General features: G+C 38.5%; 42 protein-coding genes, 18 tRNA genes, 1 riboswitch and 1 other annotated feature (1 of these 62 running past the window's edge). Of the genes, 18 read left to right on the forward strand and 42 right to left on the reverse strand.

The features are described from left to right. Positions 1–843, reverse strand: the 5' portion of a protein-coding gene (leuS, locus tag CZ490_RS12075) for a leucine--tRNA ligase (RefSeq protein ID WP_077619137.1). It extends 1575 nt beyond the left edge of the window; only the first 843 of its 2418 coding nucleotides appear in the window; the start codon lies at positions 841–843; its stop codon lies beyond the left edge, outside the window. A gap of 68 nt (positions 844–911) precedes the next feature. Further along, positions 912–1149: a binding site (T-box leader), on the reverse strand. A gap of 410 nt (positions 1150–1559) precedes the next feature. On the opposite strand from leuS, the gene CZ490_RS12080 reads away from it, so the two are divergent. Further along, positions 1560–2624: a multicopper oxidase domain-containing protein gene (locus tag CZ490_RS12080; RefSeq protein ID WP_077619138.1), complete on the forward strand. Its 1065-nt coding sequence runs from the start codon at positions 1560–1562 to the stop codon at positions 2622–2624. 194 nt (positions 2625–2818) lie between these two features. Here the strand turns inward: CZ490_RS12080 and CZ490_RS12085 are convergent, their stop codons facing one another. The 6 genes from CZ490_RS12085 to CZ490_RS12110 all read right to left on the reverse strand — a co-directional run bounded on the left by CZ490_RS12085 (position 2819) and on the right by CZ490_RS12110 (position 8654). Then, on the reverse strand, positions 2819–3595 hold the full coding sequence (locus CZ490_RS12085; protein WP_077619139.1) for a 3-hydroxybutyrate dehydrogenase: 777 nt from the start codon (positions 3593–3595) through the stop codon (positions 2819–2821). A gap of 9 nt (positions 3596–3604) precedes the next feature. Next, positions 3605–4924 (reverse strand): GntP family permease, encoded by a 1320-nt coding sequence (locus CZ490_RS12090; RefSeq protein WP_077619140.1) that lies wholly within the window; start codon positions 4922–4924, stop codon positions 3605–3607. 269 nt (positions 4925–5193) lie between these two features. Further along, on the reverse strand, positions 5194–6567 hold the full coding sequence (locus CZ490_RS12095; RefSeq protein ID WP_077619141.1) for a sigma-54 interaction domain-containing protein: 1374 nt from the start codon (positions 6565–6567) through the stop codon (positions 5194–5196). A gap of 117 nt (positions 6568–6684) precedes the next feature. Continuing rightward, positions 6685–7869 (reverse strand): MDR family MFS transporter, encoded by a 1185-nt coding sequence (locus CZ490_RS12100; protein WP_077619142.1) that lies wholly within the window; start codon positions 7867–7869, stop codon positions 6685–6687. Between the two features lie 325 nt (positions 7870–8194). Further along, positions 8195–8356: a glycogen biosynthesis protein GlgD gene (locus tag CZ490_RS12105; RefSeq protein WP_077619143.1), complete on the reverse strand. Its 162-nt coding sequence runs from the start codon at positions 8354–8356 to the stop codon at positions 8195–8197. A 13-nt stretch (positions 8357–8369) separates the two neighbouring features. Then, complete coding sequence (locus tag CZ490_RS12110; protein ID WP_077619144.1) at positions 8370–8654, reverse strand: YtzC family protein; 285 nt, start codon at positions 8652–8654, stop codon at positions 8370–8372. 300 nt (positions 8655–8954) lie between these two features. On the opposite strand from CZ490_RS12110, the gene mnmL reads away from it, so the two are divergent. After that, complete coding sequence (gene mnmL / locus CZ490_RS12115; RefSeq protein ID WP_077619145.1) at positions 8955–9917, forward strand: tRNA modification radical SAM protein MnmL/YtqA; 963 nt, start codon at positions 8955–8957, stop codon at positions 9915–9917. Beyond that, the gene (gene mnmM, locus CZ490_RS12120) at positions 9914–10486 is read left to right on the forward strand and encodes a tRNA 5-(aminomethyl)-2-thiouridylate-methyltransferase MnmM (protein ID WP_077619146.1); all 573 of its coding nucleotides are present in this window, start codon (positions 9914–9916) and stop codon (positions 10484–10486) included. The genes mnmL and mnmM overlap by 4 nt, the downstream gene beginning before the upstream one ends. A 27-nt stretch (positions 10487–10513) precedes the next feature. On the opposite strand, the gene CZ490_RS12125 is transcribed toward mnmM, so the two are convergent. Next, a complete protein-coding gene (locus CZ490_RS12125; RefSeq protein ID WP_234987227.1) occupies positions 10514–11578 on the reverse strand; it encodes a tetraprenyl-beta-curcumene synthase family protein in 1065 nt (354 codons plus the stop codon). A 352-nt stretch (positions 11579–11930) separates the two neighbouring features. Here CZ490_RS12125 and CZ490_RS12130 point away from each other — a divergent pair, with 352 nt between their 5' ends. Next, on the forward strand, positions 11931–12452 hold the full coding sequence (locus tag CZ490_RS12130; protein ID WP_077619147.1) for a gamma carbonic anhydrase: 522 nt from the start codon (positions 11931–11933) through the stop codon (positions 12450–12452). Between the two features lie 42 nt (positions 12453–12494). On the opposite strand, the gene metK is transcribed toward CZ490_RS12130, so the two are convergent. Then, positions 12495–13694 carry a methionine adenosyltransferase gene (gene metK / locus CZ490_RS12135; RefSeq protein ID WP_077619148.1) on the reverse strand — a complete coding sequence of 400 codons (1200 nt, stop codon included), beginning with the start codon at positions 13692–13694 and terminating at the stop codon, positions 12495–12497. A 241-nt stretch (positions 13695–13935) separates the two neighbouring features. Then, positions 13936–14099, reverse strand: a riboswitch (SAM riboswitch). 280 nt (positions 14100–14379) lie between these two features. Here metK and pckA point away from each other — a divergent pair. Then, positions 14380–15969, forward strand: a complete 1590-nt coding sequence (gene pckA / locus CZ490_RS12140; RefSeq protein ID WP_077619149.1) for a phosphoenolpyruvate carboxykinase (ATP) — start codon at positions 14380–14382, stop codon at positions 15967–15969. Between the two features lie 51 nt (positions 15970–16020). On the opposite strand, the gene CZ490_RS12145 is transcribed toward pckA, so the two are convergent. Further along, the gene (locus CZ490_RS12145; RefSeq protein ID WP_077619150.1) at positions 16021–16827 is read right to left on the reverse strand and encodes an alpha/beta hydrolase family protein; all 807 of its coding nucleotides are present in this window, start codon (positions 16825–16827) and stop codon (positions 16021–16023) included. Between the two features lie 148 nt (positions 16828–16975). On the opposite strand from CZ490_RS12145, the gene CZ490_RS12150 reads away from it, so the two are divergent. Genes CZ490_RS12150 through CZ490_RS12160 form a run of 3 tightly spaced genes read left to right on the forward strand, consistent with a single transcriptional unit; the run spans position 16976 to position 19586 of the window. After that, the gene (locus CZ490_RS12150; RefSeq protein WP_077619151.1) at positions 16976–17962 is read left to right on the forward strand and encodes an ABC transporter substrate-binding protein; all 987 of its coding nucleotides are present in this window, start codon (positions 16976–16978) and stop codon (positions 17960–17962) included. Positions 17963–18019: 57 nt separating this feature from the next. Beyond that, positions 18020–18799 carry an ABC transporter ATP-binding protein gene (locus CZ490_RS12155; protein ID WP_077619152.1) on the forward strand — a complete coding sequence of 260 codons (780 nt, stop codon included), beginning with the start codon at positions 18020–18022 and terminating at the stop codon, positions 18797–18799. Continuing rightward, entirely contained in the window at positions 18777–19586 is an 810-nt protein-coding gene (locus tag CZ490_RS12160) for an ABC transporter permease (protein ID WP_077619153.1), read from the forward strand. Before CZ490_RS12155 ends, CZ490_RS12160 begins: the two co-directional genes overlap by 23 nt. A gap of 21 nt (positions 19587–19607) precedes the next feature. On the opposite strand, the gene ytkD is transcribed toward CZ490_RS12160, so the two are convergent. Together ytkD and CZ490_RS12170 are read right to left on the reverse strand one after the other, a co-directional pair. Then, on the reverse strand, positions 19608–20096 hold the full coding sequence (gene ytkD, locus CZ490_RS12165) for an RNA deprotection pyrophosphohydrolase (protein ID WP_077619154.1): 489 nt from the start codon (positions 20094–20096) through the stop codon (positions 19608–19610). Positions 20097–20355: 259 nt separating this feature from the next. After that, positions 20356–20694, reverse strand: a complete 339-nt coding sequence (locus tag CZ490_RS12170; protein ID WP_077619155.1) for a hydrolase — start codon at positions 20692–20694, stop codon at positions 20356–20358. Positions 20695–20871: 177 nt separating this feature from the next. On the opposite strand from CZ490_RS12170, the gene CZ490_RS12175 reads away from it, so the two are divergent. Then, positions 20872–21132, forward strand: a complete 261-nt coding sequence (locus CZ490_RS12175; RefSeq protein ID WP_077619156.1) for a DUF6154 family protein — start codon at positions 20872–20874, stop codon at positions 21130–21132. A 65-nt stretch (positions 21133–21197) separates the two neighbouring features. Here the strand turns inward: CZ490_RS12175 and ltaE are convergent, their stop codons facing one another. Both ltaE and CZ490_RS12185 read right to left on the reverse strand, forming a co-directional pair. Next, positions 21198–22214 carry a low-specificity L-threonine aldolase gene (gene ltaE / locus CZ490_RS12180; RefSeq protein ID WP_077619157.1) on the reverse strand — a complete coding sequence of 339 codons (1017 nt, stop codon included), beginning with the start codon at positions 22212–22214 and terminating at the stop codon, positions 21198–21200. A gap of 81 nt (positions 22215–22295) precedes the next feature. Then, positions 22296–22736 (reverse strand): Dps family protein, encoded by a 441-nt coding sequence (locus tag CZ490_RS12185; RefSeq protein WP_077619158.1) that lies wholly within the window; start codon positions 22734–22736, stop codon positions 22296–22298. A 156-nt stretch (positions 22737–22892) separates the two neighbouring features. On the opposite strand from CZ490_RS12185, the gene ytzI reads away from it, so the two are divergent. Further along, positions 22893–23057: a YtzI protein gene (gene ytzI, locus CZ490_RS12190; RefSeq protein WP_077619159.1), complete on the forward strand. Its 165-nt coding sequence runs from the start codon at positions 22893–22895 to the stop codon at positions 23055–23057. Continuing rightward, a complete protein-coding gene (locus CZ490_RS12195; protein WP_077619160.1) occupies positions 23047–24510 on the forward strand; it encodes an amidase family protein in 1464 nt (487 codons plus the stop codon). The genes ytzI and CZ490_RS12195 overlap by 11 nt, the downstream gene beginning before the upstream one ends. A 34-nt stretch (positions 24511–24544) precedes the next feature. Here CZ490_RS12195 and CZ490_RS12200 read toward each other — a convergent pair whose 3' ends face one another. Then, positions 24545–25018 (reverse strand): S-ribosylhomocysteine lyase, encoded by a 474-nt coding sequence (locus CZ490_RS12200; RefSeq protein ID WP_077619161.1) that lies wholly within the window; start codon positions 25016–25018, stop codon positions 24545–24547. A gap of 153 nt (positions 25019–25171) precedes the next feature. On the opposite strand from CZ490_RS12200, the gene yidD reads away from it, so the two are divergent. Beyond that, the gene (yidD, locus tag CZ490_RS12205; protein WP_077619162.1) at positions 25172–25411 is read left to right on the forward strand and encodes a membrane protein insertion efficiency factor YidD; all 240 of its coding nucleotides are present in this window, start codon (positions 25172–25174) and stop codon (positions 25409–25411) included. Between the two features lie 16 nt (positions 25412–25427). On the opposite strand, the gene CZ490_RS12210 is transcribed toward yidD, so the two are convergent. Both CZ490_RS12210 and CZ490_RS12215 read right to left on the reverse strand, forming a co-directional pair. Beyond that, positions 25428–26201 carry a FixH family protein gene (locus CZ490_RS12210; protein WP_077619163.1) on the reverse strand — a complete coding sequence of 258 codons (774 nt, stop codon included), beginning with the start codon at positions 26199–26201 and terminating at the stop codon, positions 25428–25430. 137 nt (positions 26202–26338) lie between these two features. Beyond that, positions 26339–26899: a beta-class carbonic anhydrase gene (locus tag CZ490_RS12215; protein WP_077619164.1), complete on the reverse strand. Its 561-nt coding sequence runs from the start codon at positions 26897–26899 to the stop codon at positions 26339–26341. Positions 26900–27079: 180 nt separating this feature from the next. Here CZ490_RS12215 and CZ490_RS12220 point away from each other — a divergent pair, with 180 nt between their 5' ends. The 3 genes from CZ490_RS12220 (at position 27080) to zupT (ending at position 29321) form a co-directional block, all read left to right on the forward strand. Continuing rightward, positions 27080–28018, forward strand: coding sequence for a metal ABC transporter substrate-binding protein (locus CZ490_RS12220; RefSeq protein WP_077619165.1), 939 nt, complete (start codon positions 27080–27082; stop codon positions 28016–28018). 97 nt (positions 28019–28115) lie between these two features. Further along, positions 28116–28277 carry a DUF1540 domain-containing protein gene (locus tag CZ490_RS12225; protein WP_077619166.1) on the forward strand — a complete coding sequence of 54 codons (162 nt, stop codon included), beginning with the start codon at positions 28116–28118 and terminating at the stop codon, positions 28275–28277. A 234-nt stretch (positions 28278–28511) separates the two neighbouring features. Continuing rightward, a complete protein-coding gene (gene zupT, locus CZ490_RS12230) occupies positions 28512–29321 on the forward strand; it encodes a zinc transporter ZupT (RefSeq protein WP_077619167.1) in 810 nt (269 codons plus the stop codon). Positions 29322–29345: 24 nt separating this feature from the next. On the opposite strand, the gene menC is transcribed toward zupT, so the two are convergent. The 6 genes from menC to CZ490_RS12260 are packed head-to-tail and all read right to left on the reverse strand — an operon-like array spanning position 29346 to position 36802. Continuing rightward, entirely contained in the window at positions 29346–30455 is a 1110-nt protein-coding gene (menC, locus tag CZ490_RS12235; protein WP_077619168.1) for an o-succinylbenzoate synthase, read from the reverse strand. Further along, positions 30455–31927: an o-succinylbenzoate--CoA ligase gene (locus CZ490_RS12240; protein WP_077619169.1), complete on the reverse strand. Its 1473-nt coding sequence runs from the start codon at positions 31925–31927 to the stop codon at positions 30455–30457. The genes menC and CZ490_RS12240 overlap by 1 nt, the downstream gene beginning before the upstream one ends. 59 nt (positions 31928–31986) lie before the next feature. Further along, on the reverse strand, positions 31987–32808 hold the full coding sequence (gene menB, locus CZ490_RS12245; RefSeq protein WP_077619170.1) for a 1,4-dihydroxy-2-naphthoyl-CoA synthase: 822 nt from the start codon (positions 32806–32808) through the stop codon (positions 31987–31989). Between the two features lie 43 nt (positions 32809–32851). Next, on the reverse strand, positions 32852–33670 hold the full coding sequence (gene menH / locus CZ490_RS12250; protein ID WP_077619171.1) for a 2-succinyl-6-hydroxy-2,4-cyclohexadiene-1-carboxylate synthase: 819 nt from the start codon (positions 33668–33670) through the stop codon (positions 32852–32854). 2 nt (positions 33671–33672) lie between these two features. Then, a complete protein-coding gene (menD, locus tag CZ490_RS12255) occupies positions 33673–35421 on the reverse strand; it encodes a 2-succinyl-5-enolpyruvyl-6-hydroxy-3-cyclohexene-1-carboxylic-acid synthase (RefSeq protein WP_077619172.1) in 1749 nt (582 codons plus the stop codon). After that, positions 35414–36802 carry an isochorismate synthase gene (locus CZ490_RS12260; RefSeq protein WP_142255377.1) on the reverse strand — a complete coding sequence of 463 codons (1389 nt, stop codon included), beginning with the start codon at positions 36800–36802 and terminating at the stop codon, positions 35414–35416. The genes menD and CZ490_RS12260 overlap by 8 nt, the downstream gene beginning before the upstream one ends. A gap of 365 nt (positions 36803–37167) precedes the next feature. On the opposite strand from CZ490_RS12260, the gene CZ490_RS12265 reads away from it, so the two are divergent. Next, complete coding sequence (locus CZ490_RS12265; RefSeq protein ID WP_077619174.1) at positions 37168–38103, forward strand: 1,4-dihydroxy-2-naphthoate polyprenyltransferase; 936 nt, start codon at positions 37168–37170, stop codon at positions 38101–38103. Between the two features lie 137 nt (positions 38104–38240). Then, positions 38241–38996: a TraR/DksA C4-type zinc finger protein gene (locus CZ490_RS12270; protein ID WP_077619175.1), complete on the forward strand. Its 756-nt coding sequence runs from the start codon at positions 38241–38243 to the stop codon at positions 38994–38996. Positions 38997–39034: 38 nt separating this feature from the next. Here CZ490_RS12270 and CZ490_RS12275 read toward each other — a convergent pair whose 3' ends face one another. Then, entirely contained in the window at positions 39035–41446 is a 2412-nt protein-coding gene (locus CZ490_RS12275) for a penicillin acylase family protein (RefSeq protein WP_077619176.1), read from the reverse strand. A 199-nt stretch (positions 41447–41645) separates the two neighbouring features. Between CZ490_RS12275 and CZ490_RS22505 the strand changes: the two genes are divergently transcribed. Then, positions 41646–41822: a hypothetical protein gene (locus CZ490_RS22505; protein ID WP_200801575.1), complete on the forward strand. Its 177-nt coding sequence runs from the start codon at positions 41646–41648 to the stop codon at positions 41820–41822. A gap of 72 nt (positions 41823–41894) precedes the next feature. Here CZ490_RS22505 and CZ490_RS12280 read toward each other — a convergent pair. From CZ490_RS12280 to CZ490_RS12365, 18 genes are all read right to left on the reverse strand, one after another. Then, positions 41895–41966: transfer RNA gene (locus CZ490_RS12280), tRNA-Glu, on the reverse strand. A 27-nt stretch (positions 41967–41993) separates the two neighbouring features. Continuing rightward, positions 41994–42084, reverse strand: a tRNA-Ser gene (locus CZ490_RS12285). Positions 42085–42089: 5 nt separating this feature from the next. Beyond that, positions 42090–42164, reverse strand: a tRNA-Asn gene (locus CZ490_RS12290). A 12-nt stretch (positions 42165–42176) separates the two neighbouring features. Then, positions 42177–42253 (reverse strand) — tRNA-Ile (locus tag CZ490_RS12295). 18 nt (positions 42254–42271) lie between these two features. After that, positions 42272–42345 (reverse strand) — tRNA-Gly (locus CZ490_RS12300). Between the two features lie 42 nt (positions 42346–42387). After that, positions 42388–42463 (reverse strand) — tRNA-His (locus CZ490_RS12305). A gap of 20 nt (positions 42464–42483) precedes the next feature. Further along, a tRNA-Phe gene (locus CZ490_RS12310) sits at positions 42484–42559 on the reverse strand. A gap of 14 nt (positions 42560–42573) precedes the next feature. After that, positions 42574–42649 (reverse strand) — tRNA-Asp (locus CZ490_RS12315). Between the two features lie 58 nt (positions 42650–42707). Continuing rightward, a tRNA-Met gene (locus CZ490_RS12320) sits at positions 42708–42784 on the reverse strand. A 186-nt stretch (positions 42785–42970) separates the two neighbouring features. Next, positions 42971–43063: transfer RNA gene (locus CZ490_RS12325), tRNA-Ser, on the reverse strand. A gap of 19 nt (positions 43064–43082) precedes the next feature. Continuing rightward, positions 43083–43159 (reverse strand) — tRNA-Ile (locus tag CZ490_RS12330). 24 nt (positions 43160–43183) lie between these two features. Next, a tRNA-Met gene (locus CZ490_RS12335) sits at positions 43184–43260 on the reverse strand. Positions 43261–43287: 27 nt separating this feature from the next. Beyond that, positions 43288–43363 (reverse strand) — tRNA-Ala (locus tag CZ490_RS12340). An 11-nt stretch (positions 43364–43374) separates the two neighbouring features. Beyond that, a tRNA-Pro gene (locus CZ490_RS12345) sits at positions 43375–43451 on the reverse strand. Between the two features lie 3 nt (positions 43452–43454). Then, positions 43455–43531: transfer RNA gene (locus tag CZ490_RS12350), tRNA-Arg, on the reverse strand. Between the two features lie 13 nt (positions 43532–43544). Next, positions 43545–43633, reverse strand: a tRNA-Leu gene (locus CZ490_RS12355). Positions 43634–43651: 18 nt separating this feature from the next. Next, positions 43652–43726, reverse strand: a tRNA-Gly gene (locus tag CZ490_RS12360). A 4-nt stretch (positions 43727–43730) separates the two neighbouring features. Further along, positions 43731–43811: transfer RNA gene (locus CZ490_RS12365), tRNA-Leu, on the reverse strand. Positions 43812–43824 lie beyond the last annotated feature (13 nt).

A 43824-nucleotide genomic window follows, 5' to 3' on the forward strand; every position in this document is an offset into this window, starting at 1 on the left:
GTAAGCATTGACAGCTTCCTTTTGTTCAGGAGTTGTGATTTTATCAACGAACGGATGCTCAGGAGAAAGTACTGCATAAGTAGCACCAAATAAGGTATCCGGACGAGTTGTGAACACCGTAAAGGTTTCATCATGACCGTCAATCGTAAAGGTTACATGTGCTCCTTCTGAACGACCAATCCAGTTGCGTTGCATTTCTTTTAAGCTCTCTGGCCAATCAAGCTCATCTAAATCTTGTAGTAATCTCTCTGCATATGCAGTTATTCGTAAGACCCATTGTCTCATTGGGCGTCTTTCTACAGGGTGTCCTCCACGTTCACTTTTCCCATCGATTACTTCTTCGTTAGCAAGCACAGTTCCCAATGCAGGACACCAGTTAACAGGAATTTCATCAACGTATGCTAACCCTTTTTCATATAGTTTTGTGAAAATCCATTGCGTCCATTTATAGTATTTAGGATCTGTTGTGTTAATTTCACGATCCCAATCATATGAGAATCCAAGTTCTTTAATTTGACGACGGAAGGTATTAATATTTTTCTCCGTAAATTCAGCTGGGTCGTTACCTGTGTCTAATGCATATTGCTCAGCTGGTAAACCAAACGCATCCCATCCCATTGGATGAAGAACGTTGTATCCTTGCATCCTCTTCATTCTTGATAAAATATCAGTAGCTGTATAGCCTTCAGGATGCCCCACGTGCAGTCCCGCTCCAGAAGGATATGGGAACATGTCTAATGCATAGAATTTACGCTTCCCTTTGTCTTCAGTTGTCTTAAATGTTTTGTTCTGTTCCCAGTACTGCTGCCATTTTTTCTCGATCTTTTGGTGATTAAAACTCATAAGACTTCCTCCTTAATCAGTTAACGAATACTAAAAAAAGTATAAAAAAACAAAAAACCTCTAATCCCAAAAGGGACGAGAGGATATGTATTCTTCCCGCGGTACCACCCACATTAGTGACAAACAAGTGCACTCACTTCATTCATCCTTAACGCGGATCACACGACAAGCACTAATTTGCTATTCTTTAGCAGTTCATACTTGTTGCTCCAAGGCGAGTTCATGTTCATCAACGATTGACTTGCACCACCCGTCAACTCTCTATAACGTATATAGAACATTACTACTCCTATTCAACGCTTCATTTTATTGATTATATTCAGTATTGTATAGAATTTGTGAAAGAACTGCAAGTATAATTGGAAAAATTGGGCTTTTCCCCATCCATTATACCCACTATTACTTCTACTATACTACCTTATCCACACTTTTTATAGTGAATATTCGTTCCTCTTTGTTATGAGAGTCAATCTAATTTTCCACCTTAAAATAGAGGAAATTCCGGCCAACTTTGTGAAGATTTTTTTACTAAAAACAGCGTTTTGATAGCGTTTAAACCCTTATCACTATTGGAAAGGTGTTAAAATGCTCACCTTTTCACAAACTGTCCACAGATTAAGTCGAAAAGCGTGATTAATATCACGTTTTGAGGGTGCCCCTCCGAATATGATAAGGGTGTAGAAAATAATTAACAAATATCCAAGGGGGTATTATTCATGAACAAGCAAATTAAATTATTGGTAGCATCATTAGTTGGAACTACAATCATTTTAGCAGGATGTGGTAATAACCAAGAAGCAGTCTCTGAAAAAAAGGTAGAGGCTCAAACAGCCGGTTCAGAATCAAGTCATGGGGAAGTAATTGCTCCTCACAAAGACCTTAACCAAGCACCAGTTCCTTTAAAAGTAGAAAGAGTATCTGAAAATGAAGTAAACGTTGAAATGACAGCCCAAATTACTGACATCGAAATTGACAAAGGGTACACGTATAAGGCATGGACTTTTAACGGTGAAGCACCAGGACCTGTCGTAATCGTAAATGAAGGTGACACAATCAACTTTACCATGAAGAATATGGACCCAGCAATTCCACACAGCATGGACTTTCACGCTGTTCACGCAGCTCCTTCAAAAGATTTTATTGATGTAATGCCAGATGAAACAGGAACATTCTCATACCCAGCAAATAAACCCGGAGTATTTATGTATCACTGTGGTACTGCACCTGTTCTATCACATATCGCAAACGGGATGCACGGCACAATCATTGTTAAACCAAAAGATGGGTACCCAACAGATAAAGAGATTGATAGAGAATACCTGATTATCCAAAACGAATGGTATAAATACAACGATCTAAATGACATGACAAATGGAGTTCCTAGCCAAGTTGTTTTCTCAACGAAGGCTCTTAAAGATGGCGACTTAAATACAAACGGCGACACTTTCTCTCTAAAAGAAACTCCATTACTTGCTAAAGTTGGCGACCGTGTACGATTATATGTAAACAATGTTGGACCTAATGAAGTAAGTTCTTTCCACGTGGTAGGTACGATATTTGACGATGTTTATATTGATGGCAATCCGGCTAATCACATGGAAGGTTTACAAACAGTAATGCTTCCAGCTAGCGGAGGCGCAGTTGTTGAATTCACTGTAGTCAAGGAAGGGACATACTCAATTGTAACTCACCAATTTAACCATGCAACAAAAGGAGCTGTTGCTTACTTAAAGGTAACTGCCGATGGTAAAGATGATGGAAGTGCAGTCGGCGGGCATTAAAAATAAAACCTACAATAAAGAGCAGATTCCTTATTAAACGAGGTGATCAGTATGAGGAGAAAAGGACTACTCTTTCTCCTCTTCTTTTTGTTATTGGGACAATCATGCAATAGCCTCGAGGATATCTTTCTATTACTTCATGAACAAAATGTAAAACTACCGGTTTCAATCTGATTCCGGTAGTTTTTTAGATTCTATTGAGCCGTATAGCCCCCATCAATTACACAAGCCTGACCTGTTATGCCTTTTGCGTGTTTACTTGCTAAAAATAATACATAATTTGAGATTTCCTCTACCTCTAATAGACGTTTTTGCGGTACAAGGGGGTATATAACCTCCTCTAAAACTTTCTCTACCTCTACACTTCGTGTCTTAGCTAAATCAACCATCTGGTTTCTTACGAGTGGTGTATCAACATACCCAGGACATACAGCATTAACTGTAATTCCAAACTCTGCCCCTTCTAATGCCGCAACCTTCGTTAATCCTATAACACCATGCTTTGCACTATTATAGGCAGCCTTACCTGCAAATCCAATTAATCCATTAATCGAAGCCATGTTAATAATTCTTCCAAATTTCTGCTGTTTCATAATCGGAAAAACATGCCTAGTTGCAACGAATGGTGCAGTTAACATAACGGATAATAGTAGTTCGAATTTTTCCTTTGGAAATTCTTCTATTGGTGAAACATGCTGTAACCCTGCATTATTGATCAAGGAATCGATCCTTCCATACCTTGTAAATGTTTCATTGATGACTTCAATGATTTCTGCTTCACTAGTTACATTACATTTCAATCCTAGTGCCTCAAACCCCAACTGCTGAAGCTTTAGTGCAGAACTTTTCACTGCCGATTCGTCCAGATCTGTCAACACAACCCGTGCGCCATTTTCCGCAAATGCTTTCCCAATTTCAAATCCAATTCCACGTGCCGCACCAGTAATTAAAACAACCTGATTTCTAACCATGATGTCCTCCTAAATCCCTAGACCTAAAGAGAATAATACAATCGCTATCGCTAAACCTATTAATGGAACAATTACAGTAACCGCTCCCACTGCTCCATATGCATCCTTGTGTGATTCTCCACAAATTGAACGAACTGTTGTTACAACATATCCATTATGCGGAAGAGAATCTAACGCACCTGATGAAATGGCGACAACCCTATGAAGCGCTTCAGTATTAACCCCCGCTTCAACATAATGAGGAGCTATCAATGGAAGTGCAATTACCTGCCCCCCAGAAGCTGATCCTGTCATACCTGCAATAACGCTAACTGCAATGGCACCACCAATTAAAGGACTCCCAGGAATACTTGTCATGGCATCAACTGCTACCTGAAATGCCGGAACTGCTTTTGCAACTCCCCCAAAACCTACAACCGCAGCGGTATTCCCAATTGCAATTAACGCTCCAAGCGTTCCTTCTGATAGTGCTTTTCCTATTGACTTAAAATATTTACGATTCAAAATATACGTTGCAAGAACCCCGCCCAATAAAGCGATAATCAGAGCCGATTGCGCGAGCTCTTTATGAAAGATAAAAGATAGGATAAGTACAACAACTAATGGGATTAGCCCTGTAATTGGATGTGGTAGTTGTTTATTTTCTGCCACAGGGTCATTATCTCTTGAAACGAAGGTTTCTCCGTTAGCAACAGCCTTTGTAATCATCCGTTTTAACCACCAATAGCCGAAAATCATCATGAACACTGCGACTATTAAACTTACCTCCCAGCCAGCATATGGTGAGGTCTTTAAATAATCAATCGGAATCCAGTTTTGAATTTCTGGAGACCCTGCAGATGTCATCGTGAACGTTACCGAACCGAATGCTAATGTAGCTGGGATAAATCTTCGTGGTAAATTTGCTTCTTTAAATAGACTTATGGCCATTGGATAAACCGAAAATGCAACAACGAAAAGACTTACACCGCCATATGTTAACACGGCACAGGCAAGGACAATTGCAAAGATTGCATATTTCATTCCTAATTTATCAACTATCCATTTAGAAACGCTGTCAGCAGCACCACTATCTTCCATCACTTTTCCAAAAATGGCTCCTAAAAGGAACATCAAATACCAAGACGTAACAAAACTTGAAAAACCACTCATATAGTTGCCAACAAAGTTTGCTTCTCCCTCACCAGCTAACTGCGGAAACAATGGTAGACCGCTAAAAACAGCCACGAACAGGGCACATAACGGTCCGGCAATTAATAAGTTCATGCCTCTCATCGTAAATACAATTAGAAGCACTAAGCCGCCTATCAACCCAATCATACTAAGCATCTTTCATCCCCCTTACTCAAATTAAGTTGTGATTATTTCCTCAATAGTAAGAAAAAAATCTTAGACCTCCCTTTTATGTACTCAGTATTACTTAATGCAAGTACCGTGCCAAAATGAAGAAGGTCATAAAATCGCCACATTTACAGTTTTTAACTATCCTATCATTCCAGATTTCCGGAATAGTAGTTTAATATTTATGTAAAATGCAGGGTAACTGGGACAAAAAAAGGATTCCAGGTATCCGGAATTTAATTCCGAATTTCCGGAATCTATGATTCTATATTTAACTTTTTAAGTTTTTCATACATAGTAGATTTACTTATACCAAGTGCCTTCGCAGCTAATTGCTTATCGTTCTTATACTTTTGTAACGTCTTCTCGAGAACCCTTTTTTCAGTGTCCTCTAGAATTTCTTTTAAGGGTTTTTGGCCGATTAGTAATTTTGGATCATCAACTAGATACTCCGGCAACGATCCAATCTCTATCTTTTCTCCGCTTGAAAGATGGATAGCAGCTTCGATTACATTTTCAAGCTCACGCAGGTTTCCAGGCCACCGATGTTGGTTGAAAATATTCATTACTTCAGCATCAATCGATAATATTCTTTTCCCCGTTCGTTTAGAAACTTTTTCTATAAAAAACTTTGTTAGTGGACCAATATCATCCGGCCTTTCACGAAGGGGTGGAATCGTAAATGGAATCACATTAATTCTATAAAATAAATCTTCACGAAATCTTCCTTCTTCAATCATCTGCTCTAGAGGTCGGTTTGTTGCTGCAATTACTCGAACATCTACAGGGATAGGTGTTAGTGCTCCAACTGGCTCAACTTCTTTCTCTTGAAGTACTCGCAAAAGCTTAATCTGCATATGAAGTGGCATATCGCCCACTTCGTCTAAAAAAATAGTTCCACCGTGTGCAAGTACAAATTTCCCTTTTTTCCCACCCTTTTTCGCTCCTGTAAATGCCCCTTCTTCATAACCAAATAACTCCGATTCTAACAAGTGCTCGGGAATTGCTCCACAATTAACTTTTATAAAAGGATTTTGACTCCTTGGACTTAATTGGTGAATACTATGGGCGAACAACTCCTTACCTGTTCCACTTTCACCACGAATCAATACAGAAATGTCGCCTGATGCAATATTTTTAACTTTCTCCTTTAATTCTAGTACCTGTTTTGAACTTGTTTTTATGTCATTAAGCGTGTATTTAGCTCCATTATTTTCCTGCCAATCATCAATATACGTTTGTAGCTCCGACATTAAGCTTTTGATATGACTATTCATCTTATTTAATGCCTTTGTATCTTTAAAAATAACTGCTCCAACAGCTCCTACGATTCTATGGTCTGAGTAAATTGGAATTCGATTAGCTATCATATAGTTTCCTTTAATATAATGTGGACTTCCGATTTCCTTTTCACCGGTCTGAACAACAATATGCATCCTTGTATTTTCGATTACCTCTGTCACATGTGTACCAATCACAGCCTCTCGATTGACTTCAAGAAAATCACAATAATTTTTATTCATATACATTATTTTCCCTTGATAATCAACTACAACAATCCATTCGTAAGCGGTATCAATAATTGTTTGAAGTATTTTGTTTTTAAACTCTAAATCTTCGTGATTAAGCATAGGAACCCCACCCTCTAATAATCCCCTATATATCTTTCATCATAACATCCAAATAAGTACTCATTAAAGAGGATAAAAAAAGACTTGATACAAACTTCAGTATCAAGCCTTCAGGTGTTATGCACTTAGAACTACATTGCTTTTTTCTTTAACCTTTTTATCATATAACAGGGTTGTAACAATAGATACGATTAATAATAGCGCCAATATCGTAAATAACATGCTCATCCCCCATAGATCTACAAGCATCCCGCCAAGGACAGGGCCAATCATCCGTCCACCAGTCGCTGTGCTATTTACAATTCCTTGGTAGAAGCCTTCCCGACCTTTAGGTGCGAGGTCATTTGCAATTGTTGGTACAGCTGGCCAAACAAACATTTCACCAACTGTTAAAATAATCATTGCTACTAAAAACCCACTAAACGAGCTTGCTGTTGAAACAATTAAAAAGGAACAAATGAAAATGAGAATTCCAATTATGATTTGTTTTTTTAATGATTTTGCAATGAATTTAATCGCCAGGCTGAGCAACGGTTGCCCCAGAACAATTAATCCACCATTTATCGTCCACAGTAAGCTATACTGCCTTAATGTGATTCCAATATCCTGGGTATAACTTGAAATGGTTGCTTGCCACTGAACATATGCAACCCAACATAACGCATAACCTATACAAAGGATAAGCAAGGCTTTTAGTTTTGAATGGTTTTTCACCATTTTCGACTGTTCGACTAGGCTCGATTGTGGCCCCTTTTCTGCATGAATTCCGCGATAACCAAACACTGCTACTACGAAAAATAGTGCATACATGATTGTATTCGCCATGAAAATATAATCAAATGAATACGATGCAACAAATCCTCCAAGCCCTGACCCTACTGCAACACCAAGGTTTTGTGCAATATATACAGCATTAAATGACCTTCTTCCACCTTCCGGCCAAACAGCTCCTGCCATCGCAAACATCGCTGGAAACACCATTCCTGAGCCAAGTCCAATAACAGTTAGGAAGATCACATAATGTGGCCAACCATGGTAAAACGTTAGGCCTGTAAGTGCCACTAAGGAAATTAATATGCCTGTCAAAATGGATTTGTAACCACCAATTTTATCAAATAATACGCCACCCACTAAATTTCCAATTACGGTAGCACCCGCATTAACCATCAGGACCAAACCAGCTACAGATAGCGATTTTCCTAAATGACCATGAATGTAAATAGCATTTAATGGCCATAAAAACGAGGATCCAGTCACATTAATGACCATCCCAATAATAATCATCCAAAGTGCTCTCGGCATACGGGCACCTCCTTCTTACTACTTTTTCATTCGCATACCAAAATTATTTTATTCCTTTCAACCCCTATATTCAATTTAAAAAAGTATTCCGTAAAATAAGACATATATGTGAATGGAGTCGAGCTCATACACGAGAGCTAGATCAACTTGTATATATCACTAGACCTAGCTCTCGTTACATGCTTGGGCGTTTTGAGAGCGAGCGTGTAACGCTAGAGCAGATCACCGCCACAGGCTTAGGCTTTTTGAGTACTAGCAGTATGCTAGCCGCAACAATTAGACTCAAAAAAACCGACAAGCGGAGTGCGCTTGTCGATTCGACGGATTATTCAGGGCGTTGTTTTGATTTGACTGGTTGCCCTTTTTTAAGGTAGTTTTGCTTTGATTTTTTTACAGGATCAACGTCCTGGCCAAATTCCACATCATTGCTGTTAACACCATTTTTTGTTTTTTGTTCAGGATTATTTTGCTTTGAGCGTTTTTTCATTTTTTCTCATCCCCTACATCTTATACTCTTGAATGACATTCACGTCTAACGTCATATCATTTTGGAGTTGCTGTAATTGAAGTCGCATACGATGCAATTGTTCACGTTGTTGGTCGTTACAGCTCTGAGCCAACTTTGCTAATTCGTTAGTTACTTCCTCCAGTTGCATTTGAGCATCTGTGTATTCGGTTGTATTATAATGCTCCTGTCTTCTTGCTGTAGTAATTTGCTCTTGAGCATTTCTAATTGAGTCTTCACAGCGTTGTAAAAAGGCCTCTACCGATTGACGAGTAGCCATTCTTCCCCCTCCTACATTCGAAATGAGAAGCAAAACCCTTCTCCTTTATAGTGTGTTCATCCTCCCATTCTTTTTTCAAAAAGTTGTTTCCAATTTAAAGGCCCACACGAGGTGGGTCACAAAGACGTTGCCTCGCAGAAGTGGCGTCCTTAGTCTTTGATCTACCAAAATTTCCGTTTGAGTTCCTAAAAGCCCGGTGCTACAATTTATCTTATCAACAATGTCCTTGAAAAAATTGATAGCAAATACACCAAGGCAGTTTATTAATATGAATTTCTTCTTAGTTAGGAGGGGCGATAGATGCCTCAGGTAGACACTTTTCCTTATTCAACAGATAATAAGCGATACCATACATGGAATTATCACTTACGAAATACGTTTGGACATAAAGTTTTTAAAGTAGCACTTGATGGAGGTTTTGATTGTCCTAATCGAGACGGTACAGTTGCACATGGTGGTTGTACATTTTGTAGTGTATCTGGATCAGGAGACTTTGCCGGAAATCGAGCAGATGATATACTTACACAATTTCATACAATAAAAGACCGCATGCACGAAAAATGGAAAGACGGCAAGTACATGGCTTACTTCCAGGCCTTCACAAATACTCATGCACCAGTTGAGGTATTGCGAGAAAGGTTTGAACCTGTTCTAAATCAAGAAGGGGTTGTCGGTATTTCCATTGCAACGAGACCTGATTGTCTGCCAGATGATGTTGTCGAATATTTAGCAGAGTTAAATGAACGAACTTATCTTTGGGTGGAGCTTGGCTTGCAAACTGTGCATGAAAAAACAGCCCAACTCATTAACCGAGCGCATGACTTTCAGTGCTATGTTGATGGTGTCAACAAGCTTCGAAAACATAATATTCGCATTTGCTCTCATATCATTAACGGGCTGCCACAGGAAACGCCAGATATGATGATGGAAACAGCTCGAGAGGTTTCGAAACTGGATGTACAAGGGATAAAAATTCACTTGCTTCATTTATTAAAAGGAACACCTATGGTTAAACAATATGAAAAAGGTCTATTAGAATTTCTTTCATTTGATGAATACATTCAACTAGTATGTGACCAACTCGAAATTCTACCACCGGAAATGATTATCCATCGGATAACTGGGGACGGTCCGATTGATTTAATGGTTGGTCCTATGTGGAGTGTTAACAAATGGGAAGTTCTTAATACAATTGATGCTGAATTAATACGACGAAACAGTTATCAAGGAAAATATTATCAAAAGGTTGCGGAAAACATATGAAATTAAATCGCATTCTTCCATTTGCACGAAACTTACTTCATCTAGCTGTCGGAGAAGGTGATTATGCCGTCGATGCAACTATTGGAAATGGGCATGACACTGTCATGCTTGCTTCTTTAGTTGGAGAAACTGGACATGTCTATGGGTTTGACATTCAACAAGAGGCACTTGAAAGTACAACCAGTCGTATAAAAGACAAACAACTCTTTGATCGCGTTAGTTTGTTTCAAAAAAGCCATGATCAACTTTTAGCTACTATCCCGAATAAGGCGCATGGCAAAATTTCTGGTGCCGTTTTTAATTTAGGATATTTACCAGGTGGAAATAAGGAAATTGTAACAAAACCTGATTCAACAATTAAGGCAATAGAGCAGTTACTCGAGATTATGAAACCTGAGGGCATTATCGTACTCGTTGTATACCACGGACATGAAGAGGGTGCTGTCGAACGCGACCAGCTACTGGAGTTTTGTACAATACTGGATCAAAACCGTGCTCACGTATTAATGTACCGTTTCATGAATCAAGTTAATAATCCACCGTTTATTATAGCAATTGAAAAAAGATAGAGCGTTAGTTATAACGCTCTATCTTTTTTACCCAATCATATGTTGAAATCGACGGTAGGCTCGCCCATTCACATAAAAGAAGAATGAGGTTTTTCCACCGAGTTTTATTATTTTTTTCGCAATTTTCATGACATCTCGCTGCGTTCTCACTTTTTCATCTGATAAATAAACACCTAATAGTCCACGGTTAATCAGTCTGTGAAATTTCTCGTTAGGTAAGCCAGCAGTATGTTTGTCAGCCTCATGAATAAAATGCTGAATGCGATTTACAAGTTCGTTTTCATGAGGATAGTAAAAACAAAAATTCAGGTCTCCACCTTTACGATCCTCTTCCTGATCAATAAAGTAATCAAGCAGAATATGTAATCCCTGGATATATGGAAAATAGCCATTTCGGACTTTAATAGCAATTTCTTCCTCGAATTCTTCATGAAACGCATAAGCAACTAAACAAAAAATACCCAACGTAGACCCTGAGCAGGCTGAGAACTCATACCATTCCATATTTGGGAGATTGGCTTGATGGTTTTTAAACCATTTCTCTAATCTCGATACACGTTCTTCTACTTTTACATGTTTATGGATTTGCAAATCACAATAGTAACTTGATAACTCGTGAAGATAATCTGCTATCTTTTCATAATGTTTAATGTTTTGAAGAACATCCTGACAGGTTGTAACTAGGCTTTCTAAATAGCCGCCATCGTCCTGTTCATCGCGAAATTGGTAATAATTCTTTGTGGTTTGGCCTGGTTTCAAAGCATCAGGCATCGAATCATGAAGCGAGCGAAAATCATTTGGGTCTAGCGACGTACTACGATCACAAAGATTATCTAGATAATCACTTATCGTTTGATACGCCACAATAAAACGAATGCAATCTTTTATATGTCCCCCTGATAATAAGGCTAAAATCGCCCCACCCTCGCAATGAAACGTTTTCGAATGAATACTCGCCAAAGCTTGCTTACGTAATTCCTCATTTGGAATCGACTCTGCTTTCTTTTTCCAAACAGCTAGTTCACGATGTACAATCGGAAATACCTCACGATACACTTTCTTCATTAAACTAATGGGTTGTGATGGTACCATTGATATCACCTCTTTAGAAAAGCGCAAGGCGCCCGCCCTGGAGAACATCGACTAACTACCGCCACGTCCTGTGACGAACGTCGATATCGCACTTCCTCGAAATGCTTTGCATTTTCTTCGTGCAATGATTATGCTGTCGAAGCCTTCCTTGTCCTGTGCAAGTCACGCATAAGACGACCCAACCTTCCGAAGCGATTGGCTTAGACCCGAGAGCAGATGGCGCCTGGAGCTAGACATTAATTTTACCTTTATATAATTTCCAATATGAAGATTTACGACACTAGTGAAAGTTGATACACTTACCATAAATGATTTTTCTACTAATATCAAACGAAGGGAGTATGTATCTCTTATGATATATCCATACAAAGGTAAATATCCTGAGATTGCTGACTCTGTATTTATTGCCGACTATGCAACTGTTACTGGCGATGTCACGATTGGTGAAGAAACAAATATTTGGTTTAATACCGTTATTCGCGGTGATGTCGCACCAACAATTATAGGTAAAAGGGTCAGTATTCAGGATAACTCAACCTTACATCAAAGTCCTAATAATCCATTGATCATTGAAGATGATGTCACAATTGGTCATCAGGTTATACTACATAGCTCCATCATTCGAAAAAATGCACTTATAGGAATGGGGTCCATTATTTTGGATGGTGCTGAGATTGGTGAAGGAGCATTTATTGGTGCTGGTAGCCTTGTCCCCCAAGGTAAAAAAATCCCGCCAAACACACTTGCTTTTGGTCGACCCGCAAAAGTGATTCGTGAACTAAATGATGATGATAAACGAGACATGGGTAGAATTCGCCGTGAATATGTCGAGAAGGGTCAGCATTATAAAAAATTACAAGAAGAAAAAAAATAGTAACTAAAAAGCTCGCCCTTCTAGTAGGCGAGCTTTTTTATCTTAGTTTGAAGCTTGTGTCTTTAGTGTTTCTGCTTTGTCTGTACGCTCCCATGGTAGATCAAGATCGTTGCGACCGAAATGACCATATGCAGCAGTTTGCTTGTAAATTGGACGACGAAGATCCAACATCTTGATAATACCAGCTGGACGTAAATCAAAATTATTACGAACCAATTCAACTAGTACGTCTTCAGATACTGTTCCTGTTCCAAAAGTGTCAACAGAGATTGATACTGGTTGGGCAACACCAATCGCATAAGCAAGCTGAACCTCACATTTATCAGCTAAACCAGCTGCTACGATGTTTTTCGCAACATAACGAGCAGCATATGCAGCCGAGCGATCAACCTTAGTTGGATCCTTACCTGAGAATGCGCCTCCGCCATGGCGTGCATAACCACCATACGTATCAACAATAATCTTACGGCCAGTTAAACCAGCATCCCCTTGAGGACCACCAATTACAAATCGTCCAGTAGGATTAATGAAATACTTTGTATTTTCATCGATTAACTCACTAGGAACAACTGGATTAATTACATGTTCTTTTAAATTTCGTTGAATTTGCTCTAGTGAAATTTCAGGATGGTGCTGAGTTGAAATGACAATCGTATCAATACGAACTGGATTATTATCTTCGTCATATTCAACAGTAACTTGAGTTTTTCCATCCGGACGTAAATACGGAAGAATGTCATCTTTACGTACTTTTGTTAATCTACGTGCTAGCTTATGCGCTAACGAGATTGGTAATGGCATTAATTCATTTGTTTCATTACATGCATAACCAAACATTAAGCCTTGGTCACCAGCACCAATAGATTCAATTTGCTCATCTGACATTTGGCCTTCACGTGCTTCTAACGCTTGGTCAACCCCCATTGCGATATCTGGTGATTGCTCATCAATAGAAGTTAATACAGCACAAGTTTCATAATCAAATCCGTACTTTGCACGTGTATACCCTATATCCCTAATCGTTTCACGGACAATCTTTGGGATATCTACATAAGTAGAAGTTGTAATTTCTCCCGCAACAAGTACAAGACCTGTTGTAACAGAAGTTTCGCACGCAACACGTGCATTAGCATCATTTGCTAAAATCGCATCTAAAATAGAATCTGAAATTTGGTCACAGATTTTATCTGGATGTCCTTCTGTAACAGACTCAGAAGTAAATAAACGGCGTCTATTTGTCACAAACGCTTCCTCCTTTTCGGATTCAGAAATTGACATCAATTTCTGAAATTTATTGATACGGTACTCATTCCCTTATTATTGTTACCTTCACGATTTTCTATCCTCAAACTGTAATGCTGTCTACGATGTCTAAATTACAGTGGCAACACATTTGAATACGTTAAGTAACAGTCTTTTTAAAGAAATAAAAAACCTTTCCCACTGTTTCGAGGAAAGGTATTATCAATTATCTCGCCTTTCACTCTTATCGATCAAGGTCATGCCTTGCTCAGGTTAGCACCTTATCACTCTTATTAATAGAAGACCTATTAAAATATAGGTTTCACAAAAAATCGTTTGATATGTAAGAAAGTGATGGTTGCCGGGTTTCATTGGGCCTGTCCCTCCGCCAGCTCGGGATAAGAGAGTATCCGTTCAATGAACAATCATAACGTAGTCAACCTTTTCATGTCAACCTAATTTCGAGAAAATTCACCCGTAGAACAGTCACACTTTTTTCACGAAATAGACATTATTTAATTAGTATATGAATTACAACTAACTATTTTTATATCGGCAAGCACTTTTTAAAGATATATAACGTAAAATACGTTAAATAGTATAGACTATTTTTCTCAATGTGTTATACTAATTGTAAATTCGAGAATATATAATGACTATAAAAATATATAAAGGATGGTTTTACATGAATTCAGTTGAAGTTTCAAATGAGCAGCTATTAAAATTAGTGAATGGAAAAAATGCACTTCATAACCTATCTGTTCCTATTTTAGTTGAAAAAGTCCTAGCTAGACAAGAAGGAATCCTTACTTCGACTGGGGCTATACGGGCAACAACTGGGAAATATACCGGAAGGTCTCCTGAAGACAAGTTTATCGTGGAAGAAGCTTCTACGAAAGATAGAATCGATTGGGGTAAAGTGAACAAGCCAATTTCAGAAGTTGCATTTGAAAACCTTTACAAAAAAGTACTTTCATACCTAAAAGACAAGGATGAAGTCTTTGTATTTAATGGATACGCTGGTGCTGACAAAAAAGTACGTATGCCTATCCAAGTCATTAATGAATTCGCGTGGCATAATTTATTCTCCCAGCAAATGTTTATTCGCCCGACAGAAGAAGACTTAAAAACACATCAACCTGAATTCACAGTTATTAGCGCGCCCAATTTCAAAGCTGATCCAGAAGTGGATGGCACACGTTCTGAAACATTCATTATTATCTCCTTTGAAAAACGTACCGTATTAATTGGAGGAACTGAATATGCTGGAGAAATTAAAAAGTCTATTTTCTCTGTCATGAACTATGTACTACCTGAACAAAATATTCTCTCAATGCACTGTTCTTCTAATGTAGGTCAAGAAGGAGATGTAGCCCTATTCTTTGGTTTATCTGGAACTGGAAAAACGACTCTTTCTGCAGATCCAAAACGGCGTCTAATTGGAGACGATGAACATGGTTGGTCGAGCTCTGGCGTATTTAATATTGAGGGTGGATGTTATGCAAAATGCATTAACCTCACACGTGAGAAAGAACCACAAATTTTTGATGCGATTCGCTTTGGCTCTGTTTTAGAAAATGTCGTTGTAGATGAAGAGTCAAGAAAAGCAGATTATGACGATAATTCATTAACTGAAAATACAAGGGCTGCCTACCAAATTGATAATATTGATAATATCATTGTCCCTAGCATTGCAGGCCATCCGAATACAATTGTATTTTTAACAGCTGATGCTTTTGGTGTATTACCTCCAATTAGTAAGCTTACCAAAGAACAAGCCATGTACCACTTCTTGAGCGGATACACTAGTAAGCTTGCTGGAACAGAACGTGGAGTTACAGCTCCACAAGCAACATTCTCAACCTGCTTTGGCTCACCATTTCTACCTCTGCCTGCTACTGAATATGCAGAAATGTTAGGTCAAAAAATTGATGAACATAATGTCCAAGTATTTCTTGTGAATACAGGTTGGACTGGTGGAGAGTATGGGGTTGGAAGTCGCATGAAGCTTTCTTATACTCGTGCAATGGTTCAGGCTGCTTTAGAAGGTGAGCTAACAAATGCAGAAACGGTAAAAAATGATATATTCGGTCTAGAAATTCCAATCCACATTCCTGGAGTACCTGATGATGTACTACAACCATCCAAAACATGGGATGATCAGAGCACCTATTATGTGAAAGCAAAAGAATTAGCATTAAAGTTTAAAGATAACTTCAAAAAGTTTTCCAACGTTCCAAAAGAGATTGAACTTTTGGGTGGACCACGTGTTTAATATTAAATGCGACTGCTGGAGCTAGACGTGCACCAAAATGCTCGAGGGAAATTACACCTCGAGCTTCTTTGTATTCGCATCCCTAGTCTTCATCCATTCTGCTAATCGCCTTACAGTTTCTCTATTAACATGTGGGGGGAAATAATGAGTGTATTCTGGAAAATACCAACTTTCCACTTCTTTTCCTAATTCTCTTACTCGTTTTTCGAGGCGGTATGCATGATGGACCGAAACATTTTCATCTCTTTCACCATGAATAATAAGGAGCGGTACATCTAGATTTTCAATGTCATACAAGGGAGTTCTCCACTTATAACGCTCCGGATATTTCGTTGGTGTTCCTCCAATAACGCGTTTCAGCATCCTCCGCAAATCCTTACGCTCGACATAGGTTAGACTTAAATCGCTTACGCCACCCCATGAGACAATTGAACAAATCTGAGGATAGTGTATAGCCGTCAGTAAGGCCATTACTCCCCCTCGTGAAAATCCAAAAACGTGGATTCGTGTGGGGTTTACTTTTTCATGCTCCTCAAGTACTTTGACAGCGGAGAACGCATCATATCTGTCGTGTCCTGCAAAATCCTCGTTTCCTTCTCCGCCTTGATTGCCACGGTAAAAAGGAGCCATCACCACAAAGCCTTCTGAGGCAAACTGGATAATCCGTCCAATTCGAACCATACCCACATTCTTAATTCCACCTCGTAGATAGAGAAAACCGTCATACACCCCTTCTTCCTTTGGTTCGGCAAGATATCCCTTAATCTTTAATCCTTTGCTCCAATATGTAATTAAATAAAGATTGATGGCAGGATTAGGGGACGGAAATCTCTGTTTTTCAATAATTGTTCCATCCATATTTTATACTCCCCTCTCTATACCAAATGTTCAAGAAAAATCTGTTCAAAAAAACAAAAATAGGCATTCACACATTTTTGTCACGTTTCATAGTCTAATCTTAGATATAACTAAAGCCGACAGTTGACCTGTCAAGGAGGATGTATACATGCGTCGTTTTGTTGCAAGTCTATTTGCATTATTGCTTATTATTCCATTAGCCGCTTGTAATAATGACTCAGTTCAAAAAATCCGCATTGCTGAGGTAACCCGCTCAGTGTTTTACGCGCCTCAATATGTAGCGATTACAGAGGGATTTTTTGAAGAAGAGGGCTTGGAAGTTGAATTAACAACCGTCCCAGGTGGAGATAAAACCATGACTGCTCTAATTTCTGGTGGCGCTGATGTTGCCTTAGTTGGTTCTGAGACTTCAATTTATGTAGAAGCACAAGGCTCAACTGATCCTGTTATAAATTTTGCAGCTTTAACACAAACAGATGGCACATTTTTAGTTGCGAGGGAAAATATTGAAAATTTTAATTGGGATCAAATCAAAGATAGTACATTCCTTGGCCAACGCAAAGGTGGAATGCCACAAATGGTCGGGGAGTTTGTATTAAAGAAGCATGAGATTGACCCACACAATGATCTAAATCTTATCCAAAATATAGATTTTGCAAACATTTCAAGCGCCTATGCCTCAGGCACGGGAGAATTTGTTCAGTTATTTGAGCCTACTGCTAGTTTATTCGAAAAAGAAGGCCGTGGCTATATTGTTGCATCTTTTGGTGAAGAGTCTGGAAAGGTACCATACACAACCTTCATGACGAAGCAAAGCTTTATTGATGACAATGGTGATGCAGTTGAAAAATTTACGCGTGCAGTCTATAAGGCACAACAATGGGTAGAGGCTCATAGCCCAGAAGAGATCGCAGAATCAGTGCAAGAGTTTTTCCCAGATATACCTCTAGATTTAATCACATCCTCTATTGAACGTTACAAGAATCAAGGCTCATATGCAACAGACCCTGTTCTATCGGAAGAGGCTTGGAATAATCTACAAGACATTATGGATGAAGCTGGCGAATTACCAAAAAGGATAGATTATGAAACACTTGTAAATACGAGTATTGCTGAAAAAGTAATTTCCAAATAGGGAGGTCGGGCAAGTTTTCAACCTCCTTTTTGAACACGCATAAATAGGAGTGTTACTATGAGCTTTCTGACAGTAAAAGATATACAACATGTTTATTTTACAAAGGATCAGACAACAACCGCACTAGAAGATATTTCACTCACAATCGAGGAGGGAGAATTTATTTCTCTCCTCGGCCCAAGTGGGTGTGGTAAGACGACATTACTCTCCATTATAGCTGGATTATTAAAACCGACTTTTGGAGAGGTGCTAATAGAAGATAAAACGATAGAAAAGGCCAAATCTGATATTGGCTATATGCTTCAACAAGACTATTTGTTTCCCTGGAAGACTATCGAAGAGAATATCATGGTTGGATTGCAAATTATGAATCAGGATACAGACGAAGCTAAAAAAAATACACTTGCTCTACTCGAAGAAATTGGACTAAAAGGCGTTGAAAAATCGTATCCTAAACAACTTTCTGGTGGGATGAGACAGAGAGCAGCACTGGTCCGCACCCTTGCAACAAATCCAAAAATTCTTTTGCTTGATGAACCTTTCTCCGCATTAGATTTTCAAACAAAGTTAAAATTAGAAGACCTTGTATCGGATACATTAAAGGAATATCGCAAAACCGCCATCCTTGTCACCCATGATATTGGTGAAGCAATTGCAATGAGTGACCGAATTTATCTACTTTCAAAGAGGCCAGGAAAAATTGCTAAAGTCTTTGAAATTCCGGAATGTTTACGAAATGAGACTCCATTTGATGCAAGACAACATCCCGAGTATTCGAATATTTTTCAGCAAATATGGGAGGAGTTAGATAATCTTGAAGCAAAACCTGAACATTAAAGAACTTCACAATCATTATTTACAATCCATCAAAAAAGAGAAGAGACTAGTCCGATTTTATCAACTCCTAATTTTTATTGTCTTTTTCGGGCTCTGGGAGATTGCAAGTCGAAACCATTGGATTGACCCACTAATCTTCAGTGCCCCATCAAAGGTTGGAAATCTATTCTTAGAGAAAATAAATGACGGAACATTGTTCAATAATCTTGCCATCACCTTGTTTGAAACAGTGCTTGGCTTTATCATCGGAACCTTGCTTGGAGCATTAATTGCGGCAATACTATGGTGGTCTGAACGTCTTTCAAATATTCTTGATCCTTATCTAGTTATTTTAAATGCGATGCCAAAGGTCGCACTAGGTCCTATTTTAATTGTTGCATTAGGTACTGGGTATGTCTCAATCATTGCCATGGGCGCGATTATCTCGGTCATCATAACAACAATCGTTGTCTATACCTCATTTAAAGAGGTGGATTATAACTATATTAAGGTTCTGTTGACGTTTGGTGCGAATCGGAAACAAATCTTTCGCAATGTCATTCTCCCTTCCTCCTTTCCTGCACTAATTTCCACATTAAAAGTAAATGTCGGGTTATCATGGGTAGGAGTAATTGTCGGGGAATTCCTCGTTTCAAAGCAGGGCTTGGGCTATTTAATTATTTACGGATTCCAAGTGTTTAACTTCACACTTATTTTCCTTAGCTTAATTCTCATTGCCATTTGCGCAACACTCATGTACCAAGGTGTTGAATACATTGAAAGAAAGTTAATAAAAGATTCCAAGTAAAAAAAGCTCTTCTAGTGGTTGCTAGAGAGCTTTCTTCGTTTTTATAGACTTTTTTACATAATCAATACTATGAAGTAATACATCATCCTTCATAATAAAACTATAACGGCGATCATTTTTTATCGTGGCTAAAGGGATATCTTTTAGCAAAACTGGCCCCTTCGTTTCAAAATAATTGTTCTTTTCAAGAAGCCGTTCGATCTCTGCAAAATAAATATTTTTAATAATCGTTTTTCCTTTCCCATTTACCTTATATTGTCCAATATACTCAAGTTCGCGTACTTCGGCTCCTGTCTCCTCCATTACCTCTCGAATGGCTGCTGCCTCCGGTGTTTCTCCTTCTTCAACCTTACCACCCGGAAATTCTAGGCCTCGTTCGGAATGGCTGGTTAACAACCATTGTCCCTTGTAGCGGCAAATTACCCAGACATGTTTCGGATAAGCCGAGAAAGGGTCTGGTGTAAACGAAAGATTCACTTCATTATGATACAAATCATGAAAAACAATCATTTTATTTAGTCTCCATTACTATTGTTTTTTTCTATGATAACATAAAGTAAATCTTCAAACAGTGAGGGGTAGCATTTTCCTCCACCGATTGTTAGATAAGTCCCACACGATGTGGGCAAAAAGACTTTGCCACGCAGAAGGAACGTACTAAGACTTTGTTCTTTATTTTCATCTATTTGTCGGCAGTCACCCACCTGTAAGGGAGAAAACTGCCAGTTAATGCGGGATAAAAAAACAAGCCTCTTCATGTAGAAGGGGCTTAATCAACATTCCGTAATACATCGAAAATTCCTTGAGATTGAATAAAATCCTTCGTCTCTTGGTCTCCAAGCTGATATATCATCTCAAAGACCTGTAGCAGGGTTGTATCATACCTATCATTTGAAGAATCATTATGGTATTCGACATAAGGCACATGTGCACGTAGAAAACCTTCAATTTCATTCCCATAATTTGTAGTAAAAAGATTCCTTAATTGATGAATTTCTTCGTCTGTTGCTTCAATCTTATACTCCCAAGTTGAACCTGACTTCACCTGAGAAATCTCTCCACTCCCAACAGAAATATAATACGTTTTTCTAGGCTGTTGACCCAACATTACTCACTCCTAACAGAGAATTACGTTATTTTAGCTTTTTCCTTCAGAGTTAAAAATATGCACACACCTAACCTTAAGTCGTTGCCTATTTTCAGACAAATAGTATCTTTTGATGTTTTACCCCATATACTAAACTCCAAGTAAATAAGTGAAAAGCAGGCAAAGGGGGAGCTATTCTTGAAACTAATTGATGAAATTTATGAATTGTACCGAAATAAATTAACAGGTGATGAAGAAGATGCTGATATTGTTGCCTTTTCGGTGCTTGAACAATTTGGGCGTGAAGACTTAATTGACCTATTAGGTGATTTATCTGACCAAGAACTACGAAATTTAGTAGGATTTTATATGATTGAGCTCCTAAAAGCAAAGATGGCTCGAGACGGAATCGGCCAATCCAAGATGATGACAATCGATGAACTGAGGAATATGCATTAGATAAATAAAAAAAAGGATTGTCCATTCAAGCCTAAAGCCCGCGACAATCCTTCCTAAGAAAAGAATTAAAGTTTATTTACAATCCGTAATGCCTCATCAATAGACTCTTTATCCACATCGTAATGAGTTGTGAAACGGACGAGTTGAGGACCAAATGTTGAGACCAAGACACCTTGCTCTTTTAGCATGGCAGCAAACTGATTTGAAGTTACCCCTCTTTCACTCACATTTACTAAAATAATATTGGTATCAACTTGATTTACAACATTTATTCCATGAATGCTACCGAGTCCCTCTGCAAGGATTTTTGCGTGCTCATGATCAATGGCAAGTCGGTCAACCATCGTACGTAATGCCACAAGTCCTGGTGCGGCGACAATACCTACCTGTCTTAAACCACCACCAAGTCTTTTCCTCCATTTCCTGGCACGTTTGATAAACTCCTCATTTCCCGCAATAATTGAACCAACTGGGGCTCCTAACCCCTTCGATAAACAAAATTGTACAGTATCTGTGTATTGGGCAATGTCCTTTGCAGGTCGATTTAATGCCACTGCAGCATTGAATAGACGTGCTCCGTCCAAATGAACGGGTATATGATTTGAAGCTGCAATTTTATAAATAGCATCCATATTTTCTAGTGGAATAACTGCCCCACCCGCGCGATTATGTGTATTTTCCATACATATCAAGCCTGTCTCGGCATTATGTACATCGTCTTCTTGAATGGCTGCCTCTACTTTTGTCGGATCCATAGCACCTCGAATACCTTTTATTGTTCGTGGTTGTACCCCAGCAAATGCAGAAATAGCACCACCTTCGTAATTAAAAAGATGGGAATCTTGCTCAACAATAATTTCATTACCTTTACTTGTATGAGTTAAAACGGCGATTTGGTTACCTTGTGTTCCACTTGTTACAAACAATGCCGCCTCTTTTCCAAGCATTTCTGCTGCAGTTTGTTCAAGTTCATTAACTGTTGGGTCTTCTTGGTAAACATCATCCCCAACTTCAGCTTCATAGGCTGCTTTTCTCATTTCCTCAGTGGGTTTTGTAACTGTGTCACTTCTTAAATCAATCATCCTTTTCCCCTCCACTTTTTTCCCTTACTATTAAAATAAAGCAAAACCCCTCTTTCGACAAGAAAGAAGGGTACACTTGCTTTATTTACCTAAGAAGGATTGAAGCATCCAAATATGTTTTTCAAGGGCTTGGTGGATAGCAAGAAGCATATCTCCTGTTGTTTCATCATCCACTTCTGCAGCAACATTCATTCCTTCCTTTAACTCACCTGTTAATATAGAAAAATCATTGGAAATTGCTGCTACCATTTCTTCTGCATTTTCATTTCCATTAGCTTCTTTAATAGTTGACAATTCAAGAATTTCCTTCATAGTGGCAACAGGTTTTCCACCGATAGCTAATAAGCGTTCTGCTAATTCATCGATATGAACTGAGGCTTCATTATACAATTCCTCGAACTTTTCATGGAGAGTAAAAAATTGAGCGCCTTTCACATACCAGTGGTAGTTATGTAACTTAATGTAGAGTATACTCCAGTTTGCAACCTGTTTATTTACCATTTCGACTAAATGTGTTGACATTTTTATCTCCTCCTTACTGTTATCATACCCCATTAAACAAGAGTGAAACTAAAAAAATGTTGAGGTTATTTTACAAATTTGAAATAATTCATAGCCGCAACGATGTCTTAAAAAATTGTTCCATGTTAAAATATAGGATAAAAAGAGGGGGGTACTATGCTTACAGTATTAATTTTTTCAATTATTATTGTATTTATTGTATTACTTTTAGCTGTTGTAACAACATCAAAAGCTTATAAATACAAACATACAGTAGATAATTTAGATGAAAATCCACACTTAAACCAGCCTGAAAACAAGGAGAACCAAGATGGAAAATAAACGTCTTCACAAGTTTGCGAATGATTGGTTGATAGAGGCTACTATTGATTCTATCCAAGAAAAGTATAGTAATGGTGAACTTACAGCAAAAGAAGTTGTTCTTTTGTATTTAGATAGAATCTCCAACTTTGATTCAGCACTAAAGTCAGTTATTGAGATTAATCCAGATGCCATACAAATTGCAATGGCCTTAGATGCTGAACGTAAAGAAAACGGTCCTCGTGGCCCACTTCACGGAATTCCCGTATTACTTAAAGACAACCTTGATACGAATGACAAAATGCACACTTCTGCTGGCTCACTTGCGCTGGCTGATTCATATGCACAAGAGGATTCATATGTTGCGTACTTACTGAGAGAAGCCGGAGCAATCATCTTGGGCAAAACAAATATGACTGAATGGGCAAATTTCATGACAGAAGGTATGCCCAGTGGATACAGTTCTAGAGGTGGGCAAACCTTAAACCCATATGGCCCTGGCAAATTTGATGTTGGAGGCTCTAGTGCAGGTTCTGGTTCAGCCATTGCCGCAAATTTTGCTGTAGTTGCAATAGGTACAGAAACGTCTGGTTCTATACTGAGCCCTTCAAGTCAAAATTCTCTTGTTGGCATTAAACCAACCGTAGGGTTAGTTAGTCGGTCAGGAATAATACCAATAGCACATACGCAGGATACAGCTGGGCCTATGGCACGAACGGTTAAGGATGCTGCATATTTATTATCTGCTATCTCAAAAGTAGACCACAGAGACTCGATAACTTATACAAGTAGAGTATTACCGTCTACTGATTTTACACAGTTCTTAGCTGTTGATGGATTAAAAGGCGCACGTATTGGTATCGCAAGAGAGGTTTATTTTGATTACTTGAGTAAAAACAAGCTTGCAGTAATGGATCAAGCCATTAACAAGCTTAAAGAACTAGGTGCAACAGTAATCGAAGATGTAAGAATTCCATCCTCGAAAAATAAGTGGAACTACGATGTGTTGACCTATGAATTCAAGGTAGACCTTAATAATTATTTACGAAATATAGATACTTCATTACCAATACATAATTTAGCTGATCTTATTGCATTTAATAAGCAAAACGAAGAAAAAATGTTAAAATACGGTCAAGTATTATTAGAAAAAGCAGAAAAGACAAGTGGAACTCTAAAAGAAAAAGAGTATATCGAGGCTTTAGAAAGTGATCACTATCATTCAACAATAAACGGAATAGATTATGTATTAGAACATAATCAATTAGATGCTGTAGTGTTCCCTAATAATTTTGGAGCAGGAATCCCTGCTAAAGCCGGTTATCCTTCTATTACTATACCAGCTGGGTATACACCTGAAGGCGAACCTGTCGGCATTACATTTACTGGAACCGCTTATTCTGAACCAACTCTAATTAAATTGGCTTATTCGTTCGAACAGGGAACAAAATTTCGAATTCCACCGAAACTATAAAACCTCAGCCATAATGGCTGAGGTTTCTAATGTCTTAACCGAAGACTTTATGAAGCTCTTCTTTTGATTGTGAAAGCCAGAAACGCATGAGTCGCTTTGCACCTTCTAAATCATGTAGCTTTGCTTGCCCACATTGAGTTTCATTAGCTGCAGGGATTTCAGTAATTTCAACTGCACTTTCCATAGTTGCTTCCAATAAATCAATAATTTCAGTAACTGTAGGCTCCCCACTTACGACTAGGTAATAACCTGTTTGACATCCCATTGGGGAAATATCAATAATATCAAAATGGTCGTATTTCTCACAATGTTCACGTAGATTAAAAGCTAATAAATGTTCAAGCGTGTGAATTACATCTGGTTTCATCGCTTGTTTATTTGGCTGACAAAAACGAATATCGAATTTATTTACAACTCCATCTGTACCAACTTTGTGTACACCACAATGTCTTACATATGGGGCTTTAACAGCATTATGATCAAGTTCAAAACTTTCTACTGATGGCATTCTCTTCACTCCCTGTATTTTTCGTATCTCTATCATAACTCTAATTCCGATTTTTTTCATCTATTTAGTTTGAATAAAATATCAAAAGATGATTTTATTTCATCCCTATAGTATAGTATAAGTACCTAAAACTAGTAAGGGAAGTAGAAAAAATTGCTTCAAACGTTATTTATAGGAATTATCAAGTTCTATCGAAGATTTATCTCTCCTCTAAAGCCACCAACGTGCCGCTTTTATCCAACTTGTTCACAATATGGACATGAAGCAATCCATCGCTTTGGTGCAATAAAAGGGGGATATTTAACAATTAAACGTATTTTAAAATGTCATCCCCTACATCCAGGTGGAATTGACTTTGTACCAGAGAAAAAGGAAGGTAAGCATCAACATTAATGCTTACCTTCCTTTCTTATTTTACTTTCGTTGTCTTTTCAAGATGTTCATGTATCTCATCTTTTTCAATATGAACTTGCACGTGGTAAGTGCCTTCCTCGGCAAAAGTGTGAGCTGCTTTGTATACACCCGAATCCGTTTCGTTCGCATCTAGGAACTCATGCTTGTCGTTACCTTCAAGCCAAACTTCAAATCGTACTCTTGCGTCAGTAAGTGGAGCTTCTGATTCTTCGAAAGACACGAGTAGAGTTGATTGTTTTCCTTTTGAATATTCAGGTTCAAGTGGGAAATCGATTGTAACTTGTCCATTTCCATGATGATGATTACTACCATGATGCTCATGGCTTTCATCCACTTCGTCTGCTTCAGATTCTTCACTTACATCTGGGTTTCCGATTTCTATTTCAACCTTTGGCATTGTATGCATGCTTCTAGCAGTGACATGTGCAGTAACATAATAGATTCCGTCAACTTCAAATGATTTAACCACCGTGTACTCTCCATCGGAAGTATGTACACCATCTAGAAATTCACTTTCCTCGGTGCCCTTTTCTTTTATTTCAAAACTTACTTCATCTGCATCTTCAACAGCTTCTTCTCCTTGAGTAACTTTTGCACGAAATGTTACTTCTTCACCTGGATTTATTTTATCAGGCTCAATTATCAAATCTACTTCTAAAGGCGTTAACTCTGTCATATTCGAATTTGTATTTTCTGTATCCGTCTCGTTATTACAGGCTACTACTATTAATAACATAGCCATAAATAGAAAAAGAACGATTCTTTTCATATTCCTTCACCTCAACTACATAGTACATCAAATTATTATTTATTCATGTGTATTTTTTATGACATTACCATTTTAACCAAAAGTAGCTCTATATAACGCAATCAAAAAAGAGGTCATATAACCTCTTTTTTGTCTAATTATTTATAACCATTGATCACTACATCAAGTTTACCCGTTTCTGGATTAATAACGAGTCCGTGAACTGGTACGTCCTTTGGTAAAAGTGGATGGTTATCAACCATCTCAACACTGTGGCGAACACTATCTTCTACACTGCTAAAGCCCTGAAACCATTCTTCAAGATCAATTCCAGAGTATTTTAATGTATCAATTTTGCCTTGTGTAACGCCTCTGTCTTTGACTTTATGTAAAATTGAATCAGCATTTAATGCACTCATTCCACAATCATGGTGACCTATAATGCAAACCTCGTCCGCATTTAACTCATAGACTGCCACTAAAATACTCCTCATTACACTTCCAAACGGATGTGAAACAATTGCACCAGCAACCTTTAATATTTTTACATCTCCATTCTTTAAGTTCATTGCTTTTGGAAGCAATTCAATAAGGCGTGTATCCATGCATGTTACAATAACCATTCTTTTGTCCGGAAGCTTTGTTGTTTCGTATTTTTCATATTCCTTTTTATCTACAAATTCTTTATTATACTCTAAGATATTATCCAGTTGAGTCATATTTATCACCTTCCTTATTTGTATTTCTATATTTTATCAAAATTCTTACTTTATTAATAATATTTTTTTGAAATACTAAAGAAGAATCAAAAAAGTTTTTAGTTCTCAAATCGGAACAATTACGATATAATATGAAAGGATTTTAATCAGGGTTGGTATGTACTTGAAAGGAGACACCTTATGAAAAGAATTCGTTATTTTATCCTATTAATAATAATAAGCCTGCTTTCTGCATGCGGAGCAGATCAAAATATATCTTCAGATGAGGGAAAACTTTCGATTTATACAACTGTATTTCCATTAACTGACTTTGCCAAAAAGATTGGCGGCCAAGATGTTATCGTTAAGAGTATATATCCACCTGGAGCGGATGCACATTCATTCGAACCAACTCCAAGAGATATGACGGAAATTGCAAGTGCTGATGCATTTATTTATACGGGCGTAGGCGTAGAAGCATTTGTCTCAACTGCTCAAAAAACACTCAAGGATGAAAATGTTGAGTTAATTGAGGCAGCTGAAGATATTGAATTTCTAAATACGGAGGAACACAATCACGATGAGCAAGAGCATCACGAGGAAGAACACCATCATAGTGATATCGATCCACATATATGGTTAGACCCACTCTATTCCATTCAGATTGTTGAAAATATAAAGGATGCTTTAATAGAGTTAAATCCATCTGGAAAAGAACTTTACGAAAAAAATTTTAAGGATTTAAAAGAACAACTAGAAGAATTGCACACAGAATTTCAAAAAGTTACCAGTTCTGCAAAACGAAATGAGATTTTAGTCGCACACTCTGCCTATGGATACTGGGAAGCAAGATATGGTATAAAACAAATTAGTATTACCGGGTTTTCACCAACTAATGAGCCTTCTCAAAAAGAACTAAAAGATATTATTGAGACTGCAAAAGAACATAAACTTAAATACATTTTATTTGAGCAAAATATTTCATCTAGAATTGCTGAAACCGTTCAAAAGGAAACGGGAACAGATAGCCTAACTCTTCACAACTTGGAGGCTATTACAGAACAAGAAATGGAAGAAAATGAAGATTATTTCAGCTTAATGATGCAAAATCTTGAAACGTTAAAAAAAGCATTAAATTAACTGCCTAACTTGGGATATCTTGCTTGTCATCTATATTTCCTTCTTGGGGAAAATAAAGGATGCTAGACCACATTCTTAAAGAAAGAGGTGTAGTACCTTGGCACAAGATGTCTTATGTGAGGTCAAGAATTGTCACTATTGGGCTAATGGAAACAAGTGTAGTGCTGATGCAATTTATGTTGTGAGTAGCACAGGGAATACTGCATCAGAACAAACAGAAACTGATTGTAAAACCTTTGTACCAGAAGGTGAACTTTAGAATACATGACCAAGACAGCTGAGGACTCAGCTGTCTTTATTATGTTTATCCAATTAGAAACATTGCTTGATTTGTTTGCATATATTTTTTACAGGTTGAATTTTCGAAATAAAATAATTGACAAAATTTAAAATTGAACATATGATACTCTTAAAAGTTGCGCAAAGGAAACATTTATTCATATAGACAAAAAGCGAACCCTTACTAAAATTTTGCTTGAGAGGAGAATAAGCGATGTATGAAAATGTATTACTCGCTTTTGGGTTAACATTATTTGCTGGTCTTGCAACAGGTATTGGTAGTTTATTTGCCCTGTTTACATCCAGAACCAATACAAAATTCCTATCTTGGACACTCGGTTTCTCTGCGGGTGTAATGATATATGTATCAATGATTGAAATCTTCGTCAAAGCAAAAGAGGCTCTTGTCTCAGAGATGGGTGAACAATTGGGAAATTGGACAACAGTTGCGGGCTTTTTCGGAGGAATGCTATTAATTGCGATAATAGATAAATTTGTACCAGAAAACAGCAACCCCCATGAGGTAAAAAAAGTCGAGGATATGAATCTTTCCAAGTCTCAAGCGGAAGAGGCAAAATTATTAAAGATGGGAACATTTACAGCACTTGCGATTGGCATTCATAATTTCCCAGAAGGAATTGCCACCTTTACCTCTGCGCTTCAAGACCCCGGACTTGGAATCGCGATTGCAATCGCTGTAGCCATTCATAATATACCTGAAGGAATAGCAGTTGCTGTACCTGTCTATTTTGCAACAGGAAGTAGAAAAAGAGCATTTAAGCTCTCATTTTTATCTGGCTTAGCGGAACCTGTTGGAGCCATTGTAGCCTTCTTAATTTTAATGCCATTTCTTAACGATGTTATGTTTGGAATTATCTTTGCTGCAGTAGCCGGTATTATGGTATTTATCTCTCTTGACGAATTGCTTCCCGCTTCAAGAAGATATGATACTGGACATTTATCCATATACGGCTTAATTGCAGGTATGGCTGTAATGGCATTAAGTTTATTGCTCTTTATGTAAAAAAATAAAATAGCGCATTGCTGGTTATGCTTGTATTACTTTTTGCTGCTTAGTTAAGTGTTGAATCCATCCACGGTCAACGTTATAACCAATTCCTTGTTCTTCCGGTACAGCAATGCGTCCATTTTCAACATAAACCTCTGGAACAATGACATCCCTTTTCCAGTATCTTGATGATGCTGAAATATCTCCAGGAATCGTAAAGTTTGGGAGGCTTGCCAAAGCGATATTATGTGCTCTAGATATACCAGTTTCAAGCATCCCTCCACACCAAACCGGAATATGATGAAACTGACAAATATCATGGATTTTTATGGCCTCAGTAATACCACCTACTCGACCAATTTTAATATTTAAAACCTGACAACTCCCCATTTCGATTGCCTTTCGGGCATCTTCTACGGAAGCTATACTTTCATCTAGACACACCGGTGTTGAGAGTTTTCTTTGCAACTTAGCATGATCAAAAATATCATCATCTGCCAAAGGCTGTTCAATCATTAATAAATTGAACTCATCCAGTGCTTTTAGCTTATCAATATCCTCTAATGTATAAGCAGAATTTGCATCCACCATTAATGGTACGTTAGGAAATTGTTGTCTTATTTGTTTTAGAAGCTCATAATCTTGGCCAGGCTTTATTTTTATTTTAATTCGTTTATAACCTGCCTTTACATGCTCTTCCATTTTACGTAAGACATTCTCAATTGAATCAATACTTACAACTACACCTGAATCAATATAATCTCTTGTACCTCCTATGGCTTTCGAGAGAGAGATTCCTTGTCTTTTCGAAAATAGATCCCAAATTGCCATATCAATACTTGCTTTAGCCATATTATTACGTTTGATGGTTTGAAAGCAATTTTGCAATTGCTGTGGATGTTCAAACTCTTCATTTACTATCTGTGGAACTAAAAAGTCTTGAAGCATATGCCAACATGTCTTAATTGTCTCTTCCGTGTACCATGGAGAAGAAAAGGCGACAACCTCTCCCCAACCTACTACACCATCCATATCCTCCACTTCAACAAGTATACTTTCTCTTTTATCGACCTTCCCCATACTAGATACGAAGGGTGAAAGCAAATTTTGTTCAATCAGATGAAGGGTAACCTTCTTTACCTTACTCATCATTCTCCATCCTTTAATAACTCAATTAATTTTCGTCTCATGAGTTTATTGGAAGCATTTCTAGGCAAGCTTTCAACAAAGTGAACAGACTTTGGTACCTTGTAACGTGCAAGGTGTTCATAGCAAAAGGCATTGATTTCATCCGATGTTAGCCTACTACCTTCCTGTAACACGACAAAAGCAGCAGGGACCTGCCCCCATTTTTCATCTTCAATTCCTGCAACACCCGCTTCAACTATGTTGGGATGTGCGACTAATACGGCTTCAATTTCAGCAGGATAAATATTTTCTCCCCCAGAAATAATCAAATCAGAACGACGATCCAATACATAGAGAAATCCTTCCTCATCTAAATACCCAATGTCACCAGTATATAACCAACCATCTACAATCGTGGAATTTGTAGCATCGGGCCGATTCAAATACCCTTTCGTAACATTCGGTGCTTTTACTACTATTTCTCCTACTTCAAGTGGATTAGCAATCTTACCTTCCTTTTCAATTTTGATTTGTGCTGGAAAAAGTGGCTTTCCCGCTGATCCAAGCTTAGGTATGCTATATTCAGGTGCCAAGGTAACAACCTGTGAAGCCGTTTCAGTCATTCCGTACGTTTGAAAGACAGGTATTTGACGTGCAAGGCAATCTTCTAATAACGGCTTAGGTGCCGGGCCTCCACCAAGTAGCATCCCTCTAAAGCCACTGGGATAATGGTCACTACCCAATGTATCTAACATTCGTGCCAGCATGACACTTACTAAAGACATGATGGTTACACCCTGGTTCATAATGGCATCATTAGCCTTTTTCGGATCAAATCCCTCATGGATAACGGCTGGAATCCCATAAATTACACTTCGATACAAAATAGATAGTCCACTAATATGAAACATAGGAACAGCTACTAACCAACAATCATCTTGGTGTAAACCTAAGTTCAAACTAGATCCGATTGCACTCCACCAATGGTTCCCATATGTATGGATAACTCCTTTTGGTTTACCGGTCGTGCCAGACGTATACATGATTGTATCTGTCTGATTCAATGAGAAGTACTCTAGAATTTCACATTCTTCCTCTAGTAGATCCTGTAACTCTGTGATCATAATCTTTTTTCCACTAAACTGATTTATCTTTTCTACTAATACTTCTTCTGTTAGTAGCAATTTTGCTCCTGAGTCATTTAGCTGAAACTCTAATTCACTGCTTGTTAGCTTTATATTTAAAAGAACTGTAACTGCACCTATATATTTCAGAGCATGGATGACTTCAACCATCTCCACACTGTTCTTCATGAGAATTGCGACAACGTCATTCTGTTTAACTCCAGCAAAAGATAATCGTTTTGCTTTTTTGACAACATTCTTATGTAAGGTTAAAAAGGAAACCTCATCATTTACAGTTTTAATGGCGGTACGATTAGGTGTTAAAAAAGCACGCTGCTTTAACCAATTAGGTATTTCTGTTGAACTCATTTTATTAATCCCCTTTATGCAAAACAGCTTGATGGGCTACATCAAGCTGTAATAACGTATTATGGAAAACGAGGGAATTGCTTAAAGTCTGGCTTACGCTTTTCTTTAAATGCGTCTCGCCCTTCCTTCGCTTCATCAGTTGTGTAATAAAGAAGTGTAGCATCTCCAGCCATTTGTTGAAGACCTGCTAGTCCATCTGTATCAGCATTCATTGCTGCTTTCAAGAAACGAAGTGCTGTTGGACTCTTCTCAAGCATTTCCTCGCACCACTTGATTGTTTCTTCTTCAAGTTTCTCTAAAGGAACAACAGTGTTAACTAAGCCCATGTCCAATGCTTCTTGTGCATTATATTGACGACATAAGAACCAGATTTCACGAGCCTTTTTATGACCAATAATACGTGCAAGATATCCTGAACCGTAACCTGCATCGAAGCTTCCAACCTTTGGACCAGTTTGTCCAAAAATAGCGTTATCAGCAGCAATTGTTAAGTCACAAACAACATGCAACACATGCCCTCCACCAATTGCGTAACCAGAAACCATTGCAACAACAGGCTTTGGAATAACGCGAATTAAGCGTTGTAAATCTAGAACATTTAGGCGTGGGATTTGATCATCACCAACATACCCTCCATGTCCTCGAACCTTTTGGTCTCCGCCAGAACAGAAAGCTTCGTCTCCTGCACCAGCTAGAACAATAACCCCAATGTTTGAATCATCTCTCGCATATGCAAAAGCATCAATCATTTCTGCTACTGTTTTTGGAGTAAAGGCATTTCTTACATGTGGTCGATTAATCGTAATCTTTGCAATTCCATTGTAAGTTTCATATAGTATTTCATCATACTTACGTTCTGCTATCCATTCTACTGCAGCCATTAGCTTGTCCTCCTTTTATGTATATGTTTGTATGTAAATTTGATCATTGAGTATTATGATCAGAAACAAACTCATTTATTATTTTACCAAAAAATTGTGGTTGTTCCACATGAATTGCATGTCCTGCATTGATTATTTTCTCCATCTTTGCATTCGGAAGGTTTGTACACATCTCTTTTGCAATTCTACAGAACTTCTGGTCAAGCTTACCACAAAGTAATAGCAGAGGAAAATTCAGCTCACAAAGCCTTTCCCAATAGGAGGGTTGAACACCAGTACCCATCCCCCTCAAGCTATTCGCTAAACCAACAGGGTTATTTCCAAGCCGTTGTTTGCGAACTAGAAGTTGTTTCTCTATTGCTAGTTTTTTCTGTGATGCGAATAACGGGATGCTCTCCCAGTAATTAATAAAAGCTTCGATTCCATCTTGTTCAATACGTCTTGCTAGCAATTCATCAGAGTGTCTTCGATTTCTTCTCTCTTCATCAGTTCTAAGACCCGGGGAACTGCTTTCTAAAATAAGACTGCTAATTCGGCTAGGATAGAGGATTGAGGTTGCCAACGCAACCCTTCCCCCCATGGAATATCCAACTAAATGTGTTTGTGAGATATTTAATACATTAAGTATATGAATAATATCCTTAGCGACCTTTTCGATTTGATATCTAGAAGTGTCGGCCGGACTGTCAGTTTTGCCATGTCCGATTAAATCTATAAAAACACACTGAAACTCATTTTTAATCATCTTCGTTGGCTGATGCCATGATGCCGAATTGCCCGTAAAACCATGAAGAAATACAATCGGTCTACCTTCACCCACCACTTCAACATAATAAGTAATCCCATTTGTTGAAATGAACATAATTATTGTTCCTTCATAAGTGTACTTTTTATTTCCTGGGAAACATTATTCCACATTTTTCGATGAATGTTGACATTTTCTTTGCGATCCGTTTTTACTTCCACAACATGTAGCCCTTTTCCATTAAACGAAGTAGAGATCGCCTCACGGAATTCTGTCCAATTATCCACGCTAGTAAAATGTCCACCATACATTTTAACTACGTACTCATAATCAAGACCTATTGGAGTACCAAATAGTGTTTCAAAATGCTTCTCTTCTTTGGACTGTGGTAAGAAAGAAAAGATTCCACCACCATCATTATTAATTAGGACAATTGTAATATTTAGTTGATGATGCTTCGCAGCTAATAAACCATTTAAATCATGATAAAACGAAAGGTCACCAATGACTAAGACCGTGTGTTCATTCTGAGCACTAATTCCCATAGCCGTTGAAACGAGTCCATCGATACCATTCGCACCTCGGTTTGCTAGTACACGAATTGACTTTTCGTTGTTTGTAAAAAAGGTATCTAGGTCTCGAATAGGCATACTATTTCCAACAAATAATGTTGATTCAGCTGGAAGAATTTTTTGAAGTTCAGTAAAAACCTTCCCCTCAAATAGCATTTCCTCATTATGTACGACATTTACATGACCTTTTACTATATCATTTATTCTAATCCAAGAGTTTGCCCAACTAGATTCAGTACGCTTTTCGATCCGCCTAGTTAGCATCTGACAAAACTCTTTCTCATCACAATAAACCATATCGGTCGCCGATAAAGTTGGGTCTCGCCAACCACCATCTCCATCTACAATCAGCTGTGGCGTATCTTTATGGCTTTGGATGTACTGTAGAAGTGCTTTCGATACAGGCATAGCACCAAAACGAATAATAATTTCAGGAGAAAAACCGTGTCGAAACTCTTCATTCCTTAAAAAAGCATCGTACCCATCAATTATGTATGTCATTGGGTGTTCACCACTACGTAGTTGTGATAGTGGGTCGGCTAGAATTGGAAACTTTAGTGTCTCAGCTAGACTAGTTACTTCATAACCAAACTCTGAATCGTAATGTGAGCCACAAACTATAATTCCATTCTTTTTTCCACTTATTATTTCACTTAGCAAGTTAGCTTGGAGTTCATTCATTACCGGTTTACCAACTAGAACATTCACGTTTCTTCCCTGTTTTTCAGTAGTTCCCCAGAGGTTTTCAAGTTCTAGATTCGGAACAAGCGGTTCTCGGAAAGGAAAATTAAGATGAACAGGCCCAGAAGGTGCGGTGAGAGCTGTACCTGCCGCTCTTCCAGCCATTGTCCGTACATAGGATAGCATTTGCTCAGACTCATCTGGTATTGCCATTTCAACAAACCATTTTGCATGGTTCCCATATAACTGGTTTTGATCAATCGCTTGAGGTGCACCCACATCGCGTAACTCATGTGGTCTATCGGCAGTCAGCACAATTAAGGGGACCCTAGAGTAATACGCCTCGACAATTGCTGGAAAATAGTTTGCTGCTGCTGTTCCTGACGTACAAAGAATTGCAACAGGTTTCTTGGTTGCTTTTGCTACACCAAGTGCATAGAACGCGGAGGAACGTTCATCAATATTGATTGTCACATTCATCCCTGGATGCTCAGCCATCAAAATCGCCATTGGAGTTGAGCGAGAACCCGGGCTCACCACAGCCTCTGTCACTCCCACTCGGACCAATTCATCAACAAATGATGCTACATAGCGAGTTAAATTATGATTATTCATTATCAAATCCTCCTAATGCAGATAGCATCGGTTTAAACTTTATCATCGTTTCTTTATATTCACTTTCTGGTTCGGAATCTCCTACAATTCCACAACCAGCAAATAAAGAAGCTTTATTACCTTTAATTAATCCTGATCTAATAGCAACAGCAAATTCCCCATTATCATTTGTATCAAACCAACCAATCGGACTACCGTACCAACCACGGTCAAGAACCTCCAACTCTCGAATAATCTCGAAGGCTGTTTGCTTTGGCTGTCCCCCAAGTGCAGGAGTTGGGTGTAAACGATCGACAACTGTCAATAACGAAACATCTGCTTTTGCTACCCCTCTAACGGGTGTATATAAATGTTGGATATCCCTCATTTTTAAGATACCCGGATGTGTTGGAGAAGTAATGCTCGCACATGACTCTTCCATGGCATGTTTAATCATTTGCACAACAACATCATGTTCATGTAAGTTTTTTCGGTCACTTAATAATTCATTCGCCAGTTGCTCATCCTCAGAAGGTGTTTTACCTCGGCGAATTGAGCCCGCTAAACAAGTACTTAAGAATTCTTCATTCTTTTTCTTTATGAGCCGTTCAGGCGAAGCACCGATAAAACATGAATTTTCATATTCAATAGCAAACAAATAACTCATTGGTTGCTCTTCTTTAAGACGTGCTAAGACCTCGTCAGCTTCAATTGGATTATCAAAGTGCAACTTAATTTCTCTAGCTAACACAACTTTCTCCACTTCACCGAATTGTACTTTCTTAGTAGCATTACGAACAGATTCCATCCATTCACTCGGTTGAACTTCTTCTTTTCTACATAACGAGTTTCGTTGATTTGATCGATTTTCTTTAAGCAACTCATCCAACAGTCCTAAGTCAGGCTCCAAAGAGGATCCTGAAGGTTCACAAACAATATTAATTGTCAGATATGTACTGCCCTTATAAACAGTTAGCATTATTGATGGCAAAATAAATTTTGCATCATCGAAGTGTTTCCACAGCTCGGTTCTCTCTTTTAATGGATCAAATGAAAAACCGCCCATTAAAATAGGACCAGTAGAATAAGGATTAAAATCATCAACAATGATTGCATGTTGGTTAAGTTCTTTCCATTTCTTTTCGACTGCCTCAAACCGTTCGGTTGATCCGTTACTACTAATTGAATGCGCCTTTCCCACCCCGACGATGACTGTATCATTTGTAGGATTAGACCAGAAACATCTCGTCTCAAAAGGTTTTCTATTACCTGCTGAAAAGAACAATAGGGGGTCTATGTTCTCAACCTTTCTTACCTGACTTACTAGTACAGGTTTTGAAAGATCCTTTGAGCGGATGATTCCTGTTTCTATGTAATTTTTCAAATCTTTTTGTTGTGTCATTACCAACTTTATCCCCCCGAAATATATTAAATCTACATTTTATTTAAAGGTAGTTATTAGTTATAGTATACCATTTATACCAATGATTCTTAAGAAGCTATTATTGTTGTATAATTATTCGAGACTGCTCTTACGATAAACCTCACCACGAATAGTTGTCAACAAACTTGATTCTACCATACCAACCCGTACGATGACTACTTACTTCCTATTATTATATACATGCCTAGATGTTAATTCCGAAGTTAGATGAAACAGTGAATGATTATGTCTATTTTGTAACATTAAACCATTGACAGTATTTGTCCAATTCACTAAACTGAGATGTGGATATACTGAGCTTTGCTAAAGAGAGGAGACGTCTTATGCATACAGAACTTCAGACAAATCAGAAGCTATCTAAAAAGCCTTCTAATGGTTTCCAAGTATGGTGGAGACTTATGCGTCCTCATACTTTAACTGCATCATTTGTTCCTGTTATTTTAGGTACAGTACTCGCACTTATAGATACATCGATTAACATAGCCCTATTCGTAACTATGTTACTTGCATGTCTTCTAATTCAAGCCGCAACGAATATGATAAATGAATACTTTGATTACAAACGAGGTCTTGATACAGCAGAATCAGTTGGGATCGGTGGTACAATTGTTAGAGACGGAGTAAAGCCGAAAGTAATCTTAAACTTAGCATTTGCATTTTTTGGAGTTGCGACACTCTTAGGTGTATACATTAGTATGAACAGTAGCTGGTGGCTGGCATTAGTTGGAACCATTTGTATGGCAGTAGGTTATTTATACACAGGTGGCCCACTCCCTATTTCATCTACACCTCTTGGTGAACTTGCATCTGGATTCTTTATGGGACTAATCATTATCCTAATATCATTCTTTATTCAAACCGGCACGATTACAAGCACAAGTGTTTTAATCTCAATACCAATTATGATTCTTGTTGGAGCCATTAACATGTCCAACAATATTCGTGACTTAGACGGAGATAAAAAGAATGGGCGTAGAACCCTACCTATATTATTAGGAAAAGACAAGTCGATCAAGTTCCTAGCAGGTCTATTTATTATTTCTTATATATGGATTATTGTTCTAGCATTTATTGGGATTGCCTCATTCTGGAGCCTTCTTGTATTAGTTAGTGTACCAAAAGCTGTACAAGCCGTGACCGGATTTATTGGTAAAACTGAACCAATCCAAATGATGCCTGCAATGAAAGCAACAGCCCAAACGAATACGTTTTTTGGCTTCTTATTATCAATTGGAATCTTTATTGACTATTTCTTCTAAAACACGATGTTATTTGCATCGTGTTTTTCTATACTATTTTTCTTAAAAGCACTTTTTTACATTTATGATTTTCGTGTTTATGTAAATAATACATAACAAGATTCGTTACGAAAACCATTATGGAAGGAGTGCTTTTAATGTTATCAAATGAGCAATTATCAACCTTCCGTTCACAGTTGATAAACGCAAAAAAAGAGGTTGAAGAGCAATTAAAAGAGGGCGATCACTTTGACCTAGAAGATGGTCATTACCGTGATTCTGTAGGAGAGCTATCTCTATATGATAATCATCCAGGTGACCAAGGTACTGAATTATACGAACGTGAAAAGGATATTGCCTTAAATGAACATACGGAAAAACAACTTAAGGATATTGATTATGCATTACAAGCAATTGAAGAGGGTAGATACGGAAAGTGTGAAAAGTGTGGGAAAGAGATTCCTGTTGATCGCTTAGAGGCAATTCCAACAACAACATATTGTGTTGAGCATAGCCCTAATCAAGAAGTATCACATAATCGTCCTATAGAGGAAGGTGTCTTAATGCCACCTTTCGGAAAGTTTGTTGATGAAGAAGAAAACGTCTCCTATGACGCAGAGGATTCATGGCAGGATGTTGCAAGATACGGTACATCTGAATCACCTTCAGACCTTGCGGACCCAGTTGATAGTTATAACGAGGTGTTCCTAGAATCTGATGATAATGTTGGCTACGTTGAGGATTATGAGAACTTTGTTGCTACAGATATCGAAGGCAAAGAAATTATCATTTATCCCAATAACCAACATGAACGATATGAAGAAGCACTCGATGAAGAAGGCATTATGACCATGTTCGGTGACCTACCCGCATATGAAAAAGAGCCATATACAGAAGAGGAAGCCAAGGATTAATTGCAAAGAGGCAGTGGAATATTCCACTGCCTTGCATGTTAATTTCCAGGTTTTAAAATTAAAGTAGAACCATTTTCCATATACTTCTCTTTCTCGGTATGCGTAACATGAAATTTTCCGGTTGTCCAATCCTTAATTTGATTATGGTAAAATTGGCTTAGCACATGACCTGATTGCCCTGGTCCAACAACATTATAGCTCTCTTTCATATTTGATAGGTCGATGACTGACCGCCATGCGGCTCCGTGAGTAATTGCACCGGTATCTCTATTAAAGCTTGCAGCTGCTACAGTAATGCCACTTCCCCCCATGGGAACCGACTCACTGTAATTAAATAGATAGTTTAACGGTGATATTGCAGACAATGGATGATTAAATGGGACCTTATGAAAGTCTCCCCATGTCCATTTACTAGGATCATCCCTCTGTTTTTCAACAGCAAAATCAACAGCTCTTTTAAAGGATTGAACTGTAACCTCTTCTAACCCTCCGGCCTCAGTTAACCAAATACCTTCATTACCTTTAGTAGCATCTCGGATTATTTGATCAACAATTTGTGACTTACCTTCAAACAACTTATCGATTTCACTAGGAATAGAGCCTTCAAAGAGTAAATTAGAAAATTCCTCCATCCACTTATGAAACACAAGTGGTTCACTATCCTCTTTTCTGTCTACATAATCCCATTCTGTAAACCCTTGTAGGACGACTTTGTCTATCTCTCGTAACTGATTTTCTTTATCCTTTAAAACATCTTGAAATATCGGAATAAATTCCTCAGCTTGTAAATTCTTCTGGTCAAATTGTAATTGAAGCATATCCTCTACCGTAAAAACATCCTTGCTCGTTAAAACATCCCTAATGCGTTGCTGACGATAAGGCTGTGCCCACGTGTTAGTAATATGATAAGGATAGTCATCTGTAATTATTTTGTTATTTGCCGTAGAAATAAAGCCCTCCTCCGGATTCACAATAGTTGGTAGTTCATCCCAAGGAATATATCCCTCCCATTCATATTCATCTGTCCATCCAGGAACAGGAACAGAGCTATCTCCGTTCTTTCGGATTGGAATTAAACCATTAGCTCGGTAGGCAATTGTTCCGTCTGTATCAGCAAATACAAAGTTTTGAGCCGGTGTATGAAAATAGGTAAGTGCTTCTTTAAATTCATCCCAGCTTTTTGCCTTGTTAAACATCAACACTGCTTCAAGCTCAGAAGATGGGTCGAGTGCTGTCCATCTTAAAGCTAAAGCTGTTTCTTCTTTATGATCATGAGTGAATTCAGAAATAATAGGACCATGTCTAGTAACTTGAACTTGATAAGGAATAGTATCTCCATCTTTTACCCTTATCGGCTCATCAATAATTGTCGCATCCTCCCACTTACCTAAATACTCGAACTGATTTTGATTAGTTGGGTTTCTTTTTTCAATATACAAATCTTGTACATCAGGTCCAACATTCGTTACTCCCCAAGCAATATGTTCATTACGACCTAAGATAATACCTGGGACACCAGCAAAAATAACACCGCTTACATTTACTTCATCATTTTGTAAATGAGTTTCATACCATATAGAAGGAGTTGCTAATCCTAGATGTGGATCATCTGCTAGTATCGGTTTTCCTGAAGCTGATTTCTCACCACTAATAACCCAGTTATTGCTCCCATTAAACTCATTCGGAAATGGGGCTTTTGCAATACTCTTTGAGACATCAATAGGCTTCTCTTTCATTGCCTGAAGGACAGTTGCGCCATCTTCAGGATATGTAGGGAATAACTCGAAAAATTTTTCTTCTGAAACATGTTGCGCCATATAATAGCGAAATGCTTGCCCTTTATAATGCCCTCCTAAATCATAGGCCATATATTTACCGATGGTAAGTGAATCGATTGGACTCCATTCGGTTGGTTCATATCCTGCAAGTGAAAACTCTATAGGTAACTTATTCTTTTCTTTTGCTTCTTTTATAAAAGCATTTACGCCTTCACTATAAGATTGCAAAACAGCCTTTGCCTCAGACGAGTACACATTATACGAGCTTTCAGCGGCTCTACGTAATCCGAGTGTTCTAAAATATTTATCCTGCTCAACTAATGAGGCCCCAATTACCTCACTGAGCTCACCTGAAGCCTGTCTGCGGCTTAAATCCATCTGAAATAAACGATCCTGTGCAGTTACATACCCTTGTGCAAAATACAAATCATGCGTATTATTCGCTACAATATGTGGAACTCCATTTTCATCGCGAATTACTTCAACCTCCCCAGATATACCATCAACGATAAGGCTCCCTTCAATAACAGGTAAACTTTTCTTCAAAAATAAATAGCCCACTAAAATACTTGCAACAAGAAGGATGAGAATGATAATTCCTGTTAGAAGAACTACTCTCCATCGTTTCTTCTTTGGCCAAATTCGCCTTTTTAGAACAATTTCTGAACTCACAATATTCCTCCCCTACTTATTATTTTAAGAAAATTCTAAATTCATTATAATACCGTTCCTTCGATTTGTCATTGAATTCTCTCATTAAGGAGGTGAACTTTTATTAGGTCATCATTTAGCACAATAGTTGGATGTAGCTCGTATTGAGAATAAATAGTTCTAGATATGGGAGGATAATAAGTGGGGAGGTGTTCTGTTCATGAAACGCAAAGATGATAAAGTTAAAAGAAAACCAGATGTTCCATTATTTGACGCACCAGATGACAAAATATTAGCATTTGATATGTTCCGGGGAATATCACCTGGCATTTTCTCAGATGTTGATTTAGATAATCCTGCGAAAAAAATAGAAGATGATATTATAAGCCAAGACTAAAGACACCTGCAAACAGGTGTTTTTTAATTATAAAAATAAAAAAGCGCCATGAGAAATTCTCATAACGCTTGATGACCCGTACGGGATTCGAACCCGTGTTACCGCCGTGAAAGGGCGGTGTCTTAACCGCTTGACCAACGGGCCGGAATATGATGTTTATATAAATCAGTATGGCGGAGAAGGAGGGATTTGAACCCTCGCGCCGCTTACGCGACCTACACCCTTAGCAGGGGCGCCTCTTCAGCCACTTGAGTACTTCCCCAAAAATGGCTCCGCAGGTAGGACTCGAACCTACGACCGATCGGTTAACAGCCGATAGCTCTACCACTGAGCTACTGCGGAATAATGTATATATGGTGGGCCTAAATGGACTCGAACCATCGACCTCACGCTTATCAGGCGTGCGCTCTAACCAGCTGAGCTATAGGCCCATTGATTTTAAAGTATATTGGAGCGGGTGATGAGAATCGAACTCACGACATCAGCTTGGAAGGCTGAGGTTTTACCATTAAACTACACCCGCAAAAAGTAATATAACAATGTTAACTAATCATCTAAAATTAAATGGGGCGACTGATGGGAATCGAACCCACGAATGTCGGAACCACAATCCGATGCGTTAACCACTTCGCCACAATCGCCATCAAGTTTATATAAAATATGGTGGCTCAGGACGGAATCGAACCGCCGACACAAGGATTTTCAGTCCTTTGCTCTACCGACTGAGCTACTGAGCCACTAGTATTTAAAATGGCGGTCCCGACCGGGATCGAACCGGCGATCTCCTGCGTGACAGGCAGGCATGTTAACCGCTACACCACGGGACCATTTTCAAAGCACAAATGTTATTTTACGATAACTTTTATTCTTTGTCAATACATTTTTTGGTTGCGGGGGCAGGATTTGAACCTACGACCTTCGGGTTATGAGCCCGACGAGCTACCAGACTGCTCCACCCCGCGATAATGAAAAATATATAGTTTTTGTCATGCGCTTTATTAGCAACAGACTGTCCCTTCCTCTGAAAGTTAATTAAAGGAGATTATGTGTCGGGACAACTCGCAGTATTTCAATGATGCAACGCTCGTTGCTCCATCCTGCGATAATAGTGAGTATATAAGATGTTATATTATTGCCATAAAATAATATGGCGGAGGAAGAGGGATTCGAACCCCCGCGGGCTTTAACACCCCTGTCGGTTTTCAAGACCGATCCCTTCAGCCGGACTTGGGTATTCCTCCACATATAAGATGTTGTAAATGGTGGACCTTGTAGGACTCGAACCTACGACCGGACGGTTATGAGCCGTCTGCTCTAACCAGCTGAGCTAAAGGTCCCTAAGAACTTTTTTTAAAGAAATATGGTAGCGGCGGAGGGGATCGAACCCCCGACCTCACGGGTATGAACCGTACGCTCTAGCCAGCTGAGCTACACCGCCATAGATATAAATATATTAAAAAGTTATTGGTGGAGCCTAGCGGGATCGAACCGCTGACCTCCTGCGTGCAAGGCAGGCGCTCTCCCAGCTGAGCTAAGGCCCCAAACTTCTAAATGGTCGGGAAGACAGGATTCGAACCTGCGACCCCTTGGTCCCAAACCAAGTGCTCTACCAAGCTGAGCTACTTCCCGTAATGGCGCGCCCGAAAGGAGTCGAACCCATAACCTTCTGATCCGTAGTCAGACGCTCTATCCAATTGAGCTACGGGCGCATTACTATTAAAGTGGTGCCGAGGACCGGAATCGAACCGGTACGGTAGTCACCTACCGCAGGATTTTAAGTCCTGTGCGTCTGCCAGTTCCGCCACCCCGGCAATGTATAAAATAACTTCTGGAGCGGAAGACGGGATTCGAACCCGCGACCCCCACCTTGGCAAGGTGGTGTTCTACCACTGAACTACTTCCGCGTAATGCGGGTGAAGGGACTCGAACCCCCACGTCAAAGACACTAGATCCTAAGTCTAGCGCGTCTGCCAATTCCGCCACACCCGCATATTTAATTGAA

Source organism: Litchfieldia sinesaloumensis (assembly GCF_900156865.1).
GTDB classification, from domain to species: domain Bacteria; phylum Bacillota; class Bacilli; order Bacillales; family Bacillaceae_L; genus Ferdinandcohnia; species Ferdinandcohnia sinesaloumensis.

What these genes read in the sequence shown, in the direction of transcription:
- pckA (WP_077619149.1), top strand. Translation starts at nt 14,380, where the DNA reads ATGAATTCAGTTGAAGTTTCAAATGAGCAGCTATTAAAATTAGTGAAT.
- menH (WP_077619171.1), bottom strand. Translation starts at nt 33,670, where the DNA reads ATGTTCATTTCAACAAATGGGATTACTTATTATGTTGAAGTGGTGGGT.
- CZ490_RS12265 (WP_077619174.1), top strand. Translation starts at nt 37,168, where the DNA reads ATGCATACAGAACTTCAGACAAATCAGAAGCTATCTAAAAAGCCTTCT.
- CZ490_RS12185 (WP_077619158.1), bottom strand. Translation starts at nt 22,736, where the DNA reads ATGTCAACACATTTAGTCGAAATGGTAAATAAACAGGTTGCAAACTGG.
- CZ490_RS12110 (WP_077619144.1), bottom strand. Translation starts at nt 8,654, where the DNA reads ATGGCTACTCGTCAATCGGTAGAGGCCTTTTTACAACGCTGTGAAGAC.
- CZ490_RS12155 (WP_077619152.1), top strand. Translation starts at nt 18,020, where the DNA reads ATGAGCTTTCTGACAGTAAAAGATATACAACATGTTTATTTTACAAAG.
- CZ490_RS12125 (WP_234987227.1), bottom strand. Translation starts at nt 11,578, where the DNA reads ATGGTACCATCACAACCCATTAGTTTAATGAAGAAAGTGTATCGTGAG.
- CZ490_RS12170 (WP_077619155.1), bottom strand. Translation starts at nt 20,694, where the DNA reads ATGTTGGGTCAACAGCCTAGAAAAACGTATTATATTTCTGTTGGGAGT.
- CZ490_RS12105 (WP_077619143.1), bottom strand. Translation starts at nt 8,356, where the DNA reads ATGAAAAAACGCTCAAAGCAAAATAATCCTGAACAAAAAACAAAAAAT.
- CZ490_RS12080 (WP_077619138.1), top strand. Translation starts at nt 1,560, where the DNA reads ATGAACAAGCAAATTAAATTATTGGTAGCATCATTAGTTGGAACTACA.
- mnmM (WP_077619146.1), top strand. Translation starts at nt 9,914, where the DNA reads ATGAAATTAAATCGCATTCTTCCATTTGCACGAAACTTACTTCATCTA.
- CZ490_RS12195 (WP_077619160.1), top strand. Translation starts at nt 23,047, where the DNA reads ATGGAAAATAAACGTCTTCACAAGTTTGCGAATGATTGGTTGATAGAG.
- menC (WP_077619168.1), bottom strand. Translation starts at nt 30,455, where the DNA reads ATGAGTAAGGTAAAGAAGGTTACCCTTCATCTGATTGAACAAAATTTG.
- zupT (WP_077619167.1), top strand. Translation starts at nt 28,512, where the DNA reads ATGTATGAAAATGTATTACTCGCTTTTGGGTTAACATTATTTGCTGGT.
- menD (WP_077619172.1), bottom strand. Translation starts at nt 35,421, where the DNA reads ATGAATAATCATAATTTAACTCGCTATGTAGCATCATTTGTTGATGAA.
- ytkD (WP_077619154.1), bottom strand. Translation starts at nt 20,096, where the DNA reads ATGATTGTTTTTCATGATTTGTATCATAATGAAGTGAATCTTTCGTTT.
- CZ490_RS22505 (WP_200801575.1), top strand. Translation starts at nt 41,646, where the DNA reads ATGAAACGCAAAGATGATAAAGTTAAAAGAAAACCAGATGTTCCATTA.
- CZ490_RS12145 (WP_077619150.1), bottom strand. Translation starts at nt 16,827, where the DNA reads ATGGATGGAACAATTATTGAAAAACAGAGATTTCCGTCCCCTAATCCT.
- CZ490_RS12240 (WP_077619169.1), bottom strand. Translation starts at nt 31,927, where the DNA reads ATGAGTTCAACAGAAATACCTAATTGGTTAAAGCAGCGTGCTTTTTTA.
- CZ490_RS12270 (WP_077619175.1), top strand. Translation starts at nt 38,241, where the DNA reads ATGTTATCAAATGAGCAATTATCAACCTTCCGTTCACAGTTGATAAAC.
- CZ490_RS12085 (WP_077619139.1), bottom strand. Translation starts at nt 3,595, where the DNA reads ATGGTTAGAAATCAGGTTGTTTTAATTACTGGTGCGGCACGTGGAATT.
- ytzI (WP_077619159.1), top strand. Translation starts at nt 22,893, where the DNA reads ATGCTTACAGTATTAATTTTTTCAATTATTATTGTATTTATTGTATTA.
- CZ490_RS12100 (WP_077619142.1), bottom strand. Translation starts at nt 7,869, where the DNA reads ATGCCGAGAGCACTTTGGATGATTATTATTGGGATGGTCATTAATGTG.
- CZ490_RS12210 (WP_077619163.1), bottom strand. Translation starts at nt 26,201, where the DNA reads ATGAAAAGAATCGTTCTTTTTCTATTTATGGCTATGTTATTAATAGTA.
- mnmL (WP_077619145.1), top strand. Translation starts at nt 8,955, where the DNA reads ATGCCTCAGGTAGACACTTTTCCTTATTCAACAGATAATAAGCGATAC.
- ltaE (WP_077619157.1), bottom strand. Translation starts at nt 22,214, where the DNA reads ATGATTGATTTAAGAAGTGACACAGTTACAAAACCCACTGAGGAAATG.
- CZ490_RS12220 (WP_077619165.1), top strand. Translation starts at nt 27,080, where the DNA reads ATGAAAAGAATTCGTTATTTTATCCTATTAATAATAATAAGCCTGCTT.
- CZ490_RS12215 (WP_077619164.1), bottom strand. Translation starts at nt 26,899, where the DNA reads ATGACTCAACTGGATAATATCTTAGAGTATAATAAAGAATTTGTAGAT.
- CZ490_RS12150 (WP_077619151.1), top strand. Translation starts at nt 16,976, where the DNA reads ATGCGTCGTTTTGTTGCAAGTCTATTTGCATTATTGCTTATTATTCCA.
- CZ490_RS12095 (WP_077619141.1), bottom strand. Translation starts at nt 6,567, where the DNA reads ATGCTTAATCACGAAGATTTAGAGTTTAAAAACAAAATACTTCAAACA.
- CZ490_RS12090 (WP_077619140.1), bottom strand. Translation starts at nt 4,924, where the DNA reads ATGCTTAGTATGATTGGGTTGATAGGCGGCTTAGTGCTTCTAATTGTA.
- CZ490_RS12260 (WP_142255377.1), bottom strand. Translation starts at nt 36,802, where the DNA reads ATGACACAACAAAAAGATTTGAAAAATTACATAGAAACAGGAATCATC.
- menB (WP_077619170.1), bottom strand. Translation starts at nt 32,808, where the DNA reads ATGGCTGCAGTAGAATGGATAGCAGAACGTAAGTATGATGAAATACTA.
- CZ490_RS12200 (WP_077619161.1), bottom strand. Translation starts at nt 25,018, where the DNA reads ATGCCATCAGTAGAAAGTTTTGAACTTGATCATAATGCTGTTAAAGCC.
- CZ490_RS12130 (WP_077619147.1), top strand. Translation starts at nt 11,931, where the DNA reads ATGATATATCCATACAAAGGTAAATATCCTGAGATTGCTGACTCTGTA.